This window comes from Pseudomonas sp. ANT_J28, from assembly GCF_008370005.1.
Lineage (GTDB): Bacteria > Pseudomonadota > Gammaproteobacteria > Pseudomonadales > Pseudomonadaceae > Aquipseudomonas > Aquipseudomonas frigoris.
On the sequence record NZ_VOBM01000016.1, the window covers coordinates 1 to 54,817 of the forward strand.

Annotated in this window: 56 protein-coding genes and 2 tRNA genes (1 of these 58 cut by a window edge); 34 read left to right on the plus strand and 24 right to left on the minus strand. The window is 59.1% G+C overall.

Annotation, left to right across the window (positions count from 1 at the left end; all coding sequences use genetic code 11):
* Nucleotides 1-271: 271 nt before the first annotated feature.
* The gene (locus FQ187_RS30385) at nt 272-592 is read left to right on the plus strand and encodes an MBL fold metallo-hydrolase (protein ID WP_256667310.1); all 321 of its coding nucleotides are present in this window, start codon (nt 272-274) and stop codon (nt 590-592) included.
* Between the two features lie 104 nt (nt 593-696).
* Complete coding sequence (locus tag FQ187_RS30390) at nt 697-1,056, plus strand: hypothetical protein (RefSeq protein ID WP_256667311.1); 360 nt, start codon at nt 697-699, stop codon at nt 1,054-1,056.
* 66 nt (nt 1,057-1,122) lie between these two features.
* On the opposite strand, the gene FQ187_RS13340 is transcribed toward FQ187_RS30390, so the two are convergent.
* The 4 genes from FQ187_RS13340 to FQ187_RS13360 form a co-directional block, all read right to left on the minus strand.
* A complete protein-coding gene (locus FQ187_RS13340) occupies nt 1,123-1,947 on the minus strand; it encodes a DUF3618 domain-containing protein (RefSeq protein ID WP_149629855.1) in 825 nt (274 codons plus the stop codon).
* Nucleotides 1,944-2,375, minus strand: coding sequence for a phage holin family protein (locus FQ187_RS13345; protein ID WP_149629856.1), 432 nt, complete (start codon nt 2,373-2,375; stop codon nt 1,944-1,946). The genes FQ187_RS13340 and FQ187_RS13345 overlap by 4 nt, the downstream gene beginning before the upstream one ends.
* On the minus strand, nt 2,375-3,025 hold the full coding sequence (locus FQ187_RS13350) for a hypothetical protein (RefSeq protein WP_149629857.1): 651 nt from the start codon (nt 3,023-3,025) through the stop codon (nt 2,375-2,377). Before FQ187_RS13350 ends, FQ187_RS13345 begins: the two co-directional genes overlap by 1 nt.
* Nucleotides 3,026-3,517: 492 nt before the next feature.
* Complete coding sequence (locus tag FQ187_RS13360) at nt 3,518-3,982, minus strand: glycine zipper 2TM domain-containing protein (protein ID WP_074874131.1); 465 nt, start codon at nt 3,980-3,982, stop codon at nt 3,518-3,520.
* 168 nt (nt 3,983-4,150) lie between these two features.
* On the opposite strand from FQ187_RS13360, the gene FQ187_RS13365 reads away from it, so the two are divergent.
* Nucleotides 4,151-4,387 (plus strand): hypothetical protein, encoded by a 237-nt coding sequence (locus FQ187_RS13365; RefSeq protein WP_033059010.1) that lies wholly within the window; start codon nt 4,151-4,153, stop codon nt 4,385-4,387.
* Nucleotides 4,388-4,392: 5 nt separating this feature from the next.
* Here the strand turns inward: FQ187_RS13365 and pdxH are convergent, their stop codons facing one another.
* From pdxH to dinG, 5 genes are all read right to left on the minus strand, one after another.
* Nucleotides 4,393-5,040, minus strand: a complete 648-nt coding sequence (gene pdxH, locus FQ187_RS13370; RefSeq protein WP_149629859.1) for a pyridoxamine 5'-phosphate oxidase — start codon at nt 5,038-5,040, stop codon at nt 4,393-4,395.
* 24 nt (nt 5,041-5,064) lie between these two features.
* Nucleotides 5,065-6,192 (minus strand): OmpA family protein, encoded by a 1,128-nt coding sequence (locus tag FQ187_RS13375; protein WP_149629860.1) that lies wholly within the window; start codon nt 6,190-6,192, stop codon nt 5,065-5,067.
* A 113-nt stretch (nt 6,193-6,305) separates the two neighbouring features.
* Nucleotides 6,306-7,451 (minus strand): serine hydrolase domain-containing protein, encoded by a 1,146-nt coding sequence (locus FQ187_RS13380; protein WP_149629861.1) that lies wholly within the window; start codon nt 7,449-7,451, stop codon nt 6,306-6,308.
* Between the two features lie 242 nt (nt 7,452-7,693).
* Complete coding sequence (locus FQ187_RS13385; protein WP_149629862.1) at nt 7,694-10,222, minus strand: beta-galactosidase; 2,529 nt, start codon at nt 10,220-10,222, stop codon at nt 7,694-7,696.
* A gap of 95 nt (nt 10,223-10,317) precedes the next feature.
* Nucleotides 10,318-12,462 carry an ATP-dependent DNA helicase DinG gene (gene dinG / locus FQ187_RS13390; RefSeq protein ID WP_149629863.1) on the minus strand — a complete coding sequence of 715 codons (2,145 nt, stop codon included), beginning with the start codon at nt 12,460-12,462 and terminating at the stop codon, nt 10,318-10,320.
* Between the two features lie 98 nt (nt 12,463-12,560).
* Between dinG and FQ187_RS13395 the strand changes: the two genes are divergently transcribed.
* Nucleotides 12,561-13,025, plus strand: a complete 465-nt coding sequence (locus FQ187_RS13395; RefSeq protein WP_149629864.1) for a CopD family protein — start codon at nt 12,561-12,563, stop codon at nt 13,023-13,025.
* A gap of 90 nt (nt 13,026-13,115) precedes the next feature.
* Here FQ187_RS13395 and FQ187_RS13400 read toward each other — a convergent pair whose 3' ends face one another.
* The 4 genes from FQ187_RS13400 to FQ187_RS13415 form a co-directional block, all read right to left on the minus strand.
* Nucleotides 13,116-13,874: a collagen-like protein gene (locus FQ187_RS13400; protein ID WP_149629865.1), complete on the minus strand. Its 759-nt coding sequence runs from the start codon at nt 13,872-13,874 to the stop codon at nt 13,116-13,118.
* On the minus strand, nt 13,867-14,145 hold the full coding sequence (locus FQ187_RS13405; protein ID WP_134418797.1) for a DUF1145 domain-containing protein: 279 nt from the start codon (nt 14,143-14,145) through the stop codon (nt 13,867-13,869). Before FQ187_RS13405 ends, FQ187_RS13400 begins: the two co-directional genes overlap by 8 nt.
* A 148-nt stretch (nt 14,146-14,293) precedes the next feature.
* Nucleotides 14,294-15,010 carry an OmpA family protein gene (locus FQ187_RS13410; RefSeq protein ID WP_149629866.1) on the minus strand — a complete coding sequence of 239 codons (717 nt, stop codon included), beginning with the start codon at nt 15,008-15,010 and terminating at the stop codon, nt 14,294-14,296.
* Between the two features lie 90 nt (nt 15,011-15,100).
* The gene (locus FQ187_RS13415; RefSeq protein WP_149629867.1) at nt 15,101-15,796 is read right to left on the minus strand and encodes an OmpA family protein; all 696 of its coding nucleotides are present in this window, start codon (nt 15,794-15,796) and stop codon (nt 15,101-15,103) included.
* Between the two features lie 192 nt (nt 15,797-15,988).
* Here FQ187_RS13415 and FQ187_RS13420 point away from each other — a divergent pair, with 192 nt between their 5' ends.
* Genes FQ187_RS13420 through FQ187_RS13435 form a run of 4 tightly spaced genes read left to right on the plus strand, consistent with a single transcriptional unit; the run spans nt 15,989 to nt 17,712 of the window.
* Entirely contained in the window at nt 15,989-16,486 is a 498-nt protein-coding gene (locus tag FQ187_RS13420; protein WP_134418796.1) for a DUF6231 family protein, read from the plus strand.
* A 4-nt stretch (nt 16,487-16,490) separates the two neighbouring features.
* Nucleotides 16,491-16,967 carry a YchJ family protein gene (locus tag FQ187_RS13425; protein ID WP_149629868.1) on the plus strand — a complete coding sequence of 159 codons (477 nt, stop codon included), beginning with the start codon at nt 16,491-16,493 and terminating at the stop codon, nt 16,965-16,967.
* Nucleotides 16,968-17,011: 44 nt separating this feature from the next.
* A complete protein-coding gene (locus FQ187_RS13430; RefSeq protein ID WP_149629869.1) occupies nt 17,012-17,506 on the plus strand; it encodes an LEA type 2 family protein in 495 nt (164 codons plus the stop codon).
* Complete coding sequence (locus FQ187_RS13435; protein WP_007906737.1) at nt 17,503-17,712, plus strand: SEC-C metal-binding domain-containing protein; 210 nt, start codon at nt 17,503-17,505, stop codon at nt 17,710-17,712. Before FQ187_RS13430 ends, FQ187_RS13435 begins: the two co-directional genes overlap by 4 nt.
* A 150-nt stretch (nt 17,713-17,862) precedes the next feature.
* On the opposite strand, the gene FQ187_RS13440 is transcribed toward FQ187_RS13435, so the two are convergent.
* Nucleotides 17,863-18,414: a cysteine hydrolase family protein gene (locus FQ187_RS13440; RefSeq protein ID WP_149629942.1), complete on the minus strand. Its 552-nt coding sequence runs from the start codon at nt 18,412-18,414 to the stop codon at nt 17,863-17,865.
* 146 nt (nt 18,415-18,560) lie between these two features.
* On the opposite strand from FQ187_RS13440, the gene FQ187_RS13445 reads away from it, so the two are divergent.
* From FQ187_RS13445 to FQ187_RS13490, 9 genes are all read left to right on the plus strand, one after another.
* Nucleotides 18,561-19,205 (plus strand): glutathione S-transferase N-terminal domain-containing protein, encoded by a 645-nt coding sequence (locus FQ187_RS13445; protein WP_149629870.1) that lies wholly within the window; start codon nt 18,561-18,563, stop codon nt 19,203-19,205.
* An 86-nt stretch (nt 19,206-19,291) separates the two neighbouring features.
* The gene (locus tag FQ187_RS13450) at nt 19,292-21,742 is read left to right on the plus strand and encodes a penicillin acylase family protein (protein ID WP_149629871.1); all 2,451 of its coding nucleotides are present in this window, start codon (nt 19,292-19,294) and stop codon (nt 21,740-21,742) included.
* A gap of 197 nt (nt 21,743-21,939) precedes the next feature.
* Nucleotides 21,940-22,974: a ligase-associated DNA damage response exonuclease gene (locus tag FQ187_RS13460; RefSeq protein WP_149629872.1), complete on the plus strand. Its 1,035-nt coding sequence runs from the start codon at nt 21,940-21,942 to the stop codon at nt 22,972-22,974.
* Complete coding sequence (locus FQ187_RS13465; RefSeq protein ID WP_149629873.1) at nt 22,971-24,659, plus strand: ATP-dependent DNA ligase; 1,689 nt, start codon at nt 22,971-22,973, stop codon at nt 24,657-24,659. The genes FQ187_RS13460 and FQ187_RS13465 overlap by 4 nt, the downstream gene beginning before the upstream one ends.
* Before the next feature lie 335 nt (nt 24,660-24,994).
* A complete protein-coding gene (locus FQ187_RS13470) occupies nt 24,995-25,777 on the plus strand; it encodes a transporter substrate-binding domain-containing protein (RefSeq protein ID WP_149629874.1) in 783 nt (260 codons plus the stop codon).
* 56 nt (nt 25,778-25,833) lie between these two features.
* The gene (locus FQ187_RS13475) at nt 25,834-26,562 is read left to right on the plus strand and encodes an ABC transporter permease (protein WP_149629875.1); all 729 of its coding nucleotides are present in this window, start codon (nt 25,834-25,836) and stop codon (nt 26,560-26,562) included.
* On the plus strand, nt 26,559-27,269 hold the full coding sequence (locus FQ187_RS13480; protein WP_149629876.1) for an ABC transporter permease: 711 nt from the start codon (nt 26,559-26,561) through the stop codon (nt 27,267-27,269). Before FQ187_RS13475 ends, FQ187_RS13480 begins: the two co-directional genes overlap by 4 nt.
* Nucleotides 27,270-27,293: 24 nt before the next feature.
* Nucleotides 27,294-28,412 (plus strand): succinylglutamate desuccinylase/aspartoacylase family protein, encoded by a 1,119-nt coding sequence (locus tag FQ187_RS13485; RefSeq protein ID WP_149629877.1) that lies wholly within the window; start codon nt 27,294-27,296, stop codon nt 28,410-28,412.
* Between the two features lie 13 nt (nt 28,413-28,425).
* Nucleotides 28,426-29,190 (plus strand): ABC transporter ATP-binding protein, encoded by a 765-nt coding sequence (locus FQ187_RS13490; protein ID WP_149629878.1) that lies wholly within the window; start codon nt 28,426-28,428, stop codon nt 29,188-29,190.
* 126 nt (nt 29,191-29,316) lie between these two features.
* Here FQ187_RS13490 and FQ187_RS13495 read toward each other — a convergent pair whose 3' ends face one another.
* Both FQ187_RS13495 and dcd read right to left on the minus strand, forming a co-directional pair.
* Nucleotides 29,317-29,526 (minus strand): hypothetical protein, encoded by a 210-nt coding sequence (locus tag FQ187_RS13495; RefSeq protein ID WP_134418892.1) that lies wholly within the window; start codon nt 29,524-29,526, stop codon nt 29,317-29,319.
* 106 nt (nt 29,527-29,632) lie between these two features.
* Nucleotides 29,633-30,199, minus strand: a complete 567-nt coding sequence (gene dcd, locus FQ187_RS13500; protein WP_074874089.1) for a dCTP deaminase — start codon at nt 30,197-30,199, stop codon at nt 29,633-29,635.
* Between the two features lie 354 nt (nt 30,200-30,553).
* On the opposite strand from dcd, the gene FQ187_RS13505 reads away from it, so the two are divergent.
* Nucleotides 30,554-30,763 (plus strand): cold-shock protein, encoded by a 210-nt coding sequence (locus FQ187_RS13505; protein ID WP_002554837.1) that lies wholly within the window; start codon nt 30,554-30,556, stop codon nt 30,761-30,763.
* A gap of 109 nt (nt 30,764-30,872) precedes the next feature.
* Here FQ187_RS13505 and FQ187_RS13510 read toward each other — a convergent pair whose 3' ends face one another.
* A complete protein-coding gene (locus FQ187_RS13510) occupies nt 30,873-31,880 on the minus strand; it encodes a DUF481 domain-containing protein (RefSeq protein WP_149629879.1) in 1,008 nt (335 codons plus the stop codon).
* A 164-nt stretch (nt 31,881-32,044) separates the two neighbouring features.
* On the opposite strand from FQ187_RS13510, the gene FQ187_RS13515 reads away from it, so the two are divergent.
* The 4 genes from FQ187_RS13515 (at nt 32,045) to FQ187_RS13530 (ending at nt 36,839) form a co-directional block, all read left to right on the plus strand.
* Complete coding sequence (locus FQ187_RS13515) at nt 32,045-32,398, plus strand: MGMT family protein (protein ID WP_149629880.1); 354 nt, start codon at nt 32,045-32,047, stop codon at nt 32,396-32,398.
* A gap of 44 nt (nt 32,399-32,442) precedes the next feature.
* On the plus strand, nt 32,443-34,008 hold the full coding sequence (locus FQ187_RS13520; RefSeq protein ID WP_149629881.1) for an AmpG family muropeptide MFS transporter: 1,566 nt from the start codon (nt 32,443-32,445) through the stop codon (nt 34,006-34,008).
* Between the two features lie 144 nt (nt 34,009-34,152).
* Nucleotides 34,153-35,868 (plus strand): proline--tRNA ligase, encoded by a 1,716-nt coding sequence (locus tag FQ187_RS13525; protein WP_149629882.1) that lies wholly within the window; start codon nt 34,153-34,155, stop codon nt 35,866-35,868.
* 17 nt (nt 35,869-35,885) lie between these two features.
* Nucleotides 35,886-36,839, plus strand: a complete 954-nt coding sequence (locus tag FQ187_RS13530) for a hypothetical protein (RefSeq protein ID WP_149629883.1) — start codon at nt 35,886-35,888, stop codon at nt 36,837-36,839.
* 127 nt (nt 36,840-36,966) lie between these two features.
* Here FQ187_RS13530 and dinB read toward each other — a convergent pair whose 3' ends face one another.
* Nucleotides 36,967-38,028 (minus strand): DNA polymerase IV, encoded by a 1,062-nt coding sequence (dinB, locus tag FQ187_RS13535; RefSeq protein ID WP_149629884.1) that lies wholly within the window; start codon nt 38,026-38,028, stop codon nt 36,967-36,969.
* 301 nt (nt 38,029-38,329) lie between these two features.
* Here dinB and FQ187_RS13540 point away from each other — a divergent pair.
* From FQ187_RS13540 to FQ187_RS13555, 4 genes are all read left to right on the plus strand, one after another.
* A tRNA-Met gene (locus FQ187_RS13540) sits at nt 38,330-38,406 on the plus strand.
* Nucleotides 38,407-38,599: 193 nt separating this feature from the next.
* Nucleotides 38,600-38,676 (plus strand) — tRNA-Met (locus FQ187_RS13545).
* Between the two features lie 276 nt (nt 38,677-38,952).
* Nucleotides 38,953-41,595, plus strand: a complete 2,643-nt coding sequence (gene mprF, locus FQ187_RS13550) for a bifunctional lysylphosphatidylglycerol flippase/synthetase MprF (protein WP_149629885.1) — start codon at nt 38,953-38,955, stop codon at nt 41,593-41,595.
* Nucleotides 41,595-42,890, plus strand: a complete 1,296-nt coding sequence (locus FQ187_RS13555) for a virulence factor family protein (protein WP_149629886.1) — start codon at nt 41,595-41,597, stop codon at nt 42,888-42,890. Before mprF ends, FQ187_RS13555 begins: the two co-directional genes overlap by 1 nt.
* Nucleotides 42,891-42,944: 54 nt before the next feature.
* Here the strand turns inward: FQ187_RS13555 and FQ187_RS13560 are convergent, their stop codons facing one another.
* Both FQ187_RS13560 and FQ187_RS13565 read right to left on the minus strand, forming a co-directional pair.
* Nucleotides 42,945-43,232 (minus strand): type II toxin-antitoxin system RelE/ParE family toxin, encoded by a 288-nt coding sequence (locus tag FQ187_RS13560; RefSeq protein WP_149629887.1) that lies wholly within the window; start codon nt 43,230-43,232, stop codon nt 42,945-42,947.
* Nucleotides 43,233-43,243: 11 nt separating this feature from the next.
* Complete coding sequence (locus FQ187_RS13565; RefSeq protein ID WP_134418782.1) at nt 43,244-43,534, minus strand: type II toxin-antitoxin system Phd/YefM family antitoxin; 291 nt, start codon at nt 43,532-43,534, stop codon at nt 43,244-43,246.
* A gap of 528 nt (nt 43,535-44,062) precedes the next feature.
* On the opposite strand from FQ187_RS13565, the gene FQ187_RS13570 reads away from it, so the two are divergent.
* Complete coding sequence (locus tag FQ187_RS13570) at nt 44,063-44,377, plus strand: DUF3077 domain-containing protein (RefSeq protein ID WP_149629888.1); 315 nt, start codon at nt 44,063-44,065, stop codon at nt 44,375-44,377.
* Between the two features lie 233 nt (nt 44,378-44,610).
* On the opposite strand, the gene FQ187_RS13575 is transcribed toward FQ187_RS13570, so the two are convergent.
* On the minus strand, nt 44,611-46,512 hold the full coding sequence (locus FQ187_RS13575) for a potassium transporter Kup (protein WP_149629889.1): 1,902 nt from the start codon (nt 46,510-46,512) through the stop codon (nt 44,611-44,613).
* A gap of 289 nt (nt 46,513-46,801) precedes the next feature.
* Here FQ187_RS13575 and rimO point away from each other — a divergent pair, with 289 nt between their 5' ends.
* The 6 genes from rimO to tsaA all read left to right on the plus strand — a co-directional run bounded on the left by rimO (nt 46,802) and on the right by tsaA (nt 51,927).
* Complete coding sequence (rimO, locus tag FQ187_RS13580) at nt 46,802-48,139, plus strand: 30S ribosomal protein S12 methylthiotransferase RimO (protein WP_064676142.1); 1,338 nt, start codon at nt 46,802-46,804, stop codon at nt 48,137-48,139.
* A 112-nt stretch (nt 48,140-48,251) separates the two neighbouring features.
* The gene (locus FQ187_RS13585) at nt 48,252-48,725 is read left to right on the plus strand and encodes a GNAT family N-acetyltransferase (RefSeq protein WP_149629890.1); all 474 of its coding nucleotides are present in this window, start codon (nt 48,252-48,254) and stop codon (nt 48,723-48,725) included.
* 190 nt (nt 48,726-48,915) lie between these two features.
* On the plus strand, nt 48,916-49,626 hold the full coding sequence (locus tag FQ187_RS13590) for an rRNA pseudouridine synthase (RefSeq protein WP_010462687.1): 711 nt from the start codon (nt 48,916-48,918) through the stop codon (nt 49,624-49,626).
* Between the two features lie 75 nt (nt 49,627-49,701).
* Nucleotides 49,702-50,172: a DUF1456 family protein gene (locus FQ187_RS13595; RefSeq protein WP_008153972.1), complete on the plus strand. Its 471-nt coding sequence runs from the start codon at nt 49,702-49,704 to the stop codon at nt 50,170-50,172.
* A 216-nt stretch (nt 50,173-50,388) separates the two neighbouring features.
* The gene (locus FQ187_RS13600) at nt 50,389-51,159 is read left to right on the plus strand and encodes an SDR family oxidoreductase (protein WP_149629891.1); all 771 of its coding nucleotides are present in this window, start codon (nt 50,389-50,391) and stop codon (nt 51,157-51,159) included.
* A gap of 57 nt (nt 51,160-51,216) precedes the next feature.
* Nucleotides 51,217-51,927: a tRNA (N6-threonylcarbamoyladenosine(37)-N6)-methyltransferase TrmO gene (gene tsaA / locus FQ187_RS13605; RefSeq protein WP_149629943.1), complete on the plus strand. Its 711-nt coding sequence runs from the start codon at nt 51,217-51,219 to the stop codon at nt 51,925-51,927.
* 53 nt (nt 51,928-51,980) lie between these two features.
* Here the strand turns inward: tsaA and fpr are convergent, their stop codons facing one another.
* Nucleotides 51,981-52,760 carry a ferredoxin-NADP reductase gene (gene fpr, locus FQ187_RS13610; protein WP_003443014.1) on the minus strand — a complete coding sequence of 260 codons (780 nt, stop codon included), beginning with the start codon at nt 52,758-52,760 and terminating at the stop codon, nt 51,981-51,983.
* A gap of 148 nt (nt 52,761-52,908) precedes the next feature.
* Between fpr and FQ187_RS13615 the strand changes: the two genes are divergently transcribed.
* Nucleotides 52,909-53,835, plus strand: a complete 927-nt coding sequence (locus FQ187_RS13615) for a LysR family transcriptional regulator (protein ID WP_149629892.1) — start codon at nt 52,909-52,911, stop codon at nt 53,833-53,835.
* Here FQ187_RS13615 and FQ187_RS13620 read toward each other — a convergent pair.
* Nucleotides 53,832-54,194, minus strand: coding sequence for a diacylglycerol kinase (locus FQ187_RS13620; RefSeq protein ID WP_129441703.1), 363 nt, complete (start codon nt 54,192-54,194; stop codon nt 53,832-53,834). The genes FQ187_RS13615 and FQ187_RS13620 overlap by 4 nt on opposite strands.
* An 80-nt stretch (nt 54,195-54,274) precedes the next feature.
* Nucleotides 54,275-54,817, minus strand: partial view of a response regulator transcription factor ErdR gene (gene erdR / locus FQ187_RS13625; protein WP_149629893.1) — the 3' portion only. 105 nt of this gene lie beyond the right edge of the window; 543 of the gene's 648 nt are visible here — the last part of the coding sequence; the start codon falls outside the window, past its right edge — the gene reads right to left on this strand; it ends in the stop codon at nt 54,275-54,277.

Genomic DNA, 54,817 nt, shown 5'->3' on the forward strand with positions numbered 1-54,817 from the left:
CATCGTTGGGTTTTACAACAACGAACGGCTGCACTCGAAACTGGGATATCTGCCACCGACCGTTTACGAACGGGCGATGGCGTCAAAATCACCTATCGAGGTGTCCGGAATTAGTTGACCACTACAGACCTGCGGGCATGCACTGGGGAAACAAAAGGAGGCCAACTCGTAAGGTTTTAGACATGGCTTAAATTGAATCAATTATGACTAATTCTGCCATTATGGCCGCAGAAGCAGGCGTGCACAATGAAGCCACTCCCTAAGAGGCTTCATGATGAAAATTCGGCAAATACGCAACGCTACGATAATTCTCGAATTCGGCCTCACCCGCATCCTCGTCGATCCTATGCTCGCGCCGAAAGGTGCGCTTCCACCTCTGCGCTTGTTCGGCGCCAGATTGCGAAACCCGTTGGTTGACTTGCCTGAGTCAACTGCCAACGCACTTGAATCGGTGACGCATTGCCTGATCACACATTGTCAGAAGGGGCACTTTGATCACTTGGATCGGGCAGCGACGCGCTGGCTGAGGGAAAAGCAGATTCCAGTGATCTGTACCCCCGCGATGCTCCATATCTGGCCAAGCGTGGCTTAAACATCCGACCGCTTACGAACGACCACGAGCAGGGTATCCCCTTCCTTGGCGGCACGATTCACACGGTCAAATGTACCCATGGAGAAGGCTTTATTGGCAAATTGATGGAGCATGGTGTCGGTTACTTCATTGAGATGCCGGGGGAACCCAGTATCTACCTGAGTGGCGATACTATTCTTTCACCAGTTGTACGGGAGTTCGTTTTACGCCATCAGCCCCAAGTTAGCGTAGTGCCAGCCGGTGGTGCACAGTTCGATATCGGTGGCGAAATCATCATGGGAATTGAAGAGGTTGTTGAGTTCACAAGAATATCCAAAGGTACAGTTGTAGCGAACCATTTAGAGGCGGTGGGTCATTGCCCGGTATCCCGTACTGATCTTTCAGCGGCAGCAATTCGTGCAAATATCGAATCGAGACTGCGTATTCCCGCAGATGGCGAAACCTTAGAGCTGACTAGGTGTTAATACTGTTTGCCTACCGGAGAGCAGCGGGAGGTCAGTGTTGAACCTCCCGCCTTTCATACACCCCCTTTATGACGTACCCATTCCTCGAGACAGATCGGCGGACGTATCGGATGCTGCTCGGTGCTCCCCTTCCGGTTTCACGGCCACGTCCGAGTGATCAGTCGTTTTTGTCACCGTATCGCGTACCGCTTCAAAGCCTTCCCGTGCCTGTTGCTTGACCTTGTCGGCCAGGCCTGCGCTGGTTTTGCCCATATAGCGTTGCTCAGTCGCTGACGAAGGGAATGCCGCCCCCAACATGGCCCCTAACGCGATACCCGCAGCGGCAACCATCAGGGGCTGCTCCTTCAGTAACTGGCTGAATTGATTGCTCATCACGTGTGTACTGCGCACTAAACGGTCGCTGGCGTCATGAACGGCATGGCTGATGTTTTCGGTGGCAGCCCCCAAGTTGTCACCAAGGTTCGCCGCTTTGCCTTTAACGGTTTGGAAGCCCTCCTTGAGCGTGTCCGCAGTCTGGTGCAAATGGTCACGGGCACTGTCGATACCATCAGCAAGGCCATCGGCCCATTCCCCTACTTTGTTCTGATCCGGGCCCACGCGATAACCTGGGAGAGCGGATGGTGGACGGTTCTGGCTCATCATCAACCACAGCAAACCAACCGACGTCAGCACCGCAGGAACGGGATTATTACGAACATTGGTTCCCAGGTTGGTCAGGAACGTCGTGCCGTTGCTCTGCATGAAGGACAACGCCTGATCGAACACCTGACCCGGTGTGAATTTGCTTTCCAGTGCATCGACGATGTTACCGATGCTGGCCCGTTGCGCGTCTATTTCACGTTCGATGGCCTCGGGGCTTTTCTGCGACTCAGTTTCGAATTCACTGTTCATGAGACTTTCCTCCGCAGCGCTTCCTGATCTTTATTCAAAGCATCCAGCGTGCGATCAGGCTTGAAGTTGGACGGTTCGAATTGTTTTTTCCCCGACTGCAGCATGGCGAACCCTACGATCATCACCACCGCACCGACAATCAGCGCTGCCAACCACGGCGCCATCACAGTGCTGAGGCCATAGACGGCGGACATCAACAAAATGATGAACCCCGCCAGCAGCACAATCACACCACCCGCGACACCGGCAATGCCTGCCTTGAGTGTCGTGAGACTGGCTTGAAACTCAGCTTTGGCCAAAGCGAGCTCCTTGGTGAACAGCGCGGGTACTTCGCGGGACAGCTGCCGTAACAGCCCGACGACCGAAGCGTCAGAATCAGGCGCGAGCACCGGTCTTACCTCCGGCAAATCTTGATCTTCTCTGTTCATCACAGCGCTCCTTTGAAGGATGTAGAACCGGGTGTCGAGTTCGTTGCGAAGTCCGAAAGATGGTCTTGCTCATTTGGCGAAGCCGGGGTGATGCCAGTGGCTAGACCGGGGCTTTGATCGGTGCGAGATGGAACGGAGGTTTCATAGGGTCGTTGAGCGCCAAAACCACCAGACGGAGGCTTTGAGTTACCTGCTGCCGGGTCGCTAGAGTCGGTGAATGTCGCCGCAGGGGCGCTACCGGCCTTCAGAAAGCGCGATAGGCCAAAACCCAGTGCAATGCTGCCAGCAATGAACAGTGTCGGGTTGTTACGAGCCAGGTCGGCGCCGTCATGGAGCAATTGTTCGGCACTTTTTCCACGCAGGTTCCCGGCTAGGCCGCTCAAGGATTCCGCCATCTCAGCGAGGTAGTCGGACATGCCGAGCGCGTCTTTGCTTTCAAGTTCGGAAACGACGGATTTCGCTCCCTTTGCCAACGCCTCAATCTGGTCTGCTGCCTTATCTCGGTATTCACCGAACTGCGCGTCAGCCTGCTGCCTGGCGCCGCCAAGCGCCTCAGTTACGTTTTCTTTCAAGTGTTCGAAGTTCTGCTCTGACCCTGATGAGTCGGTTTTATCTGCCTGACTCCCAGTGGTGCTGTCTGAAGTATTCATGTCGTCCCTCGCCTTCTGAATGAAAAAGCGTTATCAGGGTTCGCCACGAAGTACCCGTAGCCCCCCTCATTCCAGATGACGGAGCAGCGTTATGGAGAGTTCCAACGGAATGATGAGTGATGCTCTCAGTCCGTCGCTTGGATGGCGGTGGACTCACTTACCTGCACCAGCGACGAGGAAAGAAGAGGTAACGGCTTAGGCGTTTCGCGGGAAATGCATGGTGAACCGTGGCCCGAGCAAGAGCAAAGTTTTCTACCAATTCGTTGTGAATGCACTGTCGATCCGGGAACGGTATTGACGGTAAGATTTTTCCACGCCCACATGCAAACACGATTATGGAACTGGTCAGCGACCCATTCAGAGCCGATTTGGTGTGCTACATGGAACTTTGTCGAGATTAACTATATTGAATCAGACAAAACTGAAAGCTACATACATAAAAAACCCCGACCAGTCACCTGATCGGGGTTTTGCTTTACTACCCGTTCCCGCTTAATGCGAAACGCGGCTAGTACCATCCACAGTAGCAATCCGCACCCGCTCGCCAACACGGAACACTTCATTCTCCTGAACCTGTTGCACGTAGGCGCGCATGCTGCCGTCGTCTTCGCGAACGGTGATTTCGACGCCCTGGGCGCGGGTCAGGCCTTCTTCTGTGGCCGAGCCGATCAGGCCGCCAGCAACGGCACCGATAACCGCAGCAACGATGCTGCCACGCCCACCACCGATAGCGCTACCGCCGACACCGCCCACGACGGCACCAGCCGCGCCGCCGATTGGGGTTTTGGTGCCTTCGATTTTGACCGGTCGCAGGGATTCGATGGTGCCCATGCGAACGGTCTGCACGCGACGCGCTTCGTCACGGGAGTAGGAGTCACCGGTCAGACTGGACTGGCAACCAGTGAGCAACATCGCCATCGTGGAAAAGGAAGCAACCAGCAGAACAGACTTACGCATAGCATCAACTCCAAAGGACAGGTATTCATTAAACTCCGCAGCTTGACGTCTGTCACGGCGTCGCCCGGATAAAATTGGTTTGATTCAGGCCCGGTACAGGCACCTCCACGAACTCAACACACAGTAGCGGCAAATTCCGGAATCTGCGCCGCTGACCCAAGGATTGTCATGGATTACTTCATCATTGTCGTCACTACCGTTGCCGGATTGTATTTCCACTGGTGGCTATACGTGCGGATCAAACGCTGGATGGACCGCGATCTGGCGTTGGCACTGGCGGGAAAAGACGAGCAGAAAAAAGCTTTCATGCTCCAGCAACTGGCGAACGCTCAGGCGCAGAAGATCAAGCGCCGGGACCTGCCGCAGTGGCTTGAAGCCGCTGCGGCAGGCTATCCCGATCGGTAGACTGCTTAGGGTGCCAGACGTTCAAGAATCCAGTTGGCGCCCTGCAAGCGGTAGTTGAGGCGATCGTGCAGGCGGCTCGGACGGCCTTGCCAGAACTCGATGCGCTCCGGTAACAAACGGTACCCCCCCCAATGCTCAGGGCAATGAGGTTGCGTGTCGCTGAAACGTTGCTCGGTGGTCTTGAGCAACGCTTCCAGTTCAGCGCGATCGGCGATCACCCGGCTCTGGGGCGAAGCCCAGGCACCGAGACGACTGCCCAGCGGCCGGACCTGGAAGTAGGCGTCGGACTCTTCAGGCGTAACCTTCACCACTCGCCCTTCGATGCGCACCTGACGCTCCAGGGCCGGCCAGAAAAAGGTCATGGCCGCGAACGGGTTCGCGGCCAGATGCTGGCCCTTGGCGCTGTCGTAGTTGGTGAAGAAGGTGTAGCCCTGCTCGTCCAGCCCCTTGAGCAGCAGAATGCGGCAATGCGGCCGACCGTCCTGATCGACGGTGGCCAGGGTCATGGCGTTGGCTTCCACCGGCGCCTGCTCGGTTTTCACCGCGTCGGCGAACCACTGATGGAACAGCGCGAATGGCTCGGCCGGGGCTTGCGCCTCGGTCAGGCCATCACGGGTGTAGTCGCGACGCATATCAGCCAGGCCCTGGGTCATGGCGCATTCCTTTTAGTTAACGAATCACTTCTTTGTGGCGTCGGCGTCGGGGGCTGCGGCGGTGACTTTTTTCGAGTCAGCAGCGGCTTTGGCCGGAGCAGTCTTTTTCGCCGGAGTCGCGGTTTTAGCTGGCGACTTCTTGGCGGCGGCTTTCTTGGTCGGGGCCTTTTTCGCGGCGGGTACAGCCGCTTTTTTCGCGGCTGGCGCAGGGGTGACCGGCGTGGCCACTGGCTTGATGTCCTTGGCAGCGACCTGGCTCACTGGCGCCGGCGCCGGCATGTTGTACTTGCTCAGCAACGCGACCATGGTGTTTTGCGGGGTCACCAGCAGTTCGACGCGACGGTTCAAGGCACGGCCTTCGTTGCTGTCGTTGGCAGCACGCGGGGCTTCGCCACCCATACCGCGCAGCATCAGACGATCACGCTGCAAACCGCTGAGGCGGAAAATCGCTGCCACGGCCTGGGCACGCTCCTGGCTTAGTTTCACGTTGGCCGGGGCGGCGCCCGACGTATCACTGTGGCCTAGCACCAGCACGGCAGTTTTCGGATCAACTTCAAGGATTTTCGCGACGCGAGTAAACGGGCCGAGGGTCACCGGCAGCAGCATGGCCGGACGGTCTGGGTTGAACGAGCCTTCTACCGGCGCGGTCAGCACCAATACGTTTTCACGGCGCTCGAGTTGCAGGTTGCTGCCCTTGATCGCTTCGCGCAGGCGCGGTTCGTAGTCGTCGAGCCAGGCCTGAGTGACTTTAGGATCAGGCATTGGCACGGCTTTAGCGGTGCTTTGCTCTTTACCACCGAACGGCCACCACCATTTGCCACCTGCATCGGCCTCAGCCTTGGCCACCTCGACCGGTTTGGCTTCAGGCTTGGCTTCAGCTTTCACTTCAGGCTTTGCAGGCGTCTTGCCGGCGCCGTCATCGGAACCGAACAGCCAGTACCAAGGGTTGGAGCTTTCAGCCTTTGCAACCGGAGCGGTCGCGGCAGGCTTCAAAGGTGCCGGGGCTGGGGTCGGAGCCGGGGTTTTAGCGGCGACTTTGTCGGAGGACCCGAACGGCCACCAGCTGCTGCCATCCGAGTCATTTTGTGGAGTTTGTGCGCAACCGGTAATAGCGAAGCACAGGGCCAAAGCGAGGGTTTTATTGGAAGACATTGGATATCCACAAAATGAAGTAATGAACTATCAGGCCGGATTGACCCGGATAAACAGACGCTTGGAAATCAAAAAGGCCTTGGGGTTCCGGCCCTGGAACCCCTGAGCGCGTTTTACAGACAAGTGGCCAGTGCCCGCACAAGCTTTTGCGCGCGCGGATCCATCAAGACGTACGGCCCTAGGGTATTTGTCACAAAGCCGAAGGCCACATCGTGTTCCGGGTCAGCAAAACCGGTGGAACCGCCGGCACCCGGATGACCGAACGCACGAGGGCCGAGGCCGTAGGTGGCGTTGGGGACGTCCGGTTGATCGAGCATGCAACCCAGGCCGAAACGGGTCCGGGTCAGTAAAGTCTTGTCCTCGCCGAGGCTGTGCTCGCGCGTCATTTCGTCGAGCATTTCGCTTTCCAGCAAGCTGCCATCGAGCAGACCGGCATAGAACCCGGCCAGGCTGCGGGCATTGCCGTGACCATTGGCGGCCGGTTGCTGCATGCGTCGCCACTCGGGTTTGTTGGTGCTGGTCATGATCGACGGCGGGTTAGTGAACGCCCTCGTGGTCATGGCCGTCGGCTCGCGCATGGTCACTTGCAGCAAGCGCTGGGCCGCGGCATCGCCGACATTGCCCTTGCCACGAGCGATGTGCGCCACGCGATGGAACTCTTCGTCCGCCAGGCCGACGTGGAAATCCAGGCCCAAAGGCTTCGCGACCCGAGCCACGATGGACTCACCCGGCCCACGACCGTCGGCACGACGCAGCAACTCACCGACCAGCCAGCCGTAGGTGATCGCGGCGTAACCGTGACCGACGCCCGGCGTCCACCACGGTTCTTCGGCGGCCAGGGCGTCAACCATGGTTTGCCAGTCGTAAAGGGCTTCCGGGGCCAGCAGCTCACGCAGCGCCGGCAAACCGGCCTGATGGCAGAGCAATTGACGCAGGGTCACGGATTCTTTGCCGGCGGCGGCGAACTCGGGCCAGTAGCGGGCAACCGGTGCATCCAGTTGCAGTTTGCCTTCGGCCACCAGTTGCAGGGCGGTCACAGCGGTAAAGGTCTTGGTGCAGGAGAACAGGTTGGCGATGGTGTCGCTGTGCCAGGCTTCGGTGCCGTCCTTGTCAGCGCTGCCGGCCCAAAGGTCGACCACGGTTTCACCGCCAATCTGGATGCACAACGCTGCGCCACGTTCCTGAGGATCGTCGAACAGCGCCGCGAAAGCCTCACGCACCGCTTCAAACTTCAGCTCGTAAAAACCCTGAATCTGCACCCGCAACTCCTCTGGATAATGTTCTACAAAGTGGCCGCATTGTTCCAGCCCTCGAGGGTTTTGGGAACTGTGGCAAGCTGGGCGGTCGCCCACCTATGGATTGGATCAGATCTTTAGGGTGCCTTGGCGGACGCCTTCGCGAGCAAGCCCGCTCACACATTCGACCGAGTTCTTTCAGAAAGAATGCAATTGAATGTGGGAGCGGGCTTGCTCGCGAAGAACGATGACACGGTTTCAGCTATTTAATGGCCATTGCCGGAATGCCCACCCGCATGACCAGCGCCCTGCCCCGGGCCTTTGCCGGCGTCGCCTTTTCGGCCGGCCTCGGCGGCATGGCTGGCTTTTTCAGCTTCGGCGCTGGCCTTCTCGGCTTCTTTACCGAGATGATCGACGGTCTGCAAATTGCTTTTGCGTACGCTGTCGACGAAGCCCTGGAACGGCAGATCGGTAATGCCCACCAGGCCAAAGTGCCCGTTCTCGCCATCCAGTAGACGACCGGTAACCGGTTGGTCAAGGTATTGGAACCAGTGCACGCCGACGATCGACGGTTCGCTCATCGCCTGTTTGAGGAAATTGGCGTAGGCCGGCCCACGGTCTTCTTCCTTCGCCAATTGCGTCACGCCGCCCCAGAACGGGCCGCGATCTGCGGAGCCGAAGTTGAACTCAGTGATCAGCACCGGTTTATCCAGGCTGCGCAGCGTGGCGAAGTCGTAACCGTCCTGCGGTTGCAGGGTGTACATGTTGAAGCTCAACACGTCGCAATACTGGGCGCAGGACTCAACCGCTTCCGGGGTGCTGATGGCAAACCGGCCGCCCAGCAACAGCTGATTCGGCGCGTGCCACTTGAGCGAGTCGGAGAGGGTCTTGAAGTACGTGTCGGCGAAGACCTTCTGGAAGTATTTGAAGTCGGCTTCGATTTCCGGGTGTTCGGCGCTTGGCAGCGGCGGCACGAAGCCTGGGTCTTCCATCAATTCCCAGGCCGGCAAATCAATGCCCCAGGCTTTGGAAAGGCCCGCCTGATTGCGGTACTTGTCCCGCAATTGCTTGAGGAATGCGCGCTTGGCCGGCACGTCGGTGGTCATTTTCAAGGTACCGTAGGCCAAGGCGTAACGGGCTTTCGGGTCGTCGCCGGGACCGGCCCAGGCCAATTCGTTGTCGGCAAAGTAGCCGATCAGCCATGGATCGTCGCGATGGTCGCGCGCGGCGATGGCCACGGCACGTTCGGTGGCCATGGCGAATCGTGGGTCAAACGGATCGGGCATGCCGCCCCACCAGTCGGTGCCGGTGCTGATGCTGGCGTAATCGCCGACGATCGACAGCGGCAAGGTGTACGGCACGCGATCAGCGTTGGCCAGCGCCGGGGCGCTCCAGTTGCCGAGGGTGTTGAAGCCCCAGGCTTGCAGGCGATCAAGGGTGTGACTGGCCCAGCGCTGTTCATCAACCACCGCTTTGCAGGGTTCGGCAGGTGTTTGCTCAGTTGCTATGGCGGCGGTCGCTTCAACGGCGCCGGTCTTGGCGGCTTCGGCGACACCGGATTCGGCCGCAGAAGGAACGACAGGTTGCTCAGCAGCCTTTTCTACCGTTGCCGTTGCCGCAACCGCGTCAGCCTTGGCCGCTTCGGCGACACCGGCCTTAGTGTCGCTGGTCACCACACACGGCGGACCATACAGACGCTGCAAGTTGGCGCCATAGAAGTCGTACCAGCGACCGGCATTGTAGCCTCGGCCCTGATCGACGCCGTTGCCGCCACGGTTATCGCCTTCGCCATAGTGGCTGGCCAGCGGCTCGTCGGGTTTGGGCAGGGATTCAAACATCCACTCGCGGCCGGCGACGTAGGTCTGGTCGACGTCCGGGGTGACGGTGTTGACCCCGAGGGAATAGAACGGATGGCCTTCCGGGGTCACCAGGTACCAGCGACCGTCGCGCTTCTCAGTGCGGAAAAACCCGCTGGCCTTGAATGCCGGGCCTTTGTTCCAGCCACCGAACTTGTCCAGGGACGACTTCTCGCGCTCGGCCAGCCAGGTTTTCAGTTGCTGATGTTCCTTGGCGGCGGCGCTTTTCAGTTGCTCGTCGCTGCTGACTTTCTCTGGCCATTTGGCCCGTGTCGACTGGCCGTAAGCGTCTACAAGGCCGCCAAAAGCCGCTTGGGTGACCGCATCGCCGTCCTGCACGCCAAAGCGCTCAAGCAGAATGCTTTGCGCGACTTTCGGCTGATCCATCGACAAGGTCACCGACACCACCTGGCTGCGCTCCAGCTCACCGGCGCTGCTGGCCAGCAATACGCGCTGCCCCTCAAAAGTGATCGGCATCGGCGGGCCGGCTTTCAGGCCAAGGTTCAATGGCGTAAATGGCTGCAGCGGCACCCATAAAGTTTGCGCAGGGCCGGCCGGCAAGTCGACGCGGCTGACCAGTGTCTTGCCGTCGTTGCTCTGGATTGTCACGTACAGGGTCACGGCCCAGTTCATTGCGCTCTGAATCCGCAAACTCATGAAACCCGACTGGGACCAGTCCCAGGCGCCCGTCTGCGGGGTCAGACGCAAGGTCGGTTGTGCCACCGGATTGAACGTCACCCGACGCAGCACTTCGCCTTCGGCCGTTTGCTCGGCGTTGGATTGCGGCAAGCTGGCGTCCTGAGTCGCCACCTGGACCACATCGGCGGGGCGCACAAAGTTGAACAGCGTCTGTTGGCCGGCAGGAGCCGCCAGCAAAGGGGCTGCGAACATCAGAGCGAAAACGGCAGGTAACGAACGGCGCAGCGAACGGCGAATCATGAGAACGAAATTCTCCCTAACGACCCAGATGGGCCAGTGGAAATGCGATGGCAGAGAGATAGACAACGGGTTGGGCAAAATTGCCCAGCCCTGTATCAGGAAATTTCACGACGGAAGGGTGGCAACGCATTGAGGATCGCTTTGCCATAACGCTGGGTCACCAGACGTCGATCGAGCAAGGTGATGGTGCCGCGGTCTTCTTCGGTACGCAGCAAGCGACCGCAGGCCTGGACCAGCTTCAGCGAAGCATCCGGCACGGAGATTTCCATGAACGGATTGCCACCTCGAGCCTCGATCCACTCGGCCAGGGCCGCTTCGACCGGATCATCGGGCACCGAGAATGGAATCTTCGCGATCACCACGTGTTCGCAGTACGCACCGGGCAAGTCGACCCCTTCGGCGAAACTCGCCAGGCCGAACAACACGCTGGAATCACCGCCATCGACCCGCGCCTTGTGCTTGTTCAGGGTTTCCTGTTTCGACAGGTTGCCTTGAATGAACACTTGCTTGCGCCAGTCGCGGTCGAGGCCGTCGAACACGTCCTGCATCTGTTTGCGCGAAGAGAACAGCACCAGGGTACCGCGCGAACCTTCCACCAAGGCCGGCAAGTCGCGGATGATCGCTGCAGTGTGGGCCGGCGCATCACGCGGATCGGCCTTCAGGTCCGGCACTCGCAGCACGCCAGCATCAGCATGATGAAACGGGCTTGGAACCACTGCGGTCACGGCTTTTTTCGGCAAGCCGGCGCGCATGCGGAAGCGGTCGAAGGTACCGAGCGCGGTCAGGGTCGCGGAGGTCACCAGAGCGCCGTAGGCCACGTTCCACAAATTGCGACGGAGCATTTCCGCCGCGAGGATCGGGCTGGCGTTGACCTCGATGTCGAACAGCGAGCCGCTTTCAGCCAGGGTCAGCCAGCGGGCCATCGGCGGGTTGTCTTCCGGGTCTTCAGCGGTGAAAGCGCCCCACAATTCCCAGTTGCCCGAAGAGCGGGACAACAGGCTGCCGAACAGCGGGTACCACTCTTCGGCCTGGTTGCTGGCGATGCCGATGTTGACCTCGCCGTCCATGCCTTCCTTGAGCAGTTCGGTGAGCCGGGTGAACAGGTCGGTCAGACGGGCAAAGCCCTTCTTCAACTCGACGCCCATTTCGCGCATGTGCTCGGGAATCACCCCGCCGACGAAGCGATGACGCGGCCGCTCGCGACCTTCGACGTCTTCGCCGGGTTTGAAATCGGCAACCTGCTCGCAGGCGCTGAACATGAATTGCTGCTGGGTCTTGATCTCCCGCGCCAACTCCGGCACTTGTTCGATCAACTTGCCCAGGTCGCCCGGCAGCGGATTCTGGGCCAGCAATTTGGTGAGGTTCTTGGCGGTGGTTTCCAGCCAGTCGGCGGTGGAACGCAGACGCGTGTAATGGGCGAAATGGCCGATGGCCTTGTCCGGCAGGTGGTGGCCTTCGTCGAACACGTAGATGGTGTCGCGCGGGTCCGGCAGCACGGCGCCGCCGCCCAGCGCCAGGTCGGCCAGGACCATGTCGTGGTTGGTGACGATCACGTCGACCTTGCCCATGCCTTCGCGGGCCTTGTAGAAGGCGCACTGGCCGAAGTTCGGACAATGGCGGTTGGTGCATTGGCTGTGATCGGTGGTCAGGCGCGCCCAGTCGGCGTCTTCCAGGGCGGTGGACCAACTGTCGCGGTCGCCGTCCCACTTATTGCCGGCGAGTTTCTCGATCATGCTGGTGAACAGCTTCTGACTGGCCTCGTCGACCTCGATCTTGAAACCTTCTTCTTCAAACAGCTGCGCCGTGGCGGTTTGCGCGTGACCTTCCTGCAACAACATGTCGAGCTTGGACAGGCACATGTAGCGCCCGCGCCCCTTGGCCAGGGCAAAGCTGAAATTCAGCCCGCTGTTGCGCATCAGGTCGGGCAAATCCTTGTAGACGATCTGCTCTTGCAGGGCCACGGTGGCCGTGGCAATCACCAGGCGTTTGCCGGCGGCCTTAGCAGTGGGGATGGCGGCCAGGCTGTAGGCCACGGTTTTGCCGGTACCGGTGCCGGCTTCCACCGCGACAATCGCGGGGTCGCCACTGCGCCGGCCTTCGTCGTCGGTGTCGATGTCACCGAGGACCTTGGCAATTTCGGCGATCATCAGGCGTTGGCCGTAGCGCGGCTTGAGGCTCTTGGCTTCAAGAAAACGCGAGTAGGCGCCCTGGATCGTGGTTTTGAGTTCGGTGCTGATCATGATTGTCGGGCGCGAAAAACGCTGGATAAATTTTCAGTGGTTCGGATGGGCCGCTATCATACCCCGCTAATTAATCCCGCGCAGAACGGAGTACCCCAATGACACCTTTTGGCCTTGTTTATACCCTGCATGTACTGTCAGCCCTGGTGTGGGTTGGCGGCATGTTTTTCGCGTGGATGGTCTTGCGCCCCGCGGCGATGAAGGCTTTGGAAGGCCCTGCCCGCTTGAAGCTGTGGGTAGAAGTGTTTCAAGGTTTTTTCCGCTGGGTCTGGGTCGCGGTGGTGCTGTTGCCGATCAGTGGTGTGGGCATGATTCATTTGCAGTACAGCGGTTTTGAAGCGGCACCGCGCTATGTGCAGGTGATGATGGGGTTGTACGTGGTGATGACAGCGCTGTTTATCCGGATTCAGGCGTTATTGTTGCCAGAGTTGCGCACGGCGGTGGCGGCGCAGGACTGGCCGACCGGGGCTGCGACGCTTGGGGAAATTCGCAAGTTGGTGGGGATTAATCTGATTGTCGGGTTGGTGCTGGTGGCGATTGCTGCGGCTCGGCCGATGTTTTAGATCTTGGAGCTCAGGCTTTAAAAAGTATGGAGATCGGCTCCCTTTCCACCCTCTCCACCATGGGGAGAGGGTTGGGGTGAGGGGTGGATCTTACAGACGCTGCACAGTCACGGCACCCGCCGCACCGGCAGATCCCGGCTGACCGTCAGCGCCAGGGCGGCCGCTCTTGCCGCCATCGGCCTTGTAAACGAAACAGCCCTTGGCCTTGCCACCCGCGCCCGGTTTACCGCCAGGCCCGGCCACACCACCGTCACCGCCAGCCACCTGAACCTTGATCAGTTCCGCAGGGTAATTGCGCGGCACTTCCAGACGAACCAGTGCACCCGGCGCACCCGGCTGACCGTCGCTGCCATCACTGCCATCGGCACCACGACCGGCCTGACCCCAGGTACAACCCGGTGCATGACCGTTGGCCCCATCGAGACCGACGAAACCCGGTGCGCCCGCGCCACCGCGAGCGTCCACCAACAACAGCGGCGCACTCAGTGCCTTGATTTGCAAGTTCAGGTTACGCCCGGAGCGGGCGGCCTTGAGGTACGTCCCCGGCGCGCCGCGAGCCGTGATCTGGCTGCCTTCCGACAACTGCGCACGACTGACCTTCAGCTCAAGCGGCTGCTCGCCGGGTACGATGGCGATCCGCGCTTCACGACCCAGACGCAATTCACCGACGGATACCTCCGTCACATTCGAGGGAATCAACAACGTGCCGTAGTCGGCCACTTCCAGGCGTTCCAGCTGCAAGGTGCTGGCGGTGTTGGGCAAACGCATCAGCGAGTTGGTTTCGACGCTCACCACCTGGGCGCAGGCCAACGGGCTGATGAGTGCAGCGAGCAGACAGAGTTTACGCATGGGAAGCCTTAGGCGCGGTCGGAGCCGGGATGGTTTGCAGGTGGAAAACGCCAAAAAAGAGGATCTTCAGGCGATCAAGCCAAGGGTGAGCGCGACCTCTGAGGCTGCGGAAACAGAACACCGCCTCAAGAAGATGAAGGCATGCCAGCAGGCTGCCGGCCAGATCGACCAGCAGATGCAGAGGATTGACAAACGGCATGAGCTGATTGACCAGCACCACCAGCCAGAACAGCAGGGTCAACAACTTCCCCAGCCCCCAAAACACGTTCATACGCTCCACCGTTGAGAATTATTCTTTGCGCGCACAGTACCGGCTTCCACGCGGGATTAGCCAGAGGGCAACGAAAAATTCTTCATGAAGGCCGCCGAATGGCTGCCGGAACGACTTCAATTATCGTCCGACAGCTCTATCTCGGGACTCAGCGATTGATGTGCAACTCCACCCGACGGTTTTTCGCCCGTCCTTCTTCCGTTTCGTTATCGGCCACCGGCTGACTTTGGCCCTTGCCCTCGCTGGTGAGCTTGTTCGGCGCCACGCCCTGACTCAACAGGTAGGCCGCCACGCTACTGGCGCGACGTTCCGAGAGTGCCTGGTTATAGGTGTCCGAGCCGATGCTGTCGGTATGACCGATCACCTTGATGCTCACCACATCGGCACTTTGCAGTTTGGGCATCAGCGAATCCAGCTTGCTCTGCGCGGCAGGGGTCAGTTCGGATTGGTTGAAGGCAAACAGTACGTCGCCCGCGTCGCTCAGGGTGATGACCTCTGATTGAGCAGGTTCAGGTTTCACGCTGGCCGGGTACTGCGGCAATGGGCAACCATGATGTTCGACGGGGGTATTGGCCGGTGTATCAGGGCAGCGATCGCGTCGATCGAAGACACCATCGTCGTCTTCGTCGCCATCCTGGGCGTAACAGATCAAGCCACCGGTCAAGATACCAAGCGCCGCCCCACCGGCCGCCCAACCGCTACTTTCGAGAGCGCCTAGTCCGCCACCGACCAGGCCGCCGATAACGCTGCAGATTGGCCAGGTTCGTTGATTGAGGGGGGCGGTGCCATCGCTGCGAGTAGCGCAACCGGTCAACAGGCTGCCAAGCAGCACAACCGGCAAGACGGTCCGTGTGAGAACACTCATGATGAAAGCTCCTGTGTTACCGGCCAATGCCGGTCACACAGGAGTAAAGACCCGCATCCGCGACTGCACAAGCCGCGGAGTATGAGGGGTTTAGCGGTTGATTTTGATTTCCGTGCGACGGTTCATCGAGCGGCCGTCAGCGGTTTTGTTATCGGCGACCGGTTGGCTTTCACCGGCACCGGTGACAGACACGAATTCGCTGCGGGGTACGCCTTGGGAAATCAGGTACTCGACCACCGAGTGCGCACGACGATCCGACAGTTTCTGGTTGTAGGTATCACTACCTACGCTGTCGGTGTGACCGGTTACGGTCAATTGGGCGGTGCTTGATTCCTGCTTCAGGCGAGTGGCGATTTTGTTAAGTACATCTTTATCGGAAGGGGTAAGTGTGGCCTTGTCGAACTGGAAGTGAACATCGCGAATGACGATGACTTCTTCTTTAACCACGGCCGTTTCTTCGACCACCGGCGCAGGCACCGGTGGAGGGCAACCGTCGGCATCGACCCGCACGCCTCTAGGTGTTCCCGGGCACTTGTCGCGGCTATCCGGCACGCCATCGCCGTCTTCGTCGCCATCACCGTGAACCCAGCAATAGGCCGCAGCCGTGCCGCCGACGAGCAGCGCGCCATACCCCGCCCATGACGAGCTCTCGGTCGCGCCGAGACCTGCACCCACGACACCACCGACCGCCGCACAGGTCGGCCAGTCGGTTTTCTGCAAACCTGCGCAACCAGTCAACACACTGGTTAGCAGAACCAAGGGTAATGCTGCGCGAACTATGCTCATCTAGTTTTCTCCTGAGGGGATCGGCTTAGAACCGATTCAGGTAGTAAAGACCCGAGTTTTAATCTCCGCCAGCAATAGGCAACTGCAGTTTTAACCCCGTGTTCACGGCAAATCGACGCTTTTGCGACAAACCAGCTCTAGGCCCGGCCCTTGGAGCAGGCTAGTCTTGGCAGCTCTGATTGAGGATCTTCGATGATTGCAGGTATTTCTTCGCGCACGCCCCAGCAGGCGTTGGCCGCTTTGCTTGATCGTTATGCCCCCGCGCGCCTGTTGCTGATTGGCGCCAGCGAGTTCCCCGCGCTTGAGGCCTTCAAGCTGGCGCACCCGGACACTCGTGTGGCCCATGCGACACCTGGACCGTTGCCTGCCGAACTGGCGGCGCGCCGGTTTGACCTGGCGCTGGTGGTCGATTGCCTCGAACATTTGCCCAAGCGCGATGGCCTGAACCTGCTTGGCGGGATCCGTAACCTCAATGCCAGTCGCATCGCCGTGCTGGCGGACTTGCCGGCCAGCGGCTGGCAGGAGACCGATTTTTTCTCTCTGGCCCTGCAAGCCAGCGAACGCTTCCAGCGCGACGATCAAGTGCTGACCCTGTTCACCTATGATCTGCTTGACTACAAACAAGTACCCGACTGGCTCAACTCACGGTTCTGGGCCAATCCGGAAAACTTCGGGAAATATTGGTGGTAACGCAATGAGTACATCCATTTGCCCCTGCGGCAGCGGCATCCTGCTGGATGCCTGCTGCGGTCATTACCATGCCGGCCATCCGGCGCCTTGTGCCGAAGCCTTGATGCGTTCGCGCTACAGCGCCTATGTGCTGGGTCTGATAGATTATCTGGTAGCGACCACCCTGCCCGCGCAACAAGCAGGCCTGGATCGGCAGTCCATCAGCGACTGGAGCGCCCAAAGCACCTGGCTGGGCCTTGAAGTGGAAAGCTCCGAGGTCTTGGGCGGTCAGCCGGAACATGCCTTCGTGACCTTCACCGCGCGCTGGCACGACGGCAGCGGTGAACACAGCCACCGCGAGCGCTCGTCGTTCGTGCAGAACGCCGGCCACTGGTATTTCATCGACCCCACCGTACAACTCAAGGCCGGACGCAATGATGCGTGCCCTTGCGCCAGCGGGCAGAAGTTCAAGAAGTGTTGTGCGGGTTATTTCAGCAGTTGAAGTAATCGCAAGAGACTAGACTGGGCATCAAAGGGAGTTACTCAATGCTCAGTCAACGGCGCGTCTTTCAAACCCTCGCCTTGCTCCTGTTTCTGGGGCTCGGCGGCTGCGCGTCCTGGTTCGGCGATGATCTCCCTGAGCCGCAGGTGCATCTGGTCAAGGTCGAAGTGGTCCAGGCCAAACTGATGCAGCAACGATTCCTCCTGCACTTTCGCGTCGACAACCCCAACGACAGTGACCTGACGGTGCGAGGCATCGAGTACCGCATTCACTTGGGCGACATGCTGCTGAGCGAAGGCGAGCACGAGCATTGGTTCACAGTCGGTCCCAAACGCAGTGCCTACTTTAAAGTACCGATCCGCACCAACCTGTGGCCCAAGGTGCGGGATCTGGTGAAACTGCTGAAAAAACCCAAGCAGCCCATTCCCTATCGTCTGGAAGGTGAACTGGAAACCGGTTTATTCATCGCGCACTACGTGCACCTGGCGCGCAATGGCGTGATAATCCCCGCCGATTTAATTCCGGAGCAAAACCGATGACCCAGCAACCCCATGTCCATGGCCCTGACTGCAACCACGATCATGACCATCACGACCACCATGATCACGACCATGGCCATGTCCACGGCCCGAACTGCGGCCACGCCCACCAGGAACCGGTGCGCAACGCCCTGAAAGACGTCGGCCGTAACGACCCTTGCCCCTGCGGCAACGGCAAGAAATTCAAGAAGTGCCACGGCGCTTGATGCTTCGGGTGGAGATCTTCTTCGTCTATTGAATCGCCTTCGCGAGCAAGCCCGCTCCCACATTTGAGTTGCACCAGGCCCAATTTTTGCGGCCACTGCAAATCCCCTGTGGGAGCGGGCTTGCCCGCGAAGAGGCCCTCAAAGTCACCCTCACTTCAGGATCTGCGCAACGCTCACGACCGTCGCGTATTCGCCCTGTAGATTACCCAGCGACATCGCATGCACTTCCTCGGCTGTATGGGTTTTCCCAAAGTAGTCAGCCTTGTCGAAGGTAAAACACGCATCCTCCACGACCCACGTTTCAAACCCCAGATTACCGGCCGTTCGCGCCGTGGATTCCACTGAGTTGTTAGTCGCTACGCCAACGATGAGCAACTGAGCAATCCCCGCCTCTCGCAAACTTTTCTCAAGCCCCGTCGCACAAAACGCATCCGGCACCTGCTTTTGAATAAGCTGCTCACCGGCCTGTGGCTGAAACCGCTCCTGAAATTCCACCCCCGATTGCTGCGGCCAGAACACTGAGTCAGGTGAACGGGACAGGTGCTGCACATGAATGACCGGTCGCCCGGTTCGACGCCAATGCCCTAGCAAATCGAGGATTCGCTGCTCGGCGTGAGGATTATTTCGGCGACCGAGTTTGGGATGCAGGATGCCTTTTTGTTGATCGATGATGATCAGCGCTGCATTTGTTTTAAGCTCCATGCCGGTTTTTCTCATGCTGAGTCATTGAATTTCACGCACTTCAGCATCACCTGTTCCTACAGGCAAGCTATCGAACGCAAACAGGATGACCTGATGCCGGCGTTTGCTGTCCGCAAGTAACGACGTCTCTTGATTTGGAGTACTCCATGATCGACCTGTATTACTGGACCACCCCCAACGGCCACAAAATCTCGATATTCCTGGAAGAAGCCGGCCTGCCCTACAACGTTCACCCGATCAACATCAGCCAGAACGACCAGTTCAAACCCGAATTCCTGAAAATCTCTCCGAACAACAAAATTCCGGCCATCGTCGATCCCGAACCGGCCGATGGCGGTGAGCCGTTGGCACTGTTCGAGTCCGGGGCGATTCTGTTGTACCTGGCAGAGAAAACCGGCAAGTTCCTGCCAAAAGACCTGCGCGGTCGCGAACAAGCGCTGCAATGGTTGTTCTGGCAGATGGGCGGCCTGGGGCCGATGGCCGGGCAGAATCATCACTTCAGCCAGTTCGCTCCGGAGAAGATCCCCTACGCAATCAAGCGCTACATTGACGAGACCGCCCGCCTCTACGGGGTTCTCGACAAGCAGCTGGCCGATAAAGACTTCGTCGCCGGCAGCGAATACAGCATTGCCGACATGGCGATCTACCCGTGGATCGTTTCCCACAAGTGGCAGAGCCAGAACCTGGAAGACTTCCCCAATGTGCTGCGCTGGTTCAACCACATCCAAAGCCGTCCGGCGACGGCGAAGGCGTATGCCCTGGCGGCCAAGGTCAATCCGCCTAAATCCTGAAATAACCTGATACCCCGCTTGCGCGGGCACCTCCTGCTCACTAACGTAGCGCCTTTAATGACGCTACCCCCCGCAGGAGCTTTGCCATGGCCTCGCCAGCCCTTACACATTTTCTTCCCCGGTTCGGCGTTGCCGCAACAGTGGCCGGTGTTTTGAGCCTGACCGGTTGTCAGACCTGGAACACCCAGGACACCCTCCCGCCGACCACCGGCATGCAGCCGCTCAAGGGCCTGGCGCAGAACGTTTCGGTACGCCGCAATGCCATGGGCATGCCGTTGATCGAAAGCAACACCTTCCACGACGCGCTGTTCGCCCTGGGTTACGTCCACGCCAGCGACCGCATCACGCAAATGGTCACCCTGCGCCTGTTGGCTCAGGGCCGTTTGTCGGAGATGTCTGGCTCAGACCTGCTCGACGCTGACCGCTACATGCGCGCCGTCAATCTGAAGAAAAGCGCCGGCGAGCTGTACAAGGCGTCTTCGCCGCGCCTCAAACGCTTCTTCGAAGTCTATGCCCGCGGCGTCAACGCCTACCTGTTCCGCTACCGCGACAAGTTGCCGGCGGACCTCGCGGCCACCGGCTACAAACCTGAATACTGGAAGCCGGAAGATTCGGCGCTGATTTTCTGCCTGCTGAACTTTAGCCAGTCGGCCAACCTGCCGGAAGAAATTGCCTCGCTGATGCTGGCCCAGACCGTCAGCACCGACAAACTCCCGTGGCTGACGCCGTCTGCCCCCGATGAAAAACTTCCGCTGACCGAAGCTGAAAAACTTCAGGGCATCAAGCTCAACGGGCAAGTCCCGGGCCTGGCCGAAATCAGCAAAGCCACGAACCAACTGTCCGATCTGAATTTGCTGGGCGCCACCTCGTCTAACAACTGGGCAATCGGCCCGCAACGCAGCCGCAGCGGCAAAAGCCTGCTGGCCAGCGACAGCCATGGCCCACTGGGCGTGCCGTCGTTGTTCAGCTACGTGCAGATTCGCGCGCCGAAGTACCAGGCTTCTGGTGTGACGATTGCCGGTTTGCCCATGGTGCTCGGCGGTTTCAACGGCAAAGTGGCCTGGAGCATGACCACGGTCATGGGTGACAACCAGGACCTGTTCCTGGAAAAAATCAAACGCCAGGGCAACGGTCTTTCCTACGAGGTCGGCGGCAAATGGCAGACAGCGATCGTGCGCAACGAAACCTACTTCGTCAAAGGCCAGCGGCCGATTCGCGAAGTGGTGTACGAAACCCGCCATGGCCCGCTGCTCAACAGTGCCCAAGGCACGACGCTGGCTAACGGTTTTGGCCTGGCCTTGCAGACGCCGAACTTCACCGATGACAAGACCCTGGACGCGTTTTTCGACCTGTCCCGGGCCCAGACCGTCGAGAAAGCCTCGGACGCCAGCCGAGAAATCCGCGCCATCGCGCTGAACCTGGTATTTGCCGACGCCAGCAACATCGGCTGGCAAGTCACCGGTCGCTACCCAAACCGTCGCGAAGGTGAAGGCCTGCTGCCGTCGCCGGGCTGGGAAAGTCGTTATGACTGGGATGGTTACGCCGACCCGATGCTCCATCCCTATGACCAGGATCCGGCCCAAGGCTGGCTCGGCACCGCCAACCAGCGAGTCATTCCCCATGGCTACGGCATGCAGTTGTCCAACTCCTGGTCGGCACCGGAGCGTGGCGAACGCCTGACCGAACTGGCAGGCGTGGGTAAACACGACACGCGCAGCCTGATCGCCATGCAATACGACCAGACCACGACCTTCGCTGCCAAGCTGAAGAAAATGTTCGAAGCACCGGGCATGTCGCAACCGCTCAAGCAGGCCATTGAAGCGTTGCCTGTGGCGGATCTTGGCAAGGCTCGCGAGGCGTATACCCGCCTGATGGCCTTCGACGGAAAACTCAGCCCGACCTCCGCTGATGCAGCGATTTACGAGCTGTTCCTCCAGCAAAGTACCCAACAGATTTTCCTCGACGAACTGGGCCCGGAAAGCAGCCCTGCGTGGAAAGCCTTTATCGCCAACGGCAAGTTGTCCTACGCGGCCCAGGCCGATCACCTGCTGGGGCGTGAGGACAGTCCGTTCTGGGATGACGCTCGTACGCCGCAGAAAGAAGATAAACCGGCGATCCTCGCCCGCAGTCTGGCGGCAGCGATCAGCGCGGGCGACAGTCAGTTGGGCGGCGATCACAAAGCCTGGCAATGGGGCAAACTGCACCGCTACGAATGGAAAAACGCCAGTGGCCAGACAGTACGCGGTCCGCTCGCGGCCGGTGGCGATCACACCACACTGAATACCGCAGCGTTCGCCTGGGGTCAGGACTTCAACACCACCCTGGCACCGGCCATGCGCTTTATCGTCGACTTCGGCCAAGCCGAACCGCTGATGGGGCAGAACGGTACGGGGCAATCCGGTAATCCGGCGAGTCCGAACTACCTTGACAGCATTGATCCGTGGCTGAAGGGGCAATACATGAGTTTGCCGATGCAGCCGCAGAACTTTGACAAGGTGTATGGGAAGACGCGGTTGACGCTGACACCCGGTAAGTAAGGCTCAACACCGAACCAATGTGGGAGCGGGCTTGCTCGCGAAGGCGTCGTGTCAGTCAATATCATCGTTGCCTGACACACCGCTTTCGCGAGCAAGCCCGCTCCCACACTTGAATGTCACTTGCCCCAAAAACTCGATAGAACTTCTGGCTTCGCGCAAACCTCATAGCTAACAAGTCCCTAGATTTTGGTAACAACTTGGATCTTGTTATCGCGCGTCCTGAAGGTTTGTACTGCCCGGCCGGGGATTTCTACATCGACCCGTGGCGGCCGGTCGAGCGTTCAGTCATCACCCACGCTCACGGCGACCATGCCCGCACCGGCAATCAGCATTATCTGGCGGCCGCTCCCGGCGAAGGGATTTTGCGTGCGCGATTGGGCCAGGACATCAACCTGCAAACCCTGCCATACGGTCAACCCCTGACCCACCATGGTGTCACCTTGAGTTTTCACCCCGCCGGCCATGTCCTTGGCTCGGCTCAGGTGCGTCTGGAATACGGCGGCGAAGTCTGGGTCGCCTCGGGCGACTACAAGATCGAGCCCGACGGCACCTGCGCGGCGTTCGAACCTGTGCGCTGCGATACCTTCATCACTGAATCGACCTTCGGCCTGCCGATTTATCGCTGGCAACCCCAGGCGCAGGTGTTTGCCGAGATCAATCAGTGGTGGCAAGCCAACGCCGCCGCCGACAAAACCAGCGTGTTGTTCTGCTATGCCTTCGGCAAGGCGCAGCGAATTCTCCACGGCATCGATGCCAGCCTAGGCCCCATTCTGGTGCATGGCGCCGTGGAACCGCTCAATCAGATTTATCGCGAAGGTGGTATTTATTTACCGCCAACGATCTATGCCGGCGAGGTAAAAAAGAGCGACCCCATGATGCGCAAAGCGTTGGTCCTGGCCCCGCCTTCGGCTGGCGGCAGCACCTGGATGCGTCGCTTCGGTGACTACAGCGATGGTTTCGCCAGCGGCTGGATGCGTTTGCGTGGCACACGGCGGCGACGTGGCGTGGATCGTGGCTTCGTACTGTCTGACCATGCCGACTGGCCCGGCCTGCTCTGGGCCATAGAACAGACCGGTGCTGAGCGCGTGATGGTGACCCACGGTTCGGTCGGGGTACTGGTGCGCCATCTGCGCGAACAGGGCCTCGATGCCATGAGTTTCAGCACCGAGTACGGCGACGATGAGGAAGAAAACGCAGCCGTCGAACCCGAGAGCACCGAGGTGCTGCCATGAAGGCGTTTGCCGAGCTGTATGCCGAACTCGATGCCACGACGTCGAGCAACGCCAAACTGGCGGCGATGCAACACTACTTCGCCGAGGCCGCGCCGGAAGATGCCGCATGGGCTGTTTACTTTTTGTCCGGCGGGCGACCTCGGCAACTGGTGCCGGTGCGCATCCTGCGAGAATTGGCGGTGGAAATCTCCGGCCTCGCGCCGTGGCTGTTCGAAGAGAGTTATCAGGCGGTCGGCGATCTGGCGGAAACCATATCGCTGGTGCTGCCCGAAGCGCTTCACAGCTCCAACGATGGATTGGCGGTCTGGATTGAAGACAAACTGCTGCCGCTGCGCGGTGCAACCCAGCAAGCCCTCGCCGAGCGACTGCCTGCCCTGTGGTCGCAACTGGACCGCCAGAGCCTGATGCTCTGCATCAAACTGATCACCGGCAGTTTCCGCGTCGGCGTCTCCAAGTTGCTGGTCACCCGCGCCTTGGCGGCCATGGCCGGGCTCGACAGCAAACGCGTCGCCCAGCGACTGGTGGGTTACACCGACCTGTCCAACCGCCCGAGTGCGTCCAGTTACTTGAAGCTGATTGCCACTGAATCGTCTGCCGAACATGCCCAACGGGGCGGTCAGCCCTACCCGTTTTTCCTGGCTCACGCGCTATCACAACCCGTTGAACAATTCGAAGCCCTGCTCGGCCCGGCCAGCGATTGGCAAGTGGAATGGAAGTGGGACGGCATCCGCGCCCAGGTGGTCAAACGCGACGGGCGACTGTGGGTCTGGTCGCGAGGTGAAGAACTGATCACCGAGCGCTTCCCCGAACTCGACAGTCTGGTTCACTGCTTGCCCGATGGTACGGTGATCGACGGTGAAATCGTCGCCTGGAAAACCGAACAACCCACCACCAAGGACGCCATTAATGCTCATTCCCCGGCTTCACCCGCAGTAAAACCTTTCGCGCTTCTGCAACAGCGGATCGGCCGTAAAACCCTGGATAAAAAAATCCTCGAAGAAGTGCCGGTGGTAGTCCTCGCCTACGACCTGCTGGAGTGGCAGGGTGAAGACTGGCGCAACCAGCCTCAAGCCAAGCGTCGCACTCAACTGGAGCACGTCGTCAGCCGCTGTAACAATCCGGTGTTGCTCGCCTCACCGGTGCTCACCGGCGAAGACTGGTTCGACCTCGCCCGACAACGGCAAGCCTCCCGCAAGCTCGGTGTCGAAGGCATGATGCTCAAGGCCCGGGATGCGTTGTATGGCGTCGGGCGTACCAAGGACATGGGCGTCTGGTGGAAATGGAAAGTCGACCCGTTCAGCGTCGATGCGGTGCTGATTTATGCGCAACGTGGTCATGGTCGCCGCGCCAGTCTCTACAGCGATTACACCTTCGCCGTGTGGGACGGCCCACCTGACGCGAGCCAACGCTCACTGGTGCCGTTCGCCAAGGCGTATTCGGGCCTGACAGACGAAGAAATGCGCCAGGTCGACAGCATCGTGCGCAAGACTACCGTAGAGAAATTCGGGCCGGTGAGCAGCGTGACGCCGAGCCTGGTGTTTGAACTGGGATTTGAGGGCATCGCCCTGTCCAAACGACACAAGAGCGGGATTGCGGTGCGGTTTCCGAGGATGCTGCGCTGGCGGCAGGATAAAACCGTCGAAGAAGCTGACAACCTGGCGACGCTTCAGGACCTGTTGAGCTAAACCGAATCCCTGTGGGAGCGGCGGTGCCCGACTTGCTCGCGAAGAGGCCATCACATCCAACATTTATGTTGGCTGATACACCGCTTTCGCGAGCAAGTCGGATCGCCGCACCGCCGCTCCCACATGGATTTGTGCGATTCCAAACCAAGTTGGTGCATCAAATTTTCAATGCCCGTTTTCGTGCACAAATCCCTCCTTGCCATTTCTTGAATCACCTTTTAAAACACTTGTTCGGGACTCTGGTTCGGAAATTGCTACTTTCATAGGGTCTTACGCTTTGCAGTAACAATAATTCTGCGCCACAAGCGCTCATATTGGTTTTTAGGGATTGAATAATGAAAAAAGCATTGCTGACCCTTTCTGCACTGGCGTTGTGCATGGCAGCCGGTTCCGCGCTGGCCAAGGAATACAAGGAATTGCGTTTTGGCGTTGACCCTTCCTACGCTCCGTTCGAGTCGAAAGCGGCTGACGGTAGCCTGGTAGGGTTCGACATCGATCTGGGTAACGCGATCTGCGCCGAGCTGAAGGTAAAGTGCAAATGGGTCGAAAGCGATTTCGACGGCATGATTCCGGGCCTGAAGGCCAATAAATTCGACGGTGTGATCTCTTCGATGACCGTCACCCCGGCCCGCGAAAAAGTCATCGACTTCTCCAACGAGCTGTTCTCCGGCCCAACCGCTTACGTATTCAAGAAAGGTTCCGGCCTGACCGAAGACGTAGCTTCGCTGAAGGGCAAAACCGTCGGCTACGAGCAAGGCACCATTCAGGAAGCCTATGCCAAAGCCGTTCTGGACAAGGCTGGCGTGAAAACCCAGGCCTATCAGAACCAGGATCAGGTGTATTCCGACCTGACTTCCGGTCGCCTCGACGCAGCGATCCAGGACATGCTGCAAGCCGAACTGAGCTTTTTGAAATCGCCAAATGGCGCCGGTTACGAAATCAGCAAGCCGGTGGACAGCGAATTACTGCCAGCCAAAACAGCTGTCGGTATCTCGAAAGGTAACAAAGACCTCAAGGCACTTTTGGATAAAGGTATCAAAGCGTTACACGACGATGGTACCTACGCCACCATTCAGAAGAAACACTTTGGCGATCTGAATCTGTACAGCGGCAAATAATGCCAGGCGCCCATCTTGCGATGGGCGCTTTTTTTACTCGATCAGGTTGCTGATTTATGTTCGAAAACCTCTTACAAACCCTGGGGCTCTCAGCCTTCAGCCTCAAGGGCTTCGGTCCGCTGCTGATGGAAGGCACCTGGATGACCATCAAATTATCGGTGCTGTCGCTGTTGGTGGCCGTTTTGCTCGGCTTGCTCGGCGCCAGTGCCAAACTGTCAAAAGTCAAACTGGTACGGGTTCCGGCCCAGCTCTACACCACACTGATTCGCGGTGTGCCGGACCTGGTGCTGATGCTGTTGATCTTCTACAGCCTGCAAACCTGGCTAACGTCGTTTACCGATTTCATGGAATGGGAATACATCGAGATCAACCCGTTCAGCGCCGGGGTCATCACCCTGGGCTTCATTTATGGCGCGTACTTCACTGAAACCTTCCGTGGCGCGATTCTCGCGGTCCCACGGGGCCAGGTAGAAGCGGCGACCGCGTATGGCCTCAAGCGCGGCCAGCGTTTCTGGATCGTGGTGTTCCCGCAGATGATGCGTTTTGCCCTGCCGGGTATCGGTAACAACTGGATGGTGATGCTCAAGGCCACCGCACTGGTCTCGATCATCGGCCTGGCCGACTTGGTCAAGGCTGCGCAGGACGCCGGTAAAAGCACTTATCAGCTGTTCTACTTCCTGGTGCTTGCAGCACTGATTTACCTGCTTATTACCAGTGCATCCAACTTCGTCTTGCGCTGGCTCGAACGCCGCTACGCCGCCGGTTCCCGGGAGGCCGTACGATGATCGAGCTCTTGCAGGAATACTGGAAAGCTTTCCTTTATACCGACGGCTACAACATCACCGGCCTGGCCATGACCATGTGGCTGCTCAGTGCGTCGATCTTCATTGGGTTTCTGGTGTCGATTCCGCTGTCTATCGCCCGGGTTTCGCCGAACTGCTACATCCGCTGGCCGGTGCAGTTCTACACCTACCTGTTCCGCGGTACGCCGTTGTATATCCAGCTGCTGATTTGCTACACCGGTATCTACAGCCTGGCCGCCGTGCGCGCCCAACCCGTGCTGGACGCGTTCTTTCGCGATGCGATGAACTGCACGATCCTGGCCTTCGCCCTGAACACCTGCGCCTACACCACAGAGATTTTCGCCGGGGCGATTCGCAGCATGGCGCATGGTGAAGTCGAAGCGGCCAAGGCTTACGGTCTGACAGGCTGGAAGCTTTATGCCTACGTGATCATGCCTTCGGCCCTGCGTCGTTCGTTGCCTTATTACAGCAACGAAGTGATTTTGATGCTGCACTCAACCACCGTGGCATTCACCGCGACCATCCCGGACATCTTGAAAGTCGCGCGGGACGCCAACTCGGCGACCTTCCTGACGTTCCAGTCGTTCGGCATCGCTGCGCTGATCTACCTGACTGTTACCTTTGTGCTGGTCGGCCTGTTCCGCCTCGCCGAACGCCGATGGCTGGCCTTCCTCGGGCCGACCCACTAGGACCCGCTTTAGGGATAAAGAGACATGCGCCACCAGATTCATGACCTGCTGGCCCCGCTGCCGGGGACCGCTCGACAGATTCACAGCTTTCACTTCGGCCCCTCATCGGCCAAAGGCAAGATCTACATTCAGTCATCCCTGCATGCCGACGAAATGCCCGGCATGCTGGTGGCCTGGCACCTCAAGCAACGTCTGGCGGTACTCGAAGCCGCCGGCCGTCTGCGCAGCGAAATCGTGCTGGTGCCAATCGCCAACCCGGTCGGCCTCGAACAAGTGCTGATGGATGTGCCGCTGGGCCGTTACGACCTCGAAAGCGGACAAAACTTCAACCGCTGGTTCGTGGATCTGAGCGAAGCCGTCGGCAACGAGATCGAAGGCCTGCTCGGCGACGATCCGCAGCACAACCTCGAACTGATTCGCAGCAGCCTGCGCAATGCCCTCGCCCAACAGACCGCCAGCACGCAACTGCAATCCCAGCGCCTGGCTCTGCAACGGCTAGCCTGTGATGCCGACATGGTGCTGGACCTGCATTGCGATTTCGAAGCGGTCGCCCACCTTTACACCACACCCGAGGCGTGGCCGCAGGTCGAGCCGCTGGCGCGGTACATCGGTGCCGAAGCCAGCCTGCTGGCCACCGATTCCGGCGGTCAGTCGTTCGATGAATGCTTCACCCTGCTCTGGTGGCAGTTGAAGGAACGCTTCGGCGAACACTTTGATATTCCGCTGGGCAGTTTTTCGGTCACCGTCGAATTGCGCGGTCAGGGTGACGTCAATCACCCGTTGGCCAGCCTCGATTGCCAGGCGCTGATCGATTACCTGATTCGCTTTGGCGCCATTGCCGGCGAACCGGCTCCGCTGCCCGAGCTGCCCTACCCGGCCACACCGCTGGCGGGCGTTGAACCGGTAGCCACACCGGTCGGCGGGCTGCTGGTGTTCACCGCGCTACCAGGGGAATACCTCGAAGCCGGGCAACTGATCGCTGAAATCATCGACCCGATCTTTGACCGCGTCACCCCCGTTCATTGCACCGTCGCCGGGTTGATGTACGCCCGTTCGCTACGGCGCATGGCCACTGCCGGCATGGTGATCGCCCACGTCGCGGGCACCGAAGCCTATCGCAGCGGCTACCTACTTTCGCCTTGAGGATGCATGCCCCATGTACAAACTGACCATTGAAGGCCTGCACAAAAGCTATGGCGATCATGAAGTACTCAAAGGCGTTTCGCTCAAGGCCAACACCGGGGACGTCATCAGCCTGATCGGCGCCAGCGGCTCGGGCAAAAGTACTTTCCTGCGCTGCATCAACTTCCTCGAACAGCCCAACGACGGCGCCATGAGCCTGGACGGCCAGAACATCCGCATGATCAAGGATCGCCACGGCATGCACGTGGCCGACGCCGACGAACTGCAAAAGATCCGCACGCGCCTGGCCATGGTGTTCCAGCACTTCAATCTGTGGAGCCACATGACGGTGCTGGAAAACATCACCATGGCCCCGCGCCGGGTATTGGGTTGCAGCAAAGAGGAAGCCGAAGACCGCGCGCGGCGCTATCTCGACAAGGTCGGGCTGGCGGCGCGGGTGGCAGATCAGTACCCGGCGTTTCTGTCCGGTGGCCAGCAGCAACGGGTAGCCATCGCCCGCGCCCTGGCCATGGAGCCGGAGGTGATGCTGTTCGACGAACCGACTTCCGCGCTCGACCCGGAACTGGTGGGTGAAGTACTGCGCGTGATCCAGGGCCTGGCCGAAGAAGGCCGGACCATGATCATGGTGACCCACGAAATGAGCTTTGCCCGCAAAGTATCGAGCCAGGTGTTGTTCCTGCACCAAGGGCTGGTGGAGGAAGAAGGTGCGCCGGACGATGTGCTGGGCAATCCGAAAAGTGAGCGGTTGAAGCAGTTTCTGAGCGGTAATCTCAAGTAACCCTAAAACCCAAGGAGCGAGGCTTGCTCGCGAAGGCGGTGTGTCAGCCGACATTATCGTGCCTGACACTCCACCCTCGCGAGCAAGCTTCGCTCCTACACGCCATTCGTTTTTCGCAGGCGGCGATCAAGCAACGGGCGCGGGAGGCGGCTCATCCGGCAAGGTAGGCTCACCGGGCTCGTTGGGTTGTTCGTTGGGGGTATCAGGATCAGGCTGACCGGGGATGCCCCCCGCCGTGCTGATAGGTGGATGTGCCAACAAGGACCAGGCCAAAACGCCAACCTGATTGGGCTCAAGCCTTGCCAGTTCGGCACTTATTCGCGGATCGATCTTCATAGGGCACTCCTGAGCGATGGCCCCGTCCGCGTTGCGCGAACCGGGCAGTACACCCCATAGAGTGTCTACCCGTTCAAGAATTCCCACGACTTGCCAGACGAACGGATCAGGTGCGTGGCAGGGTAACGCCGCGCTGGCCCTGATACTTGCCGCCACGGTCCTTGTAGGACACTTCGCACTCTTCGTCGGATTCGAAGAACAGCATCTGAGCCACACCTTCGTTGGCGTAGATTTTTGCCGGCAGCGTGGTGGTGTTGGAGAATTCCAGGGTCACGTGGCCTTCCCACTCGGGCTCGAGCGGCGTCACGTTGACGATAATGCCGCAACGCGCGTAGGTGCTTTTACCCAGGCAGATCGTCAGCACATTGCGCGGAATACGGAAGAATTCCACGGTGCGTGCCAACGCAAAGGAGTTCGGCGGAATGATGCAAACATCGCTCTTGACGTCGACGAAGCTCTTCTCGTCGAAGTTCTTTGGATCAACGGTCGCCGAATTGATGTTGGTGAACACTTTGAATTCATCGGCGCAGCGTACGTCGTAACCATAGCTCGACACGCCGTAGGAAATCACTCGGTCGGCGCCTTCGCCGCGCATCTGGCGCTCTACGAAGGGCTCGATCATGCCGTGCTCTTGCGCCATGCGGCGAATCCACTTGTCCGATTTGATGCTCATGGCGGGTGTCCTGAATAGCGAGGTGGAAAAAATCTGTCCGGCATCTTACCGGGCGCACGCTTCGGGTTCAAAGTCCGGGGCGCAAATCTTGCCGATCCCCCGTAATTTCCGGCCCTTGCGGGTAAACCGGTGGACCGTCAGTCATGAAAATAGAGAAACCTTCGCAGGAAGCATTGGCACGTTCCGGAAAAAGGGTTAAGGTGGCGCCACTGTGCTGCTTGTGTCACTGAGAATCTCTACACGATATGTTGAATTTCGATCCAACCATCTACAAGAATTTTTCCTGCTCTTTGCACTCAGTCTCGGCCAGGGTTCTTCCTGCGTCGCAGTTATCTTTGTTCAAGGAGTTACACCATGTCTAATCGCCAAACTGGTACCGTTAAGTGGTTCAACGATGAAAAAGGCTTCGGCTTCATCACTCCACAATCCGGTGACGACCTGTTCGTTCACTTCAAAGCTATCCAATCCGACGGCTTCAAAAGCCTGAAAGAAGGCCAACAGGTTTCTTTCATCGCTACCCGCGGTCAGAAAGGCATGCAAGCTGAAGAAGTTCAAGTTATCTAACTTGTACTTGCTTTAGTAAAAAGCCCCGCCCTCAAAAGCGGGGCTTTTTTGTGCCTGTCTGTTTTGCAGGCAAAAAAAATCGCAGCCCATGGCTGCGATTTTTTGCGTCTTACCAGGCCACGCCAAACCCGGCGGTGTACCGGGTCTTGTCCAAATCAGCATCGTCGGTGCCGCTGATGATGTCTCTCTCGGCCTTCAGGTTAAGCGACGCCCATTCGGTCACTTTGTAGCGCAAGCCCATTTCGGCATCGAGCGCGTAGTCGGCCACGCCCGACAACGGCTTGCCCACTTCGCCGTTCGTGAAGAACTCCACCTTCTTACCGATCAGGTAGCGGTTGTAGTCCCACTTCATCGCCACGGAATAGAAGTTTTCCTTGCCGCCGTCTGCGAACTCATAGTCCGTGCGGTTGACCAGCGACCCCAGGGAAAATGCGCCCAGCTCGTCGTCCCAGAATTGGTAACCGGGGCCGGTACCGACTGTGCGCTGGCGGGCCAGCTCTTCGACCTTGTCGCGCTTATAGACCGCGCGCCCTTGCCAGAACCATTTTTCGGTCAGGAACCTGTCGAGCGAGTATTCACCCCGCCAGTTGTCAGTAGTGACCACACCATCCTGAAATTCGCGGTTGTACTCGCCTTCTGCTGTGTGCCGCCATCTGCCATGACGCGCAGTGGTCTTGAAGTCGATATCGTAATCGTCGGTGTCTTTCTCGGCCCGCTGATAATCCAGCGCCGCATCGATATTACCCTTCCACACCAAATCCTCAACGATAGGCTTGGGCTTTAGAATCTGCTGAATGCTCGCCAGCTCCACAGTCTTGGGCGTCTCGCCGTTGGCCAGGGTGACCTTGCCGTCTTCTGCCGCATGCAGCGCCTTGGCCTTTTCACCGGTGTAGGCATCCTGCTTGACCAGCAACTGCTGATCGCTTTCCAGGGTTTTAACCTGTTTCCAATCGATCGGGACGGAACCGGCATACTCAGTCTGAATCAACAGCTTGCCGCCATCGAAAACGGTGATCTTGCCGCTCAGCTTGTCACCGTTCTTCAACCAGACGGTATCGGCGAGCAAGGGCGTGGAGGCGCTGACGACAGCGAGGCACAGCAGGGCTCTGGACAACATAAGCAAATACAGGCTCAGGTTTGCGAAAAAAAGTCGGCATTATCCATACGAATAAGACCCTAGCAAGGACTGACCCAACTATTTCTATTGAGTTCATTTCTCAATAGGTGATCCAGGATTTACTCTACAGACGGTAAGGCAAACTTTTTTCAGGAACTGCCGACGTGAGCGACTCAACCACTGAAACCGATAGTCCGGCGCAAATCCGACGCACGGCGCTGTACCTGACACTGGCGCAAGTCCCAGAGGGCAAAGTCGTGAGTTACGGTCAGCTCGCCGAGTTGGCGGGACTGGGTCGCGCCGCCCGCTTCGTCGGGCGGACACTGAGCCAACTGCCGGGCGACAGCAAATTACCCTGGCACCGCGTGCTCGGCGCCGGCGGGCGTATCAGCCTGCCTGTAGGCAGCCCTTCAGGTGATGAACAACGCGCGCGTTTGCACATGGAGGGCATCTGTATCCTGAACAATCGTGTTGATATTCAGCGCCATGGCTGGCGCCCGGTAGAGCACAGCGGTTAGAGTGCGCGCTTTGTTTCCGTATTTCTTGAGGCAGACTCCAGCCCATGCCCCGTAAAACCTGGCGCGCCGCGCTCGCCGCCTATGCCAGCCCCTCGACGCTTGTACTGTTGCTGCTTGGTTTCGCCGCCGGCCTGCCCTACATGCTGGTGTTTTCGACACTTTCGGTCTGGCTGCGCGAAGCCGGTGTGGCTCGCGAAACCATTGGCTATGCAAGCCTAATCGGCCTGGCCTACGCCTTCAAATGGGTCTGGTCACCGCTGCTCGACCAATGGCGCCTGCCATTTCTCGGCAAGCTCGGTCGACGACGTTCCTGGCTGGTGCTTTCCCAGGCACTGGTCATCCTCGGCCTGATCGGGATGGGTTTCTGCGACCCGCAAAAGCATTTGTCCTGGTTGATCGCTATTGCGGTTGTCGTTGCTTTCGCCTCGGCGACGCAAGACATCGCAGTCGACGCCTATCGCCTGGAAATCGCCGACGACACCCGCCAAGCCGCGCTCGCCGCCAGTTACATGTCGGGTTACCGGATCGCCGCGCTGCTGGCCACCGCCGGCGCCCTGTTCTTCGCTGAAGGCTTCGGCTCCACCGGTTTCAACTATAAGCATTCGGCATGGGCCGGCACCTACATCCTGTTCGGGGCCTTGATGGTTCCGGCGCTGCTGACCTCCTTTTTCATGCGCGAACCGCCGGTGCCGCTACGCACACAGCTTCAGGCCGGGCGCTACAGCTTTGTGCATCAACTGGCATCGGTGTTTGTGCTGATCGTGCTGCTGGTTTCCGTGCCGGCCATGTTCACCCAGTTGTACAACACCGATTTCGCCAGCGTGCTGTTCCAAGGCGTGAGCCCGCTCAACCTGCTGCTCGAAGACCGCGCGTTCCTGCGGGCGATCCTCTACACCACCCTCACCGCTCTATGCCTGTCGGCCATTGGCCGCCGTGGCCTGGCGCCGGTGCTGACGCCGATCAACGACTTCATTCTGCGCTACCGCTGGCAAGCGTTCCTGCTGCTTGGGCTGATCGCCACCTATAGGATGTCCGATACGGTCATGGGCGTGATGGCCAACGTGTTCTACATCGACCAGGGCTTCACCAAGGATCAGATTGCCAGCGTCAGCAAGATCTTTGGCCTGATCATGACCCTGGTCGGTGCCGGCATGGGCGGCCTGCTGATCGTGCGCTTCGGCATCTTGCCGATTCTGCTCATCGGCGGCATTGCATCAGCCGGCACCAACCTGCTGTTCCTGATGCTCGCCGACATGGGCGCCAACCTGAACATGCTGATCCTCACCATTTCCCTGGATAACTTCAGTTCGGGCCTGGCGACCTCGGCGTTTGTCGCCTATCTGTCGAGTCTGACCAACCTGAAGTTCTCCGCGACCCAGTACGCACTGCTCAGCTCGATCATGCTGTTGCTGCCACGCCTGATCGGCGGCTACTCGGGGGTCATGGTGGAGAAATTCGGTTACCACAACTTCTTCCTGATCACCGCCCTGCTGGGCGTTCCGACGCTGCTGTTAATCGCGTTGCACTGGTTCCAGGAGAGCCGCCGCGAAGGCCCGACGCCAACGCCGGCACCAGAACCGGCTCCGACCCGGGTCGCGGAAGAATCGTAGGTTCTTTAGCAGGAAGCAGCGCAGAGGGCGCGGGGATTCCCGCCCTCCCGCCACACCCCGCCGACCGCACGCCTGTACGCCAGCAGATCTCGCCCGTACAATGCTCCGTCATTTCTCGTCATCAGCAACCGACAACGGCCAACCATGCGCACCAGTCAATTTTTGCTCGCCACACAGAAAGAAACGCCTTCCGACGCGGTCGTGATCAGCCATCAGCTGATGCTGCGCGCCGGCATGATCCGCAAACTCGCCTCGGGCCTGTACACCTGGCTGCCGATGGGCTTGCGAGTGATGCGCAAGGTCGAAGCCGTCGTTCGTGAAGAAATGAACGCCGCAGGCTCTCTCGAAGTGTTGATGCCGAGCACCCAACCGGCTGAGCTGTGGCAGGAATCCGGTCGCTGGGAAGAATACGGCCCTGAATTGTTGCGCTTCAAGGATCGCCACGGTCGCGATTTCTGCGCCGGCCCGACTCACGAAGAAGTCATCACTGACCTGATGCGCAACGAGTTGAGCAGCTACAAGCAGCTGCCGATCAACCTGTACCAGATCCAGACCAAATTCCGTGACGAAATCCGTCCACGCTTCGGTTTGATGCGCGGTCGCGAATTCATCATGAAGGACGCCTACTCCTTCCACGCTGACCAGCCATCGCTGCAGGTCACCTACGACCGCATGCACCAGGCGTACTGCAACGTGTTCACCCGCCTGGGCCTGAAGTTCCGTCCGGTTGAAGCCGACAACGGCTCGATCGGTGGTGCCGGTTCCCACGAGTTCCACGTACTGGCCGAATCCGGCGAAGACGATATCGTCTTCAGCAACGGTTCCGACTACGCCGCGAACATCGAGAAAGCCGAAGCCGTGCCACGCGAGACCTACCGCGCCGCACCTGCCGAAGAGCTGCGTCTGGTCGACACGCCGAACGCCAAGACCATCGCGCAACTGGTCGAAGGCTTCAACCTGCCGATCGAAAAGACCATCAAGACCCTGGTGGTTCACGCTGAAGAGAAAGGCAAGCTGATTGCCCTGATCATCCGTGGCGACCACGAGCTGAACGAAATCAAGGCCGGCAACCAACCGGGCGTGGCCAGCCCGCTGGTCATGGCGTCCGAAGCCGAACTGCGCGACGCCATTGGCGCCGGCGCCGGTTCCCTCGGCCCGCTGAACCTGCCACTGCCAATCATCATCGACCGTTCCGTCGAGCTGATGAGCGACTTCGGCATCGGTGCCAACATCGACGACAAACACTACTTCGGCGTGAACTGGGAGCGTGATCTGCCGGTTCCGACCGTTGCCGACCTGCGCAACGTCGTCGCCGGCGACCCGAGCCCAGATGGCAAGGGCACCCTGGAAATCAAGCGCGGCATCGAAGTCGGGCACATTTTCCAGCTGGGCGACAAGTACAGCAAAGCGATGAAGTGCGAAGTGCTAGGCGACAACGGCAAGCCAGTCACCCTGCAAATGGGTTGCTACGGCATCGGCGTTTCCCGCGTGGTGGCGGCGGCTATCGAGCAGGGCAACGACGCCAACGGGATCATCTGGAGTGACACGCTGGCCCCGTTCCAGATCGCTCTGGTACCGCTGCGCTACGAAACCGAACAGGTTCGCGAAGCCACCGACAAGCTGTATGCAGAATTGACTGCAGCCGGCTTCGAAGTACTGCTGGACGACCGCGACAAGAAAACCAGCCCGGGCATCAAGTTCGCGGACATGGAGCTGATCGGCATTCCTCACCGGATCGTGGTCAGTGACCGCGGCCTCGCCGAAGGCAATCTTGAATACAAGAGCCGCACCGAGCCCGAAGCGCAAGCGCTGCCGGTCGCAGACGTGCTGTCCTTCCTTCAGTCCCGTATCCGCCGCTGACACCAGATAGAGACGTCATGTTCAAGCGAAACACCTTAGGCCTCGGTGGTGCCGCCCTGTGCGGCACCCTGCTGGTCAGCGGCTGTGCCAATCACATGTCACAACGCAGCGAGCACGAGGAGCGTGTCGAGCGCAAATTGCTCGATCACAGCCTGCAGATCGATGTCGGCGAGCCGAAGGTGCTTGAGCTGCCGCAACGTCGGGTGAAGATCCACGAGCAGAAGACTTTCGAAGTTACCGAATTCGAAGTCACACGCCACTACGACCGCTACACGCCTTACCAACCCTGGCGGGAGGTTTACGAGATTCCGCTGGGCGCGGTGGCCGTAGTGGCCGGCGTCGGAGCGAACGTGGTCAACGTGTTCGCTCTTGGCAATCTTCCGGACAGCGTGACCAAGGATTGGCTGAGCTACGGTTTCGCCGGGCTCAACCCGTTCATGAACACGCAGTCTCATGGTCGCGCGCAGCAGAATCTGGCGGGAATCGACGAGGTCCAGCTCGACAAGCGCACCGAGTACTCGAGCCTGCCATGGAGCGAGCGCCCGGTTGAGGTCAAGGCCGGCAAGGAAACGTTCGAGCTAAGCACCGACAAAAACGGTGTTTTGCGCGTGAACCTGCTGGACAGCCCGTTCGCCGAACATGACATCAATCATTTGAGCCGGCTGCTGATCAGTGTCCAGAACACCCAGGACGATGTGCATACCAATTCGTCCTTGGCGGTCAGTAGCTCCTTGCGTGGCAAATTGCTCGAAGCTCACGGGCTGATTTACGACGACCTCGAAGACGACGAAGTGAGCCAGTGGGTCCACCGGGTCAAACGCTTGTCGGAACTGGGGCTGGAAGAAGAAGCCACCGAGCTGGAACAAAGCCTGATCGAACTGACGCGCAACGATCCCGAGTTGCAGACCGAATTCCTCAAGTCATTGACCAAGGATGCCGGGCGACTGGTAGCGGATCCGGGACCGAATTAAAGTCAAAAGCTTCGCGAGCAAGCCCGCTCCCACAGTTGACCGCGTTGTTCAGACGAATGCGATCTAATGTGGGAGCGGGCTTGCTCGCGAAAGCGGCCTGACATTCACAACAGCACCAAACCTGCCACTACCGCTCAAACAACTCCATCTGCTCAAACCCGCCCCGCAAATCCTCTAGCCGCACCCCAATCCCCAGCAACCGCACCGGTTTCCCGCCGCGATTGAACGCCTGGGTCAGCAACAACTGATAGCTCCCCAAATCCCGCCCTGCCCCGGCCTGCTCCAGCGTGGTCTGGGTGAAGTCATGGAATTTCACTTTGACGAATGGCTTGCCCGGTCGATAGCTGCTGTCGATTCGCGCCATGCGGCCGGCCAGGGTTTCCAGTAACTCGGGTAATTTATCGAGGCAGCTCACCAGATCCGGCAGGTCGACGTCATAGGTGTTCTCGACACTGATCGACTGCCGACGACTGTCGTTGTGCACCAACCGGTCATCGATCCCACGGGCCAGGCTCCAGAGTCGCTCACCGAAACTGCCGAATTCGCGCACAAGCGCCAACTTGTCCCATTCGCGCAGATGCGAACAATCGACGATGCCGAGCCTGCCTAATTTGTCTGCGGTAACTTTGCCAACACCGTGCAACTTGCTCACCGGCAAACCACTGACAAAATCCTCGACCTGATCCGGCGTAATGACGAACAAGCCGTTGGGCTTCTTCCAGTCGCTGGCGATCTTGGCCAGAAACTTGTTCGGCGCAACGCCCGCCGAAACGGTGATGTGCAGCTGATTAGAGACGCGACGGCGAATGTCCTGGGCGATCCGCGTGGCGCTGCCACCGAAATGCGCACTGTCCGATACGTCGAGGTAGGCCTCATCCAGGGAAAGCGGCTCGATCAAGTCGGTGTAATCGCGAAAGATCGTGTGAATTTCCTTGGAGGCTTCTCGATAGGCCTCCATGCGTGGCTTGACGATGGTCAGGTCCGGGCACAGCTTCAAGGCATGTCCGGAAGACATGGCCGAGCGCACCCCATAAGCCCGCGCTTCATAATTGCAGGTGGCGATCACTCCACGTCGATCCGCAGAACCGCCCACAGCCAGAGGCTTACCGGCCAGGCTCGGGTCGTCACGCATCTCGATGGCGGCGTAGAAGCAATCACAATCGACGTGGATGATTTTTCGCTGCGTCATATAAAAGCAGTGTTCATGATGAAGAGATGGCGTATTGGCGAGTCAGATCGGCAGTATCTCACTGACCCCTGTATATAGCACCAGTACTCTGAATGTTCTTTTACCCTCGTAGGAAAAGTGCCGGATGAATTTATTTTATCAATCGAAAAGCTTCACCCGATAGAGCTGAAAGCCTTGCCACACCAGCCTTTCAGCCAATCACCCAGCCCTCTTTTCAAGCTAAGCGATTGAACAGGAAGAGGTTTTCTCAGAAATGAAGGTTGACAGCCCTCCGATCCTCTGTAGAATGCCGACACACAGACGCGGGATGGAGCAGTCTGGTAGCTCGTCGGGCTCATAACCCGAAGGTCGTCGGTTCAAATCCGGCTCCCGCAACCAAACATCAAAAAAGGCTACTCGAAAGAGTGGCCTTTTTTGTGCGCGTCTGTTTTTGATGGAAACGAGAAATCGTTCTGATTCCGAAACTTAAGTCTGCCCTGCGACCGTTCGCCGCTTATTCACGATTATTTGACCCAGCCCCAGATTAACGGTTGACACACAGGCGTATCTCTATAGAATGCCGCCACACAGACGCGGGATGGAGCAGTCTGGTAGCTCGTCGGGCTCATAACCCGAAGGTCGTCGGTTCAAATCCGGCTCCCGCAACCAAACATCAAAAAAGGCTACTCGAAAGAGTGGCCTTTTTTGTATCTGTTGAAAAAGTCCTTTCGCAACAATGATCTGCCACCGTGTAGCGAGCCGTTCGGGATCACCCATACTCTGAGCCCAGACTATGCTGAGCCACAGACAGAACCCTCTACGACTGATGACGTACCATCGCCGATACCCGGTGAGAGGCGTTAATATTTGTGATTTTTTTTCTACAGGGATTGGTAACTTGGCTGGATACCCCCATCCTGTCGCGCACAATCCAAGAGGTGATTGATGCGCGCCAACTCGTCTGATCCACAAGACACCGTCACAGCGACACAACCGATCAAGGCCGAGCGTCTGCGCTTGCTTGATCGAATCAGCAAATACCGCCAGCCCATCGGCCTGGCAGTCACTTTGCTGTTGTTCGCTATCGCGCTGATTGCCTGTCGCCACCTGCTGAGCGAACTCGATCTGTACGCTCTGCACGACTCGATTCTCGACGTTCCGAAACCGGCATTGTTGGGCGCCTTGGGCGCGACCGTGGTCGGCTTCATTATCCTGCTGGGCTACGAATGGTCGGCCAGCCGCTACGCGGGCGTGAACCTGGCGCCACGAGTCCTGGCCCTGGGAGGGTTCACCGCCTTCGCCATCGGCAATGCCATTGGCCTTTCGATGCTCTCGGGGGGCTCGGTTCGCTACCGTTTATATGCACGTCATGGTCTGGGCGCTTCTGAAGTCGCTCACATGACGCTGTTCGCCAGCCTCTCGCTCGGCTGCGCCCTGCCCCCACTGGCCGCCCTCGCCACCCTCAGCAACCTGCCTGGCGCCTCTGCCGCCCTGGGTTTGTCCGAGGCATTGCTAGGGGCAATCGCCGCGGTCGTTTTGCTGCTCTTCAGCGTACTGGCCATCGGCATCTACCGCCGCCGCCTGCCAGATCAGCCTTACCCGGACAACTTGCGGGTCAAGGTCGGACGCCGCACGTTGCGCCTGCCGGGCCGTCGCCTGACGTTTCTGCAACTGATCATCACTGCGCTGGACGTCGCCGCCGCGGCGACCGTGCTCTATCTGCTGCTGCCGGAAGCACCGCCCTTCGGCGCATTCCTGCTGGTGTACCTGCTGGCCCTGGCCGCCGGTGTGCTCAGCCATGTTCCCGGCGGGGTCGGGGTGTTCGAAGCGATTCTGCTGGCCGCCTTCTCCGACACACTCGGCGCCGCGCCACTCGCTGCCGCCCTGCTGCTCTATCGCCTGATCTACGTGGTGCTGCCGTTGCTGGTGGCCTGCGTATTCCTGCTGATCAACGAAGGTCAGCGCCTGTTTCAATCGCGTCAGTCCTTAAGGGTGGCGTCCGGCCTGGCCGCGCCGATTCTGGCGGTGCTGGTATTTCTGTCGGGCGTAGTGCTGTTGTTCTCCGGTGCCACCCCGGAAATCGACACTCGCCTGGAACACATCGGCTTTCTGATCCCGCATCGACTGGTCGACGCCTCGCACTTCGGTGCCAGCCTGATCGGCGTGCTTTGCTTGCTGCTGGCTCAAGGGCTGCGCCGCCGACTGTCGGCCGCCTGGATGCTGACCACCATCTTGTTGCTGGTCGCTGCCCTGCTCTCTCTGCTCAAGGGTTTCGACTGGGAAGAAGCCTGCTTGCTGACGCTGACTGCGAGCTTGCTGGGGGTTTTCCACAGCTCGTTCTATCGCCCGAGCCGTCTGACCGAAGTGCCGTTCTCGCCGCTGTACCTGGTGGCCAGCCTGTGTGTACTCGGTGCGTCGATCTGGCTGCTGCTGTTCGCCTATCAGGACGTCCCGTACAGCCATCAGCTGTGGTGGCAGTTCACCCTCGACGCCGATGCCCCGCGTGGCTTGCGCTCGCTGCTCGGCGCCGCTGTGCTGCTGGTGGTGGTGTCCCTGACCTGGCTGCTGCGCACCGCACGCCCGGTGATCCATCTGCCAACACCCGATGAACTGGGTCGCGCGGTAAAGATCCTCATGGCTTCGTCCCAACCCGACGGCGGCCTCGCGCTGACCGGTGACAAGGCGCTGCTGTTTCACCCCAACGACCAAGCGTTCCTGATGTACGCACGCCGTGGTCGCAGCCTGGTGGCCTTGTATGACCCGATCGGCCCGACCCAGCAACGGGCGGAAATGATCTGGCAGTTCCGCGACCTTTGCGACATCCACCACGCCCGCCCTGTGTTCTACCAAGTACGCGCGGAGAACCTGCCGTACTACATGGACATCGGCCTGACCGCGATCAAGCTCGGCGAAGAAGCCCGGGTCGATCTGCTTCGCTTTGATCTCGAGGCCAAAGGCAAAGAGATGAAAGACCTGCGCTACACCTGGAACCGCGGCACTCGCGATGGCCTGTCGCTGGAGATCTTTGATCCAGGGCAAGCACCGATGGAAGAACTCAAGGTAATTTCCGATGCCTGGCTGACCGGCAAGAACGTGCGCGAGAAAGGTTTCTCCCTCGGTCGTTTCAGCGATGATTACCTCAAACATTTCCGCGTCGCGGTGATTCGTTTCGAAGGCCGTCCAGTGGCATTCGCCAACCTGCTCGAGACCTACGGCCATGACCTGGCCAGCCTTGATCTGATGCGCGCGCACCCGGACGCGCCCAAGCTGACCATGGAGTTCATGATGGTCGGCCTGATTCAACATTATAAAAATCATGGATACGCGCGCTTCAGCCTGGGCATGGTGCCGTTGTCGGGGTTGCAACCCCGTCGTGGCGCACCACTGACCCAGCGTCTGGGCTCGATGGTTTTCCGCCGTGGTGAGCAGCTCTACAACTTCCAAGGCTTGCGCCGCTTCAAAGACAAGTTCCAGCCTGACTGGGAACCCCGTTATATGGCCGTGCCCGCCGGACTCGATCCGCTGGTTGCCCTGGCCGACACTGCTGCCCTGATTGCGGGCGGCTTGACTGGATTGGTGAAACGCTGATGATTCAACGCTCCTTGCGGTACGTACTGGCCACACTGGTAGTGCTGGCCCTGATTCTCGGTGGCGGTTACTGGTACCTGAAACGTCCGGCACCCGAGCCGACCCTCGAACAGCTGACGCCGGCCGATGGCGCCGTGATGACCCGTGTCATCCCCGGCAACACGCCACGCGCCCAGGTGCTGGTGGCGGTCAATGAAGACCAGAAGCTCAGCAACAAACAGTTGATGACCCTGAGCCGCAGCGGCTCGGCGCAGATTGTTCAGGTGATCCTGCCCAAAGATTGCCTGCTGCAAAGTCGCGCCCTGCAATCGGCCCTGAGAGAACTCAAAGGCCCGGCGACCCTGGTCAGCGGCATCGGCCCTGGCGCCGTGCTGGCATGGCGCTGGTTGTCCGAGCAGAAGGACGACAAGGCTCAAGCCGTGTCGGTGGACCTGGCCTTGGAAAAACCCGGCTGCACCCACCTGCTACCGAAAAGCGCCGCTCACGGGCACTGGCTGGTGGCGTGGAACGACAACCCGGACGACACCAGCGCCGGCTTCGTACGCGACCAACCCAACGCCGAAACCAGCATCAGCGACTACGACATCAACCTGCCGCAAGTGCTGAACAACGAACTGCGCAAGATCCTCGTCGGTGGCGATAAAGCCGCTGGCGGTCTGCAGATCCCGGTGGTCGAAGTGCCCGCCGGTCAGGCCAAGGACACCGTAACCCTCTTCCTCTCCGGGGACGGCGGCTGGCGGGACCTTGACCGCGACGTCGCGGGCGAGATGGCCAAGATCGGCTACCCGGTCGTCGGCATCGACACCTTGCGCTACTACTGGCAGCACAAAAGCCCCGAGCAAAGCGCCCTCGACCTGGCTGAACTGATGCAGCACTACCGGCAGAAATGGGGCACCAAGCGCTTCATCCTGACCGGTTACTCGTTCGGCGCCGATGTACTGCCGGCGATCTACAACCGCCTGGCCGAATCAGAACAGCAACGCGTCGACGCCATCATCCTGCTGGCCTTCGCCCGCACCGGCAGCTTCGAAATCGAAGTCGAAGGCTGGCTCGGCAACACCGGCAAAGAAGCCGCTACCGGCCCGGAAATGGCCAAGCTGCCACCGGAGAAAGTGGTGTGCATCTACGGTGAAGAGGAAGTCGACGAAAGCGGCTGTACCGACAAGACCGCGGTGGGCGAGGCGATAAAATTGCCGGGCGGCCACCACTTCGACGAGAACTACCCGAAACTGGCGCAGCGGTTGGTGGATGTGATCGAGAAGCGTCAAGCGAAGGAGACGGCGGCTCCAGAGTGATCTGAGTCCTGCTGAAAAAGCCCTCGTTACCTTACGGTAGCGGGGGCTTTTTGGTTAGATACGACGCTCTGCCGCGCCGTAGACCTCTTCGTCACGTCGAGCACCAACGGCAACGATCAATACCTGAATCGCCTTGCCATCGACTCGATAAACAATTCGCGTGTCGCCTGTTCGGATCCGTCTACAGCCTGCAAGACTGGCTCTTAGGGGTTTGCCGCTCTTGTCCGGCTCACCATTGATAATCCGCTCTTCGATGACATCAAGAATGCGGTTCGCTGCCACAGCTCCCAACAGATCCAGATCCTTCTGAACCTCCGGATGATAGATAACGCCCCAAACCATCCACAGCTCCTTTAGTCTTTCCTGGCGTACCGCGCCCGCAAATCGTCGTGGCTGACTGCCTTGCTCTGATCAAAACCGATCAGTCGCTCCCGAGCGGCCGCTTCAACCCTCAGATCTTCAAGTTCATCGAGCATTTCCTGATACGCATCGACATTGATAATGACCGCTGCGGGCTGATTGTCCTTGAAAATGACCAGCCGCTCGGTGGCTCGGCTGGAAATCTCTTTGAGCCTTGCGCTGAACCCCCTGACCATTGCAGTCACCGATATCGCTTGGTCAGCACGTTCCAGTAATGCCGTCATACTCACCTCTCTACACCATCATGCAAATTTGAACACACAGTTCTACGCAGAGTATTACGTCGAATTCGACATACGGCAAGCTGCAAAAAACGCGAACTGATCAACCTGCGTGTTTCACGCCTATAAAAAAAGCGAACCGAACAATTTGTAAATCCTCTCGCCATGTTTAACTTCGTTTACTTAAGGTGTCGCAATATCGGATGACGCCCGCAGACCTTGTAGGCAAACTCCGAATCTCGCGTTTGGGCACTTTGATGCCTTGTTGCGCTTTTCTTCGACGGGATACTCTCCGGACGTCGCTGACCATTCAGCGATCGGGTGTGGTAACCCGGTTAGGCAAAGTGCAACACCGCTCCCATCACGATTTCGTGCGTTTTTACGTCTGTAATCCTGTGTTATGGCGGCTGTGCGTGGGAGACCTTCGGGTCTGCCGGTTCCTTTGCTCCTCCGGTTTACCACCCTGCGTACAGCTGCCACCCATTCGTGTGGTAACGAATGCGGCAGCTCCTCGTTTTAAGGAGCGAAACAATGAGCAAAACAAATCCGTCCACACCCACAGATCTGAAAACCATCGGCCTCACCCCCTTCATCTACTGCTCGAACCAGGCACTGTTCCGTGTCAGTCGAGACGTTCCCGTCAGCGATGCGTTAGCCATGGCTTCTGATTTTCTGTTCCTTGCCAAGGAGCTGACTAAAGATGCTGCCTACGCCCGAGACACCGACCGACACGCCTGGGCCGCGCATTACCTGACGGCAATGAGTAAGGCAGTGATTGATGATGTGGTGAAGGTACTGACGCCGCTACCGCCACCTGCCCGGACAAAAGCCGAATCTAAAAAATAGCTGCCCGAAAGCAAGTAAAGGAGCAGAGACGGAATACGTGCAAACACCGCACATCCCCTGTGGGAGCGAGCTTGCTCACGATGACGGACTAGCAATCACAATCGATGTCGACTGACAGATCGCCATCGCGAGCAAGCTCGCTCCCACAAGGGATCTTCATTGCCTTCAGGGAAATGCGCCGCCCACAAAAAAGCCCCCGCTACCTCAATGGCACGGGGGCTTTTTGTTGGGGCTTACATCTCTACCTGCGTCCCCAGCTCAATCACCCGGTTCAGCGGCAGATTGAAGAAGCGCAGGTTGCCGTTGGCGTTCTTCAACATGAAGGCGAACAGCGCCTCACGCCAGCGGGCCATGCCTTCGAGTTTGGAGGCGATCACCGTCTCGCGACTGAGGAAGTAGGTGGTGCGCATCGGACTGAAGTCCAGGTCATCAAGGTGACACAGCTTCAGCGCTTGCGGCACGTCCGGCTCGTCAATGAAACCAAAGTGCAGGATCACCCGGAAGAAGCCTTCGCCGTAGGAATCGACCTCAAACCGTCGTTGTGGCGGCACCCGCGGGATGTCGTCGTACACCACCGTCAGCAGCACCACTTGCTCGTGCAGCACCTGGTTATGCAACAGGTTGTGCAACAAGGCATGAGGCACGGCGTCCGGGCGAGCGGTCAGGAACACGGCGGTGCCCTGGACGCGATGCGGCGGTTGCACGCGGATACTGCTGATGAAGATCGGCAGCGGCAGCCCGCCCTCGTCCAGGCGATCCACGAGCAGCTCTTTACCGCGCTTCCAGGTGGTCATTAGGACAAACAGCACAATCCCTGCCAATACCGGGAAGGCACCGCCCTGAATGATTTTCGGCACGTTGGCCGCGAAGAACAGCCCGTCCACCAGCAGAAAGCCGATCAAAATCGGCACCGTCAGCACAGGTGGCCATTTCCACAGCAGCAACATCACCGCCGACACCAGAATGCTGGTAATCAACATGGTCCCGGTCACGGCCACACCGTAGGCCGAGGCCAATGCACCGGAGGATTCAAAACCGAGCACCAGCAGAATGACTCCGACCATCAGCGCCCAGTTCACCGCACCAATGTAAATCTGTCCCTGCTCGGCACTGGAAGTGTGCTGAATGTGCATGCGCGGGATGTAGCCCAACTGAATCGCCTGACGGGTCAACGAGAACGCGCCCGAGATGACCGCTTGCGAAGCGATTACCGTTGCCAGTGTCGACAGGATCACCAGTGGAACCAACGCCCAGTTCGGCGCCAACAGGTAGAATGGGTTGCGCGCCGCTTCCGGGTCGCCCAACAGCAAAGCGCCCTGGCCGAAGTAATTCAGCACCAGCGCCGGCAGCACCAGGGCGAACCAGGCACGGGCGATCGGTTTGCGACCGAAGTGGCCCATGTCCGCGTACAGGGCCTCGGCACCGGTCAACGCCAGCACGACAGCACCGAGAATCGCCACTCCCATGCCAGGATGCACCGTGAAGAACCTCACGCCCCAGACTGGATTCAGTGCACTGAGGACTTCAGGATGCTGAATAATGCCGCTGATACCGAGCCCGCCCAGCACCACAAACCACAACACCATGATCGGACCGAACATTTTGCCGATTCGGTCTGTGCCGTGTTTCTGGATCAGAAACAGTCCCACCAGCACTACCAGCGATAGCGGCACGACCCAGCGCTCAAGCCCATCGAACGCCAGCTCCAGACCTTCCACCGCCGACAATACGGAAATCGCCGGGGTGATCATGCTGTCGCCATAAAACAGCGCTGCGCCGATCAGCCCTAGAATCACCAGCACTGCACGCAGTCTCGGATAAGGCGAAGCGGCACGACGAGCCAGCGCGGTCAGCGCCATGATCCCGCCTTCGCCCTGGTTGTCGGCGCGCAGAATAAAAAGCACGTACTTGATCGAAACGACCCAGATCAACGACCAGAAGATCAGCGCCAGAATCCCGAAGACCCCATCATGGTTGACCGGCACACCGTAATGTCCGGAGAAAACCTCTTTAAGGGTGTACAGCGGGCTCGTGCCGATATCGCCATAAACCACCCCGACCGCCGCGACCAGCATGCCGATCGGCTTTGCCGCCGAATGCTCAGAGCCCGCCGTCTGACTACTTGCCTGCCCCATCCAAAACTCCTACTACTCAGACCCGGACTTCTTATAAGAAGCACTATGCTTTGCCGTGCAGCATGCGCTGTTTTACTTAACGTTACAGACGTTTTGCTGACTGTAAAAATTCGGTAAAGCGTAACGGCGCGAAGCATAGCGCAGCACTCGTCGTATTTCCCTGCATAAAGCTGGTCAAGTGCGCCTCTCATCGCTAGAATTGCGCACTTTTTGACCAGAGGCGCAACATAGCGCCCGTCTGTCGCCTTGCCGTCTTCGGCTGGAGGCGTCACAAATACCGAGGTTAGACATGTCCACCACTCCTGCGCCGGCCAATCCAAAGGTTGGCTTCGTATCCCTGGGTTGCCCCAAAGCACTGGTCGACTCCGAGCGCATCCTTACCCAGCTGCGCATGGAAGGCTATGACGTCGTGTCCACTTATCAGGACGCTGACGTCGTGGTGGTCAACACCTGCGGCTTCATCGACTCGGCCAAGGCTGAGTCTCTGGAAGTGATCGGCGAAGCCATCAAGGAAAACGGCAAGGTCATCGTGACCGGCTGCATGGGCGTCGAAGAAGGCAACATTCGCAAGGTGCATCCAAGTGTGCTGGCCGTGACCGGTCCGCAGCAATACGAGCAAGTGGTCAACGCCGTGCACGACGCCGTGCCGCCGCGTCAGGATCACAACCCGCTGATCGACCTGGTGCCGCCGCAAGGCATCAAGCTGACCCCGCGCCACTACGCCTACCTGAAAATTTCCGAAGGCTGCAACCACAGCTGCAGCTTCTGCATCATCCCGTCGATGCGCGGCAAACTGGTCAGCCGTCCGGTCGGCGACGTGCTCGACGAAGCCCAGCGCCTGGTCAAGGCCGGCGTCAAAGAGCTGTTGGTGATTTCGCAAGACACCAGCGCCTACGGCGTCGACGTGAAATACCGCACCGGTTTCTGGAACGGCGCGCCGGTGAAAACCCGCATGACCGAACTCTGCGAAGCCCTGAGCACCCTCGGCGTCTGGGTTCGTCTGCACTATGTTTACCCGTACCCGCACGTCGACGAGCTGATTCCGCTGATGGCCGCCGGGAAAATCCTGCCGTACCTGGACATCCCCTTCCAGCACGCCAGCCCGAAAGTCCTGAAAGCGATGAAACGCCCGGCCTTCGAAGACAAGACCCTGGCCCGCATCAAAAACTGGCGCGAAATCTGCCCGGACTTGATCATCCGTTCGACCTTCATCGTCGGCTTCCCCGGCGAAACCGAAGAAGACTTCCAGTACCTGCTGAACTGGCTGACCGAAGCCCAACTGGACCGCGTCGGCTGCTTCCAGTACTCGCCGGTCGAAGGCGCACCGGCCAACCTGCTGGACGCGGCCATCGTGCCGGACGACGTCAAGCAAGACCGCTGGGATCGCTTCATGGCGCACCAGCAAGCCATCAGCTCGGCTCGCCTGCAAATGCGCGTTGGCCGTGAAATCGAAGTATTGGTCGACGAAGTCGACGAGCAAGGCGCGGTTGGCCGCTGCTTCTTCGATGCACCGGAAATCGACGGCAATGTATTCATCGACAACGGCAGCAACCTCAAGCCAGGCGATAAAGTCTGGTGCAAAGTGACCGACGCCGACGAATACGACCTGTGGGCTGAACAGATCTAAACGCAAAAAATACGAAAAGCCCTGCTCTCTTGACGAGATGCGGGGCTTTTTTACGTCTATCGTTTTGGGAGGAACGGATTCTCGACATTCACAGGAAAAGGGGCAGTCGGCCATGCGCCAACATTCGGTCATCCATACGCCGAAACAGAGCGACTACGAAGAACTCACTCAGGTCTGGGAAGCCTCGGTGCGTGCCACCCATGACTTTCTGCCGGACAGCTACATCGACCTGCTGAAGAATCTGGTGCTGACGCGCTACCTCGATGCGGTGATGCTGATCTGCACCAAAGACCCGCACCAGCGCATCACCGGGTTCGCCGGCGTCGCGGCGGGCAAGATCGAAATGCTCTTCATCGACCCGGCTCATCGGGGTCAAGGCCTGGGCAAGCAGTTGCTACGCTATGCGATGGAACACCTGAATGCCGATGAACTGGACGTCAACGAGCAGAACCCGCAGGCGCTGGGATTCTACTTCAAGCAGGGCTTTGAGGTGATCGGCCGCTCGGAAGTCGATGGCATGGGCCAGCCTTATCCGCTGCTGCATATGCGTTTGCGTCGGGCACAACAATTGACACGCAATGGCTGACACAACATCGAACAATGTGGGAGCGGGCTTGCTCGCGAATGCAGTGCGTCATTCAACAGATAAATTGACTGATCTACCGCATTCGCGAGCAAGCCCGCTCCCACATTAAAAGCAAATGCGGCAAATGGAGCCGGGATTAACCGGCGCCACGCAGGTACAATGCCCACCCCTTTTTTGTTACGGCCCTGTCATGACTGACCCGATTCGTCTCTCCAAACGCCTCATCGAACTCGTCGGCTGTTCCCGTCGGGAGGCTGAGCTGTTCATCGAGGGCGGCTGGGTCACCGTGGACGGTGAAGTCATCGACGAGCCGCAGTTCAAGGTCGACACGCAAAAAGTCGAGCTCGATCCAGAAGCCAAGGCCACTGCGCCGGAACCGGTGACCATCCTGCTGAACGTGCCCGTGGGCATGGATGCGGAAACGGCCATGGCAACGATCAGCGCCGAGACCTTGAGCGAAGAACACCGCTTCAGCAAACGTCCGCTCAAGGGCCACTTCCTGCGCCTGACCGCCAGCACCGACTTGCAGGCCAACGCCAGCGGCCTTTTGGTGTTCACCCAGGACTGGAAGATCCTGCGCAAACTCACCGCCGACTCCGCCAAGATCGAGCAAGAGTATGTGGTCGAAGTTGAAGGCGACATGGTGGCTCACGGTCTCAACCGCCTGAACCACGGCCTGACCTACAAGGGCAAGGAACTGCCGCCGGTCAAAGCCAGCTGGCAGAACGAAAACCGCCTGCGTTTTGCGATGAAGAACCCACAACCGGGCGTCATCGCCCTGTTCTGCCAGGCCGTAGGCCTGAAGGTTGTCGCCATCCGCCGCATCCGCATAGGCGGCGTGTCCATCGGCAAAGTGCCGCTGGGCCAATGGCGTTACCTGTCCGGCAAAGAGAAGTTCTAAGACTTTTCACGCCGCCACACATTTTGGCGCCGCTGTTTATGCGACGCCCACTGCTGAATATCAGGATTGCACACCATGATTCATAACGACGTACTGCGCAGCGTGCGCTACATGCTCGACATCAGCGACAAGAAAGTCATCGAGATCATCAAGCTCGGCGGCATGGACGTGGCCCTGGAAGACCTGGTGACGTACCTCGACAAGAAAGAGGAAGACGAGGAAGGCTTCGTACGCTGCCCGGATGAAGTCATTGCGCATTTCCTCGATGGGCTGGTGATCTTCAAGCGCGGCAAGGACGAAAGCCGTCCGCCGCAGCCGATCGAAGTGCCGGTGACCAACAACATCATCCTGAAGAAACTGCGTGTAGCTTTCGAACTGAAAGAAGACGACATGCACGCCATCCTCAAGGCCTCCGAGTTCCCGGTGTCCAAGCCTGAGCTGAGCGCGCTGTTCCGCAAGTTCGGCCACACCAACTACCGCCCGTGCGGCGACCAGTTGCTGCGCAACTTCCTCAAGGGCCTGACCCTGCGCGTTCGCCCGCAATAACGTGCGAGACGGATCTACTGTGTAGGAGCTGTCGAGAGCAACGAGGCTGCGATCTTTTGACTTTGATTTTAAAAAACAAGATCAAAAGATCGCAGCCTCGTTGCACTCGACAGCTCCTACAAGACCGTATAGCCCCTCATTCCTCGCAAAAATAGTGGCTCCGCTTCCGGCGGCTGACGACTAGGGTGTATTGACCCTCAGCTCTCAGGATTCGCCATGCACCCGTACTTTTCCCTGCAAGGCCGCACCGCCCTGGTGACCGGCGGCACCCGTGGTATCGGCAAAATGATCGCCAAGGCTTATGTCGAGGCTGGCGCCACCGTGTACGTCTGCGCACGGGATGCGGAAGCCTGTCAGCAAACGGCTGATGAGCTGAGCACGCTTGGTCGCTGCCATGCCGTGGCGGCCAATCTCGCCACTGAAGAAGGTGTACTTGAGTTGGCCACACGTTTGGGAGAACAGATTACCCAGCTGGATATTCTGGTGAACAACGCCGGCACCACTTGGGGCGCTCCGCTGGAGAGCTACCCGGTCAAGGGCTGGGAAAAGGTCATGCAGCTGAACGTGACCTCGGTGTTCAACTGCATTCAGCAGTTTTTGCCGCTGCTGCGAAAGGCCGGTTCGCCAGCGAATCCAGCACGGATCATTAACATCGGTTCAGTGGCCGGGATTTCGTCCTTCGGCGAACAGGCGTATGCCTACGGGCCAAGTAAAGCTGCCCTGCATCAACTATCACGGATTCTGGCGCGCGAGCTGGTGAGCCAGCACATCAACGTCAACGTCATCGCACCGGGGCGTTTTCCGAGCAAGATGACGCAGCACATCGGCAATGATGAGCAGGCGTTGGCCGACGACACGGCGTTGATTCCAATGAAACGCTGGGGCCGGGAGGAAGAGATGGCGGCGCTGGCGATCAGTCTGGCGAGCACGGCCGGCGCTTACATGACCGGGAATATCATCCCTCTTGATGGCGGGTTTAGCCTCTGATCTCTTCCCGATGCGTGGGTTATCATGCCCACCCTCACCCCGCCTCGACCCCAGACCATGACCTACAGCGTTTCCCCCATCGGCTTCGTGCGCTCCTGCTTCAAGGAGAAGTTCGCCATCCCGCGCCAACCACAACTGGCTCCGGCCGCTCGCGGTGTGCTGGAACTGGTGGCGCCGTTCGATCAGGGCGATGCGGTGCAAGGTCTGGAACAGGTCAGCCACGTGTGGCTGCTGTTCCTGTTTCACCAGGCCCTGGAAGAAAAGCCACGACTGAAAGTCCGCCCTCCTCGTCTCGGCGGTAACAAATCCATGGGTGTGTTCGCCACCCGCGCGACGCATCGGCCCAATGGCATCGGCCAATCAGTGGTGAAGCTGGACAAGGTTGAAGCCGATCGCCTGTGGATATCCGGCATCGACCTGCTGGACGGCACGCCAATTCTCGACATCAAACCCTACGTGCCTTACGCCGACATCATCGATACGGCCTCCAACCGCATCGCCAGCGCTGCGCCGCAGCTGATTCCCGTGCAGTGGGCGGATTCAGCGCTGCAACAGGCTCACAGCCATGCTCAGCGCCTTGAAGAACCGCTGGTGGCGCTGATCGAGCAATGCCTGGCACAAGACCCACGTCCGGCGTACCAGATTCCTACACCCGAACGGGAATACGGCGCGCAGTTCTGGGACCTGGACGTACGTTGGCATTACCCGGAAGCCGGGGTTATTCGCGTACTCGAAGTCATCCCCGCCTCCAACCTGCATCGGACATAAAAAAGCCCCCATTGCCTGCACAGGCAATGGGGGCTTTTCGGTGCTGCGTGTTCTTACTTCTCGACGAACGCACGCTCGATCAGGTAATCACCCGGCTCGCGCATCCGCGGCGACACTTTCAGGCCGAAGCTGTTCAACACTTCGCTGGTCTCGTCGAGCATGCTCGGGCTGCCGCACAGCATGGCGCGGTCGTCTTGCGGGTTGATCGGTGGCAGACCGATGTCGCTGAACAGCTTGCCGCTGCGCATCAGGTCGGTCAGGCGACCTTCGTTCTCGAACGGCTCGCGGGTCACGGTCGGGTAGTAGATCAACTTGTCACGCAGGGCCTCGCCGAAGAACTCGTTCTGCGGCAAGTGCTCGGTGATGAACTCGCGGTAAGCGACTTCGTTGACGTAACGTACGCCGTGGCACAGGATCACTTTTTCGAAACGCTCGTAGGTTTCCGGGTCCTGGATGACGCTCATGAACGGCGCCAGACCGGTACCGGTGCTGAGCAGGTACAAATGTTTGCCAGGCTTCAAGTCATCCAGTACCAGGGTGCCGGTAGGCTTCTTGCTGATGATGATCTCGTCGCCTTCCTTCAGATGCTGCAACTGGGAAGTCAGCGGGCCATCAGGCACCTTGATGCTGAAGAACTCGAGATGCTCTTCCCAGTTCGGGCTGGCAATCGAGTAAGCGCGCATGAGCGGCCGGCCGTTGGGCTGTTGCAGGCCGATCATCACGAACTGACCGTTCTCGAAGCGCAGGCCCGGATCTCGGGTGCACTTGAAGCTGAACAGAGTGTCGTTCCAGTGATGAACACTGAGGACACGCTCGTGGTTCATGTTGCTCATGTACGTGGGACTCCTGGAGATTATCTGCGCATGCTCTGCGCCTGCTCTGCGAAAAATGAGCTGCTGTGCGCAATTGCATCGCATTCTAATGGCAGCCACAATATCTGTTAACTGGATTATTAAGATAAGGGTTATCGGTTATATAGATATGCGATTTACTCTCCGTCAACTTCAAGTATTCGTCGCCGTCGCCCAGCAGGAAAGCGTATCCCGTGCTGCGGGTCTGCTCAACCTCTCGCAATCGGCGGCGAGCACCTCGATCACCGAGCTAGAGCGTCAGTCCAGCTGTCAGCTGTTCGACCGCGCCGGCAAACGGCTGAGCCTCAACGCCCTCGGCAAACAGCTGCTGCCGCAAGCGGTGGCGCTGCTCGACCAGTCCAAAGAAATCGAAGACTTGCTCAATGGCAAGTCGGGATTCGGCTCTCTGGCGGTCGGCGCGACCCTGACCATCGGCAATTACCTGGCCACCTTGCTGATTGGCAGCTTCATGCAGCGCCATCCGGAAAGCCAGGTGAAGCTGCACGTGCAGAACACTGCCAACATTGTGCAGCAGGTCGCCCACTATGAAATTGATCTGGGTCTAATCGAAGGTGACTGCAGCCATCCGGACATTGAAGTGCAGAGCTGGGTCGAGGATGAACTGGTGGTGTTCTGCGCGCCCCAGCATCCACTGGCCAAGCGCGGCACGGCGACCATGGAAGAGCTGACCCACGAGGCCTGGATTCTGCGGGAACAGGGCTCCGGCACGCGACTTACCTTTGACCAGGCCATGCGTCACCATCGCAGCTCGCTGAATATCCGACTGGAACTGGAACACACCGAAGCGATCAAGCGTGCCGTGGAGTCCGGGTTGGGGATTGGCTGCATTTCTTGCCTGGCGCTGCGCGATGCCTTCCGCCGCGGCAGCCTGGTGCCCGTGGAGACGCCGGATCTGGATCTGGCGCGGCAGTTCTATTTCATCTGGCACAAACAGAAATATCAGACGTCGGCGATGCGTGAATTCCTCGACCTGTGCCGCGCTTTCACCGCCGGGGTTCAGCGCAGCGACGAGATCGTTCTGCCCACCATCGCTTAAAGCAGGATCACTGCCCAGACCAGCGCGATCATGCTCAAGGCTACGAACTGAGCGGCGCTGCCCATGTCCTTGGCGTTTTTGGACAACGGGTGCAACTCAAGGGAAATGCGGTCGATGGCCGCTTCCACTGCAGAATTGAGCAATTCGACAATCAACGCCAACAGGCAGACCGCAATCAGCAACGCCTGCTCGACGCGACTGACGTTCAGGAAGAACGACAGCGGGATCAATATGACGTTGAGCCACACCAGTTGCCGAAAGGCTGCTTCGCCGGTGAAGGCTGCGCGCAAACCGTCCAGCGAATAGCCGGAGGCGTTGAGGATGCGTTTTAGGCCGGTTTGGCCTTTGAAAGGTGACATAAAGTGGGCAACTGACCAAAAAATGAAGTGGGAAGGCTAGATTAAGCACAGTCAAAAAAGCGTGAACGCGCCGCGCCTGATCAGCTCGAAATTGACTCAAGTTGTTGCAGAAGCAACGCTGCCTGGGTCCGGGTCCGAACATTCAGCTTGCGAAAAATCGCCGTCACATGCGCCTTGATTGTCGCTTCGGAAACGCTCAGCTCGTAGGCAATCTGCTTATTCAACAAGCCTTCACAGACCATGGTCAGAACACGAAACTGCTGCGGCGTCAGGCTCGCAAGGCCTTCGCTGGCGGCCTTGGCTTCGGCGGAAACGCTGACCGCCTCGAACGCCTGGGGCGGCCAGAACACATCACCATCGAGCACCGCGCGTACGGCTTTCTGGATGACGCTCAGATCACTGGACTTGGGGATGAAGCCGCTGGCGCCGAATTCACGGGACTTGACCATGATCGAGGCTTCTTCCTGGGCCGACACCATGACCACCGGAATCTGCGGATACTGACCCCGCAACAGCACCAGCCCTGAAAAACCGTAGGCCCCCGGCATGTTCAGGTCCAGCAGCACCAGATCCCAGTCGGACTTCTCGTCCAGACGGTTTTCCAGCTCGGCAATACTCGCCAC

Bases quoted from the DNA above. Each gene is read 5' to 3' on its own strand.
- FQ187_RS13420 (WP_134418796.1), top strand. From the start codon at position 15,989: ATGATTGCAGGTATTTCTTCGCGCACGCCCCAGCAGGCGTTGGCCGCT.
- FQ187_RS13560 (WP_149629887.1), bottom strand. From the start codon at position 43,232: ATGGTTTGGGGCGTTATCTATCATCCGGAGGTTCAGAAGGATCTGGAT.
- FQ187_RS13375 (WP_149629860.1), bottom strand. From the start codon at position 6,192: ATGTCTTCCAATAAAACCCTCGCTTTGGCCCTGTGCTTCGCTATTACC.
- FQ187_RS13340 (WP_149629855.1), bottom strand. From the start codon at position 1,947: ATGAACAGTGAATTCGAAACTGAGTCGCAGAAAAGCCCCGAGGCCATC.
- FQ187_RS30390 (WP_256667311.1), top strand. From the start codon at position 697: ATGGAGCATGGTGTCGGTTACTTCATTGAGATGCCGGGGGAACCCAGT.
- FQ187_RS13385 (WP_149629862.1), bottom strand. From the start codon at position 10,222: ATGATTCGCCGTTCGCTGCGCCGTTCGTTACCTGCCGTTTTCGCTCTG.
- FQ187_RS13345 (WP_149629856.1), bottom strand. From the start codon at position 2,375: ATGAACAGAGAAGATCAAGATTTGCCGGAGGTAAGACCGGTGCTCGCG.
- FQ187_RS13590 (WP_010462687.1), top strand. From the start codon at position 48,916: ATGACTGACCCGATTCGTCTCTCCAAACGCCTCATCGAACTCGTCGGC.
- FQ187_RS13360 (WP_074874131.1), bottom strand. From the start codon at position 3,982: ATGCGTAAGTCTGTTCTGCTGGTTGCTTCCTTTTCCACGATGGCGATG.
- FQ187_RS13490 (WP_149629878.1), top strand. From the start codon at position 28,426: ATGTACAAACTGACCATTGAAGGCCTGCACAAAAGCTATGGCGATCAT.
- FQ187_RS13600 (WP_149629891.1), top strand. From the start codon at position 50,389: ATGCACCCGTACTTTTCCCTGCAAGGCCGCACCGCCCTGGTGACCGGC.
- tsaA (WP_149629943.1), top strand. From the start codon at position 51,217: ATGACCTACAGCGTTTCCCCCATCGGCTTCGTGCGCTCCTGCTTCAAG.
- rimO (WP_064676142.1), top strand. From the start codon at position 46,802: ATGTCCACCACTCCTGCGCCGGCCAATCCAAAGGTTGGCTTCGTATCC.
- FQ187_RS13445 (WP_149629870.1), top strand. From the start codon at position 18,561: ATGATCGACCTGTATTACTGGACCACCCCCAACGGCCACAAAATCTCG.
- FQ187_RS13470 (WP_149629874.1), top strand. From the start codon at position 24,995: ATGAAAAAAGCATTGCTGACCCTTTCTGCACTGGCGTTGTGCATGGCA.
- FQ187_RS13465 (WP_149629873.1), top strand. From the start codon at position 22,971: ATGAAGGCGTTTGCCGAGCTGTATGCCGAACTCGATGCCACGACGTCG.
- FQ187_RS13395 (WP_149629864.1), top strand. From the start codon at position 12,561: ATGACACCTTTTGGCCTTGTTTATACCCTGCATGTACTGTCAGCCCTG.
- FQ187_RS13575 (WP_149629889.1), bottom strand. From the start codon at position 46,512: ATGGGGCAGGCAAGTAGTCAGACGGCGGGCTCTGAGCATTCGGCGGCA.
- fpr (WP_003443014.1), bottom strand. From the start codon at position 52,760: ATGAGCAACATGAACCACGAGCGTGTCCTCAGTGTTCATCACTGGAAC.
- FQ187_RS13440 (WP_149629942.1), bottom strand. From the start codon at position 18,414: ATGGAGCTTAAAACAAATGCAGCGCTGATCATCATCGATCAACAAAAA.
- FQ187_RS13555 (WP_149629886.1), top strand. From the start codon at position 41,595: ATGATTCAACGCTCCTTGCGGTACGTACTGGCCACACTGGTAGTGCTG.
- dcd (WP_074874089.1), bottom strand. From the start codon at position 30,199: ATGAGCATCAAATCGGACAAGTGGATTCGCCGCATGGCGCAAGAGCAC.
- FQ187_RS13450 (WP_149629871.1), top strand. From the start codon at position 19,292: ATGGCCTCGCCAGCCCTTACACATTTTCTTCCCCGGTTCGGCGTTGCC.
- FQ187_RS13620 (WP_129441703.1), bottom strand. From the start codon at position 54,194: ATGTCACCTTTCAAAGGCCAAACCGGCCTAAAACGCATCCTCAACGCC.
- dinG (WP_149629863.1), bottom strand. From the start codon at position 12,462: ATGATCAGCACCGAACTCAAAACCACGATCCAGGGCGCCTACTCGCGT.
- dinB (WP_149629884.1), bottom strand. From the start codon at position 38,028: ATGACGCAGCGAAAAATCATCCACGTCGATTGTGATTGCTTCTACGCC.
- FQ187_RS13565 (WP_134418782.1), bottom strand. From the start codon at position 43,534: ATGACGGCATTACTGGAACGTGCTGACCAAGCGATATCGGTGACTGCA.
- FQ187_RS13410 (WP_149629866.1), bottom strand. From the start codon at position 15,010: ATGAGTGTTCTCACACGGACCGTCTTGCCGGTTGTGCTGCTTGGCAGC.
- FQ187_RS13595 (WP_008153972.1), top strand. From the start codon at position 49,702: ATGATTCATAACGACGTACTGCGCAGCGTGCGCTACATGCTCGACATC.
- FQ187_RS13415 (WP_149629867.1), bottom strand. From the start codon at position 15,796: ATGAGCATAGTTCGCGCAGCATTACCCTTGGTTCTGCTAACCAGTGTG.
- FQ187_RS13400 (WP_149629865.1), bottom strand. From the start codon at position 13,874: ATGCGTAAACTCTGTCTGCTCGCTGCACTCATCAGCCCGTTGGCCTGC.
- FQ187_RS13480 (WP_149629876.1), top strand. From the start codon at position 26,559: ATGATCGAGCTCTTGCAGGAATACTGGAAAGCTTTCCTTTATACCGAC.
- FQ187_RS13570 (WP_149629888.1), top strand. From the start codon at position 44,063: ATGAGCAAAACAAATCCGTCCACACCCACAGATCTGAAAACCATCGGC.
- FQ187_RS13530 (WP_149629883.1), top strand. From the start codon at position 35,886: ATGTTCAAGCGAAACACCTTAGGCCTCGGTGGTGCCGCCCTGTGCGGC.
- FQ187_RS13425 (WP_149629868.1), top strand. From the start codon at position 16,491: ATGAGTACATCCATTTGCCCCTGCGGCAGCGGCATCCTGCTGGATGCC.
- FQ187_RS13365 (WP_033059010.1), top strand. From the start codon at position 4,151: ATGGATTACTTCATCATTGTCGTCACTACCGTTGCCGGATTGTATTTC.
- FQ187_RS13485 (WP_149629877.1), top strand. From the start codon at position 27,294: ATGCGCCACCAGATTCATGACCTGCTGGCCCCGCTGCCGGGGACCGCT.
- FQ187_RS13585 (WP_149629890.1), top strand. From the start codon at position 48,252: ATGCGCCAACATTCGGTCATCCATACGCCGAAACAGAGCGACTACGAA.
- FQ187_RS13405 (WP_134418797.1), bottom strand. From the start codon at position 14,145: ATGAACGTGTTTTGGGGGCTGGGGAAGTTGTTGACCCTGCTGTTCTGG.
- pdxH (WP_149629859.1), bottom strand. From the start codon at position 5,040: ATGACCCAGGGCCTGGCTGATATGCGTCGCGACTACACCCGTGATGGC.
- FQ187_RS13350 (WP_149629857.1), bottom strand. From the start codon at position 3,025: ATGAATACTTCAGACAGCACCACTGGGAGTCAGGCAGATAAAACCGAC.
- FQ187_RS13520 (WP_149629881.1), top strand. From the start codon at position 32,443: ATGCCCCGTAAAACCTGGCGCGCCGCGCTCGCCGCCTATGCCAGCCCC.
- FQ187_RS13430 (WP_149629869.1), top strand. From the start codon at position 17,012: ATGCTCAGTCAACGGCGCGTCTTTCAAACCCTCGCCTTGCTCCTGTTT.
- FQ187_RS13510 (WP_149629879.1), bottom strand. From the start codon at position 31,880: ATGTTGTCCAGAGCCCTGCTGTGCCTCGCTGTCGTCAGCGCCTCCACG.
- FQ187_RS13475 (WP_149629875.1), top strand. From the start codon at position 25,834: ATGTTCGAAAACCTCTTACAAACCCTGGGGCTCTCAGCCTTCAGCCTC.
- FQ187_RS13435 (WP_007906737.1), top strand. From the start codon at position 17,503: ATGACCCAGCAACCCCATGTCCATGGCCCTGACTGCAACCACGATCAT.
- FQ187_RS13505 (WP_002554837.1), top strand. From the start codon at position 30,554: ATGTCTAATCGCCAAACTGGTACCGTTAAGTGGTTCAACGATGAAAAA.
- mprF (WP_149629885.1), top strand. From the start codon at position 38,953: ATGCGCGCCAACTCGTCTGATCCACAAGACACCGTCACAGCGACACAA.
- FQ187_RS13495 (WP_134418892.1), bottom strand. From the start codon at position 29,526: ATGAAGATCGATCCGCGAATAAGTGCCGAACTGGCAAGGCTTGAGCCC.
- FQ187_RS13615 (WP_149629892.1), top strand. From the start codon at position 52,909: ATGCGATTTACTCTCCGTCAACTTCAAGTATTCGTCGCCGTCGCCCAG.
- FQ187_RS30385 (WP_256667310.1), top strand. From the start codon at position 272: ATGATGAAAATTCGGCAAATACGCAACGCTACGATAATTCTCGAATTC.
- FQ187_RS13525 (WP_149629882.1), top strand. From the start codon at position 34,153: ATGCGCACCAGTCAATTTTTGCTCGCCACACAGAAAGAAACGCCTTCC.